General features: G+C 73.2%; 50 protein-coding genes and 1 pseudogene (2 of these 51 only partly in view). 19 read left to right on the top strand and 32 right to left on the bottom strand.

All coding sequences use genetic code 11. From position 1 onward, the window contains the following. Positions 1 to 451, bottom strand: the 5' portion of a protein-coding gene (locus tag ACIRRH_RS20700; protein WP_403069166.1) for a sigma-70 family RNA polymerase sigma factor. 113 nt of this gene lie to the left of the window's left edge; the window shows 451 of its 564 coding nt (coding positions 1-451); its start codon is at positions 449 to 451; the stop codon falls past the left edge of the window. 55 nt (positions 452 to 506) lie between these two features. On the opposite strand from ACIRRH_RS20700, the gene ACIRRH_RS20695 reads away from it, so the two are divergent. Next, positions 507 to 773, top strand: a complete 267-nt coding sequence (locus tag ACIRRH_RS20695) for a zf-HC2 domain-containing protein (RefSeq protein WP_403069164.1) — start codon at positions 507 to 509, stop codon at positions 771 to 773. Between the two features lie 313 nt (positions 774 to 1,086). Here ACIRRH_RS20695 and ACIRRH_RS20690 read toward each other — a convergent pair whose 3' ends face one another. Further along, positions 1,087 to 2,001 (bottom strand): hypothetical protein, encoded by a 915-nt coding sequence (locus ACIRRH_RS20690; protein ID WP_403069162.1) that lies wholly within the window; start codon positions 1,999 to 2,001, stop codon positions 1,087 to 1,089. 652 nt (positions 2,002 to 2,653) lie between these two features. On the opposite strand from ACIRRH_RS20690, the gene ACIRRH_RS20685 reads away from it, so the two are divergent. Beyond that, positions 2,654 to 3,841, top strand: coding sequence for a cytochrome P450 (locus ACIRRH_RS20685; protein ID WP_403069225.1), 1,188 nt, complete (start codon positions 2,654 to 2,656; stop codon positions 3,839 to 3,841). Between the two features lie 176 nt (positions 3,842 to 4,017). Here ACIRRH_RS20685 and ACIRRH_RS20680 read toward each other — a convergent pair whose 3' ends face one another. Together ACIRRH_RS20680 and ACIRRH_RS20675 are read right to left on the bottom strand one after the other, a co-directional pair. Next, positions 4,018 to 4,725: an N-acyl homoserine lactonase family protein gene (locus tag ACIRRH_RS20680; protein ID WP_403069159.1), complete on the bottom strand. Its 708-nt coding sequence runs from the start codon at positions 4,723 to 4,725 to the stop codon at positions 4,018 to 4,020. Positions 4,726 to 4,781: 56 nt separating this feature from the next. Continuing rightward, positions 4,782 to 5,240 carry an Lrp/AsnC family transcriptional regulator gene (locus tag ACIRRH_RS20675; protein ID WP_403069156.1) on the bottom strand — a complete coding sequence of 153 codons (459 nt, stop codon included), beginning with the start codon at positions 5,238 to 5,240 and terminating at the stop codon, positions 4,782 to 4,784. A gap of 226 nt (positions 5,241 to 5,466) precedes the next feature. On the opposite strand from ACIRRH_RS20675, the gene ACIRRH_RS20670 reads away from it, so the two are divergent. From ACIRRH_RS20670 to ACIRRH_RS20660, 3 genes are read left to right on the top strand one after another with little or no spacing between them, the layout of a single operon-like run. Beyond that, entirely contained in the window at positions 5,467 to 6,096 is a 630-nt protein-coding gene (locus ACIRRH_RS20670) for a LysE family translocator (RefSeq protein ID WP_224280559.1), read from the top strand. 22 nt (positions 6,097 to 6,118) lie between these two features. Continuing rightward, a complete protein-coding gene (locus ACIRRH_RS20665) occupies positions 6,119 to 7,618 on the top strand; it encodes a CoA transferase (protein ID WP_403069153.1) in 1,500 nt (499 codons plus the stop codon). Positions 7,619 to 7,664: 46 nt separating this feature from the next. Continuing rightward, a complete protein-coding gene (locus ACIRRH_RS20660) occupies positions 7,665 to 7,805 on the top strand; it encodes a hypothetical protein (RefSeq protein WP_403069150.1) in 141 nt (46 codons plus the stop codon). A gap of 53 nt (positions 7,806 to 7,858) precedes the next feature. Here the strand turns inward: ACIRRH_RS20660 and ACIRRH_RS20655 are convergent, their stop codons facing one another. Further along, complete coding sequence (locus ACIRRH_RS20655) at positions 7,859 to 8,458, bottom strand: HdeD family acid-resistance protein (protein ID WP_403069147.1); 600 nt, start codon at positions 8,456 to 8,458, stop codon at positions 7,859 to 7,861. 219 nt (positions 8,459 to 8,677) lie between these two features. Between ACIRRH_RS20655 and ACIRRH_RS20650 the strand changes: the two genes are divergently transcribed. Further along, positions 8,678 to 10,510, top strand: coding sequence for an NAD-binding protein (locus ACIRRH_RS20650; RefSeq protein ID WP_403069144.1), 1,833 nt, complete (start codon positions 8,678 to 8,680; stop codon positions 10,508 to 10,510). Positions 10,511 to 10,626: 116 nt separating this feature from the next. Here ACIRRH_RS20650 and ACIRRH_RS20645 read toward each other — a convergent pair whose 3' ends face one another. The 5 genes from ACIRRH_RS20645 to ACIRRH_RS20625 form a co-directional block, all read right to left on the bottom strand. Further along, a complete protein-coding gene (locus ACIRRH_RS20645; protein ID WP_403069142.1) occupies positions 10,627 to 11,412 on the bottom strand; it encodes an enoyl-CoA hydratase in 786 nt (261 codons plus the stop codon). Between the two features lie 143 nt (positions 11,413 to 11,555). After that, on the bottom strand, positions 11,556 to 14,267 hold the full coding sequence (aceE, locus tag ACIRRH_RS20640; protein WP_403069139.1) for a pyruvate dehydrogenase (acetyl-transferring), homodimeric type: 2,712 nt from the start codon (positions 14,265 to 14,267) through the stop codon (positions 11,556 to 11,558). A gap of 197 nt (positions 14,268 to 14,464) precedes the next feature. Next, positions 14,465 to 15,154, bottom strand: a complete 690-nt coding sequence (locus tag ACIRRH_RS20635; RefSeq protein WP_403069222.1) for a GntR family transcriptional regulator — start codon at positions 15,152 to 15,154, stop codon at positions 14,465 to 14,467. Between the two features lie 86 nt (positions 15,155 to 15,240). Continuing rightward, a complete protein-coding gene (locus ACIRRH_RS20630; RefSeq protein WP_403069136.1) occupies positions 15,241 to 16,314 on the bottom strand; it encodes an enoyl-CoA hydratase/isomerase family protein in 1,074 nt (357 codons plus the stop codon). A 213-nt stretch (positions 16,315 to 16,527) separates the two neighbouring features. Further along, entirely contained in the window at positions 16,528 to 17,181 is a 654-nt protein-coding gene (locus tag ACIRRH_RS20625) for a TetR/AcrR family transcriptional regulator (RefSeq protein WP_403069133.1), read from the bottom strand. 87 nt (positions 17,182 to 17,268) lie between these two features. Here ACIRRH_RS20625 and ACIRRH_RS20620 point away from each other — a divergent pair. Further along, positions 17,269 to 17,634: pseudogene (locus tag ACIRRH_RS20620) on the top strand (SDR family NAD(P)-dependent oxidoreductase); the annotation flags it as partial. A 145-nt stretch (positions 17,635 to 17,779) separates the two neighbouring features. Here ACIRRH_RS20620 and fahA read toward each other — a convergent pair. The 7 genes from fahA to ACIRRH_RS20585 form a co-directional block, all read right to left on the bottom strand. Continuing rightward, positions 17,780 to 19,000: a fumarylacetoacetase gene (gene fahA / locus ACIRRH_RS20615; protein WP_403069131.1), complete on the bottom strand. Its 1,221-nt coding sequence runs from the start codon at positions 18,998 to 19,000 to the stop codon at positions 17,780 to 17,782. After that, a complete protein-coding gene (locus tag ACIRRH_RS20610) occupies positions 18,997 to 19,965 on the bottom strand; it encodes a hypothetical protein (RefSeq protein ID WP_403069128.1) in 969 nt (322 codons plus the stop codon). The genes fahA and ACIRRH_RS20610 overlap by 4 nt, the downstream gene beginning before the upstream one ends. Continuing rightward, entirely contained in the window at positions 19,962 to 21,164 is a 1,203-nt protein-coding gene (locus ACIRRH_RS20605) for a homogentisate 1,2-dioxygenase (RefSeq protein WP_403069125.1), read from the bottom strand. Before ACIRRH_RS20605 ends, ACIRRH_RS20610 begins: the two co-directional genes overlap by 4 nt. Positions 21,165 to 21,245: 81 nt before the next feature. Further along, complete coding sequence (hppD, locus tag ACIRRH_RS20600) at positions 21,246 to 22,460, bottom strand: 4-hydroxyphenylpyruvate dioxygenase (RefSeq protein ID WP_403069122.1); 1,215 nt, start codon at positions 22,458 to 22,460, stop codon at positions 21,246 to 21,248. 231 nt (positions 22,461 to 22,691) lie between these two features. After that, positions 22,692 to 24,053: a phosphoribosyltransferase family protein gene (locus tag ACIRRH_RS20595; RefSeq protein WP_403069119.1), complete on the bottom strand. Its 1,362-nt coding sequence runs from the start codon at positions 24,051 to 24,053 to the stop codon at positions 22,692 to 22,694. Between the two features lie 155 nt (positions 24,054 to 24,208). Beyond that, positions 24,209 to 25,924 carry an acyl-CoA dehydrogenase family protein gene (locus ACIRRH_RS20590; RefSeq protein WP_403069116.1) on the bottom strand — a complete coding sequence of 572 codons (1,716 nt, stop codon included), beginning with the start codon at positions 25,922 to 25,924 and terminating at the stop codon, positions 24,209 to 24,211. A 211-nt stretch (positions 25,925 to 26,135) separates the two neighbouring features. After that, positions 26,136 to 26,690, bottom strand: a complete 555-nt coding sequence (locus ACIRRH_RS20585; RefSeq protein ID WP_403069113.1) for a PadR family transcriptional regulator — start codon at positions 26,688 to 26,690, stop codon at positions 26,136 to 26,138. A gap of 185 nt (positions 26,691 to 26,875) precedes the next feature. Between ACIRRH_RS20585 and ACIRRH_RS20580 the strand changes: the two genes are divergently transcribed. Continuing rightward, on the top strand, positions 26,876 to 27,349 hold the full coding sequence (locus tag ACIRRH_RS20580) for an SPW repeat protein (RefSeq protein WP_308020195.1): 474 nt from the start codon (positions 26,876 to 26,878) through the stop codon (positions 27,347 to 27,349). 153 nt (positions 27,350 to 27,502) lie between these two features. Here the strand turns inward: ACIRRH_RS20580 and ACIRRH_RS20575 are convergent, their stop codons facing one another. Further along, the gene (locus tag ACIRRH_RS20575) at positions 27,503 to 28,909 is read right to left on the bottom strand and encodes a class II fumarate hydratase (protein ID WP_403069110.1); all 1,407 of its coding nucleotides are present in this window, start codon (positions 28,907 to 28,909) and stop codon (positions 27,503 to 27,505) included. A gap of 115 nt (positions 28,910 to 29,024) precedes the next feature. Continuing rightward, on the bottom strand, positions 29,025 to 29,786 hold the full coding sequence (locus ACIRRH_RS20570; RefSeq protein WP_403069107.1) for a carbon-nitrogen hydrolase family protein: 762 nt from the start codon (positions 29,784 to 29,786) through the stop codon (positions 29,025 to 29,027). A 332-nt stretch (positions 29,787 to 30,118) separates the two neighbouring features. On the opposite strand from ACIRRH_RS20570, the gene ACIRRH_RS20565 reads away from it, so the two are divergent. Continuing rightward, positions 30,119 to 32,173 carry a cholesterol oxidase substrate-binding domain-containing protein gene (locus tag ACIRRH_RS20565; RefSeq protein WP_403069104.1) on the top strand — a complete coding sequence of 685 codons (2,055 nt, stop codon included), beginning with the start codon at positions 30,119 to 30,121 and terminating at the stop codon, positions 32,171 to 32,173. Positions 32,174 to 32,207: 34 nt separating this feature from the next. Here the strand turns inward: ACIRRH_RS20565 and ACIRRH_RS20560 are convergent, their stop codons facing one another. Then, positions 32,208 to 32,840 carry a helix-turn-helix domain-containing protein gene (locus ACIRRH_RS20560; RefSeq protein WP_403069220.1) on the bottom strand — a complete coding sequence of 211 codons (633 nt, stop codon included), beginning with the start codon at positions 32,838 to 32,840 and terminating at the stop codon, positions 32,208 to 32,210. A 155-nt stretch (positions 32,841 to 32,995) separates the two neighbouring features. Between ACIRRH_RS20560 and ACIRRH_RS20555 the strand changes: the two genes are divergently transcribed. Beyond that, on the top strand, positions 32,996 to 33,721 hold the full coding sequence (locus ACIRRH_RS20555; protein ID WP_403069099.1) for an AzlC family ABC transporter permease: 726 nt from the start codon (positions 32,996 to 32,998) through the stop codon (positions 33,719 to 33,721). After that, on the top strand, positions 33,721 to 34,029 hold the full coding sequence (locus ACIRRH_RS20550; RefSeq protein WP_403069217.1) for an AzlD domain-containing protein: 309 nt from the start codon (positions 33,721 to 33,723) through the stop codon (positions 34,027 to 34,029). Before ACIRRH_RS20555 ends, ACIRRH_RS20550 begins: the two co-directional genes overlap by 1 nt. Before the next feature lie 21 nt (positions 34,030 to 34,050). Here the strand turns inward: ACIRRH_RS20550 and ACIRRH_RS20545 are convergent, their stop codons facing one another. Further along, positions 34,051 to 34,362, bottom strand: coding sequence for a hypothetical protein (locus tag ACIRRH_RS20545; RefSeq protein ID WP_403069096.1), 312 nt, complete (start codon positions 34,360 to 34,362; stop codon positions 34,051 to 34,053). Between the two features lie 27 nt (positions 34,363 to 34,389). Beyond that, positions 34,390 to 34,929, bottom strand: coding sequence for a GNAT family N-acetyltransferase (locus tag ACIRRH_RS20540; protein ID WP_403069093.1), 540 nt, complete (start codon positions 34,927 to 34,929; stop codon positions 34,390 to 34,392). An 89-nt stretch (positions 34,930 to 35,018) separates the two neighbouring features. Here ACIRRH_RS20540 and ACIRRH_RS20535 point away from each other — a divergent pair, with 89 nt between their 5' ends. The 5 genes from ACIRRH_RS20535 (at position 35,019) to ACIRRH_RS20515 (ending at position 40,265) form a co-directional block, all read left to right on the top strand. Beyond that, entirely contained in the window at positions 35,019 to 36,206 is a 1,188-nt protein-coding gene (locus tag ACIRRH_RS20535) for an acyl-CoA dehydrogenase family protein (RefSeq protein WP_403069090.1), read from the top strand. A gap of 75 nt (positions 36,207 to 36,281) precedes the next feature. Beyond that, the gene (locus tag ACIRRH_RS20530) at positions 36,282 to 36,656 is read left to right on the top strand and encodes an ADP-ribosylation/crystallin J1 (RefSeq protein ID WP_403069088.1); all 375 of its coding nucleotides are present in this window, start codon (positions 36,282 to 36,284) and stop codon (positions 36,654 to 36,656) included. 285 nt (positions 36,657 to 36,941) lie between these two features. Beyond that, positions 36,942 to 37,820 carry an alkaline phosphatase family protein gene (locus ACIRRH_RS20525; RefSeq protein ID WP_403069085.1) on the top strand — a complete coding sequence of 293 codons (879 nt, stop codon included), beginning with the start codon at positions 36,942 to 36,944 and terminating at the stop codon, positions 37,818 to 37,820. 410 nt (positions 37,821 to 38,230) lie between these two features. Next, positions 38,231 to 38,713 carry a hypothetical protein gene (locus tag ACIRRH_RS20520; protein ID WP_403069082.1) on the top strand — a complete coding sequence of 161 codons (483 nt, stop codon included), beginning with the start codon at positions 38,231 to 38,233 and terminating at the stop codon, positions 38,711 to 38,713. 265 nt (positions 38,714 to 38,978) lie between these two features. After that, positions 38,979 to 40,265: a multidrug effflux MFS transporter gene (locus ACIRRH_RS20515; RefSeq protein WP_403069079.1), complete on the top strand. Its 1,287-nt coding sequence runs from the start codon at positions 38,979 to 38,981 to the stop codon at positions 40,263 to 40,265. A 186-nt stretch (positions 40,266 to 40,451) separates the two neighbouring features. Here ACIRRH_RS20515 and ACIRRH_RS20510 read toward each other — a convergent pair whose 3' ends face one another. From ACIRRH_RS20510 to ACIRRH_RS20465, 10 genes are all read right to left on the bottom strand, one after another. Next, positions 40,452 to 42,509: a glycosyl hydrolase family 18 protein gene (locus ACIRRH_RS20510; RefSeq protein ID WP_403069076.1), complete on the bottom strand. Its 2,058-nt coding sequence runs from the start codon at positions 42,507 to 42,509 to the stop codon at positions 40,452 to 40,454. Positions 42,510 to 43,131: 622 nt separating this feature from the next. Continuing rightward, positions 43,132 to 43,695 (bottom strand): hypothetical protein, encoded by a 564-nt coding sequence (locus ACIRRH_RS20505; protein WP_403069073.1) that lies wholly within the window; start codon positions 43,693 to 43,695, stop codon positions 43,132 to 43,134. Positions 43,696 to 43,894: 199 nt separating this feature from the next. After that, positions 43,895 to 44,848 (bottom strand): ABC transporter substrate-binding protein, encoded by a 954-nt coding sequence (locus ACIRRH_RS20500; protein ID WP_403069070.1) that lies wholly within the window; start codon positions 44,846 to 44,848, stop codon positions 43,895 to 43,897. 46 nt (positions 44,849 to 44,894) lie between these two features. Then, positions 44,895 to 45,572 carry an ABC transporter permease gene (locus ACIRRH_RS20495; RefSeq protein WP_403069067.1) on the bottom strand — a complete coding sequence of 226 codons (678 nt, stop codon included), beginning with the start codon at positions 45,570 to 45,572 and terminating at the stop codon, positions 44,895 to 44,897. Next, positions 45,569 to 46,237, bottom strand: coding sequence for an ABC transporter permease (locus tag ACIRRH_RS20490; protein WP_224284098.1), 669 nt, complete (start codon positions 46,235 to 46,237; stop codon positions 45,569 to 45,571). Before ACIRRH_RS20490 ends, ACIRRH_RS20495 begins: the two co-directional genes overlap by 4 nt. Beyond that, complete coding sequence (locus ACIRRH_RS20485; protein WP_403069064.1) at positions 46,227 to 47,468, bottom strand: ABC transporter ATP-binding protein; 1,242 nt, start codon at positions 47,466 to 47,468, stop codon at positions 46,227 to 46,229. Before ACIRRH_RS20485 ends, ACIRRH_RS20490 begins: the two co-directional genes overlap by 11 nt. A gap of 213 nt (positions 47,469 to 47,681) precedes the next feature. Further along, the gene (locus ACIRRH_RS20480) at positions 47,682 to 48,068 is read right to left on the bottom strand and encodes a rhodanese-like domain-containing protein (RefSeq protein WP_403069061.1); all 387 of its coding nucleotides are present in this window, start codon (positions 48,066 to 48,068) and stop codon (positions 47,682 to 47,684) included. Then, entirely contained in the window at positions 48,062 to 48,691 is a 630-nt protein-coding gene (locus ACIRRH_RS20475) for a cysteine dioxygenase (RefSeq protein ID WP_403069058.1), read from the bottom strand. The genes ACIRRH_RS20480 and ACIRRH_RS20475 overlap by 7 nt, the downstream gene beginning before the upstream one ends. A gap of 197 nt (positions 48,692 to 48,888) precedes the next feature. Then, the gene (locus ACIRRH_RS20470; protein WP_107086570.1) at positions 48,889 to 48,966 is read right to left on the bottom strand and encodes a putative leader peptide; all 78 of its coding nucleotides are present in this window, start codon (positions 48,964 to 48,966) and stop codon (positions 48,889 to 48,891) included. A gap of 128 nt (positions 48,967 to 49,094) precedes the next feature. Then, positions 49,095 to 52,223, bottom strand: coding sequence for a hypothetical protein (locus tag ACIRRH_RS20465; protein ID WP_403069055.1), 3,129 nt, complete (start codon positions 52,221 to 52,223; stop codon positions 49,095 to 49,097). A 433-nt stretch (positions 52,224 to 52,656) separates the two neighbouring features. On the opposite strand from ACIRRH_RS20465, the gene ACIRRH_RS20460 reads away from it, so the two are divergent. From ACIRRH_RS20460 to ACIRRH_RS20450, 3 genes are all read left to right on the top strand, one after another. Beyond that, positions 52,657 to 53,499, top strand: a complete 843-nt coding sequence (locus ACIRRH_RS20460; protein ID WP_403069052.1) for a nitrilase-related carbon-nitrogen hydrolase — start codon at positions 52,657 to 52,659, stop codon at positions 53,497 to 53,499. Positions 53,500 to 53,510: 11 nt separating this feature from the next. Continuing rightward, positions 53,511 to 54,941 (top strand): dihydropyrimidinase, encoded by a 1,431-nt coding sequence (gene hydA / locus ACIRRH_RS20455; RefSeq protein ID WP_403069050.1) that lies wholly within the window; start codon positions 53,511 to 53,513, stop codon positions 54,939 to 54,941. A 125-nt stretch (positions 54,942 to 55,066) separates the two neighbouring features. Continuing rightward, positions 55,067 to 55,463, top strand: the 5' end (the start) of a protein-coding gene (locus ACIRRH_RS20450) for a TIGR03842 family LLM class F420-dependent oxidoreductase (RefSeq protein ID WP_403069047.1). 617 nt of this gene lie beyond the right edge of the window; the window shows 397 of its 1,014 coding nt (coding positions 1-397); the start codon lies at positions 55,067 to 55,069; the stop codon falls past the right edge of the window.

Genomic DNA, 55,463 nt, shown 5'->3' with positions numbered 1-55,463 from the left:
CGGCGGCCTCCGCGTAGCTCAGGCCGACCACCTGTGTCAGTACGAAGGCCTCCCGCCGCTGGGCGGGCACCCGGTCGAGCAGGTCGCCGAGCGCGACGCCGTCCTCGAACCCGGCCGGAGCTGTGCCGCCCTGCCGCTCCGCCGCCTCCTGCCAGTCCGGCAGTGCCGCGCAGCGCGGCCGGGCGGCGGCCATCCGGTACCGGTCGATCACCGTACGCCGGGCGATCGACAGCAGCCAGGTGCGGGCGGAGGAGCGCCCTGCGAATGCGGGCAGGCCGCGCAGCGCGCGCAGGAAGGTTTCCTGCGCGAGGTCGTCGGCGGACTGTACGTCGGTCAGGTGGGCGACGAAGCGCCAGACGTCCCGCTGGGTCGCCCGGACGAAGGCCTCGACGTCGGCCGCCCGCCCTGAGCGGGCGGTCAGGGCCAGTGCGGTGAGCTGTTCCTCATCCACGGCGGCCCCCCACCCGGCAGCTCCCGACGGTACGGCCGTGCGGGACGATGGGCAGATGAGATGCGCGCAGTTCCGTATCGCTCTGTCCGCCCGGCTCGACGGCGAACCGAGCGGCCTGCCGGAGGTCCGGCTGGACAAGCACGTCGCGCGCTGTGCCGGCTGCCGGGAGTGGCTGGCCCGCGCCGAACGGCTGCGCGGTCGGGTGGGGGCGGGCGCCGCCGACGGGCCCTCGCCCGAGTGGTCGGCCCGGCTGCTGGCCCGGCTGGGCGAGGACCGGCCGGGAGGCCGTGCCCCGGAGGGCCCGCAGGCCGTCGAAGGGTAGGAGCGGCCGGCGCGTCCGGAGGAGTGGGAACGGCAGGACGGTGGCGCCGGCCGGAGCTGGTGCGCCGTCGAAGTCAGGCATGGGAAGGTCCCGAGGGGAAGGCGGGGAACGGCGCCGCGCAGCGCGGCACCGTCGGCGTCCATGGGTAGCCGCGCGGCACGCCGGACCCCTGGGGAGGCGCGGCGGCGGACGCGGGCCCGCACCCTGACGGCACGACGGCGCAAGGCGCGGCCGTACGGCAGGGCGACCTGCCCGTCGCGAGCGTCCCGGCGACCGGAGGCGGCCGGGGTGGGAGGAGAGCGCGGCGGGCGCGTCAGCAGGCGAGGGCGAACGCCGGCGGCCCGCGCCGGACCACGGCATGCGTCAGCAGTGCCGACCGGGGCGGCCGGGCCCGGTCGGCGGCCGGGCGGGGCGGCGCCGGGGCCCGATAGTCGAAGGGGCGCGCGAACAGCGCCAGCAGCGGGACCAGCAGAGCCCCCGCGACCACCGAGCCGAGCGCGCCGAGCAGCTCGAAGAGCCGGACCAGCGTCGCGTCACCGCGCCAGAGCAGGAGCGCACACGCCAGCGCGGCGAGCACGTGGGCGGCGGCCATCCCCGGCGAGATGCCGTGGGACAGCCCGTGCGCCATGTCGTGCGCCGGTCCGCTCACCAGGTCCTGCGCCGTGTCGTACGACCCGCTGCCGTGGAGCGATCCGCCAGGCATCGCGTGCGGCCCGGCGGGCATCCCCGTCATCCCGGCCATCCCGGGCGAGCCGGGGTCCATGGCCGTCGTGCCCGCGGCCCCGTGGTGCGTCCCCGCCGTCGGCCGCAGGCTGCCTGCGGCCGGTGGGACGTCCGGGTCGATACCCGCCATTCGCGCCAGTTCGACCGGGGAGAGCCCGCCGGGCACCCGGTCGGGGTTGCAGAGCAGGAGGGCGGCCCAGTCCGTGGTGGCGAGCCGGCCGAGGCCGCCGCCCCCTCGAGAGAGCGCCCCGGACTGTTCGAACAGCTGGTGCAGCGTGGTCTGCGCCACGACCATCCAGAGGCTGATCACGCCGAGCCCGCGCCGCTTCCCGGCGAGCAGCCAGGTCAGCCCGAGGACCGCCCCGAACGCGCCGGCCAGCACCGTCGGCGTGACCCCGGACCCGGCCATGGCGACGTGCGCGGTGGCGGCCAATGCCACGCACAGCGCGGCGAAGACCACGGCGCGCAGCAGGCGGATCCGGTCGGTCATCACGATGGCACTCATCGTCGCACCCGCTCTGCCCGGCCCGGACCGCACCCTCCGGTCATGGCTGGTTCTGTGTCATGAGACCATGCCCGACCGCCCGCCCCGCAGCCCACCGGATCACCTCCGGTCGACGCACCTGCCCGGCGCGCCGAACCGAACAGCCGCTCGTATGACCATCGGGGCGGTTTGACAGAGGACATCCACTGCTCACGTAATGTGCACAACCAAGTGCGGTGCGTGTCGGAGCGATGCCGTCCAGAAGCAGGGAGGTTCGGCCTTGAAGACCCCGACGGATGCCTCGGCGCCCATTGCCGACATTGCCGAGTCCACTGCCCCCGGCGAGCCGACCGTCCCACAGCAGGCGACGGCCCCGGTGGAGGCGACGGCCCCGGTCCGGGTCGAGGAACCCGTCGAGTCGACCGAACCCGCCGAGTCGGCCCAACCCGCGAAGGCGACCGAACCCGCGGGCCAGACCGAACCCGCGGAGGCGACCGAACCTGCGGAGCCCGAAGCCACCGAGCAGGTCGACTCGCCCGAGTCCACCGACCTCGCCGACGCTGCTGAGCCCGCCGACTCGACCGAGCCCTCCGGCCCGCCCGCGTCCGCAGACCCAGCCGAAGCCCCCGCCCCGCCCGAGTCCGTCGATCTCGCCGACCCCTGCTTCTGGCAGTTGCCCGCCCCCGCCCGCGCCGCCGCCTTTGCCGAGCTGCGCCGCCGTCCCGGCCCGGTGTTCTTCGGCGACCGCGCCACCGGCCGGGGCTTCCACGCCCTGGTCCGCCACGCCGACGTGGTCGAGGCCAGCCGCACCCCCGCCGTCTTCCTCAGCGGCCCCGGCGTGACGACCCCGGCCCCGGCCCGCTGGGTCCGGCTGCTGTTCGGTGACTCGATGGTCAACCTGGACGATCCCCGCCACGCCCAGCTGCGCCGGATCGTCTCGCGGGCGTTCACCCCACGGTTGCTCGACCGGGTCGAGGAGGACGTCCGGCGGATCAGCACCGACCTGGTCGACCGGATCGAGAAGGAGCGGCCGGAGGACTTCGTGACCGCAGTCGCCGCCGAGCTTCCGTTCCAGGTGATCTGCACCATGATGGGCATCCCGGAGAGGTCGCGGCGCGAAATCCTCGACCTGGTCAACCGCAGCTCCGAGGACATCGGGGTGGCCCGCCCGCTGCGCCGCCGGTTCCGGGCGCCCGGGCGCGGGCTGCGGGCGCTCGCCCGGATGCAGGGCATCGTCGCCGGGGTCGGCCGGCGGCGCCGTCGCCGGCCGGAGGAGGACCTGATCTCCGCGCTGGTCACCGCAGACGTGGACGGCCGTCGGCTCACCGGGCGAGAACTGGGCGCCTTCTTCAGCCTGCTGCTGGTCGCCGGGGTCGAGACCACCCGCAACGCGCTGGCCCACGGCCTGCACCTGCTGACCGTCCACCCCGAGCAGCGCGCCCTGCTGCTCGCCGATCTCGACGGGCGGCTCGGCGGTGCGGTGGACGAGATGGTCCGCCACGCCACGCCGATCATCCAGTTCAACCGGACCCTCGCCGTGGACCACGAGTTGGGCGGCCCCGGCGGTCCGCTGCTGCGCGCGGGCGAGAAGGTCGCGCTGTTCTACGGCTCGGCCAACCGCGACGAGGAGGTCTTCCCCGACCCGGACACCTTCGACATCACCCGCACGCCCAACCCCCACCTCGGCTTCGGCGGAGGCGGTCCGCACTACTGCCTCGGCGCGCACCTGGCCCGGCAGGAGATGACGGCGCTGTTCCGCGAGCTGTTCACCCGACTGCCCGAGGCGCGGTCGGTCGGCGAGCCGCAGCTCGTCCCGTCCAGCTTCGACCACCGGGTCCGCTCGCTGCGCTTCACCTTCTGAAGCCTTCCGAACCTTCCGAACCTACCGAACCTACCGAACCTTCCGAACCCTCCCGAGCCTCCCAACCGTGCCGGAGGTCGCAGTGCCCGGGCGCCGCGCTGCGACCTCCGGCACGGTTGCCCGACCGGCTCCCACAGCCTCCCTGCCGTGTGGCCATCCGGCCGGGACTCCCGCAGCTAATCGGTCTGCTCCCAGACCGCGTGGTCGTGCGCGAACAGAACTCGGTGAGGCCCGTGCTCCGCCACCCGGTCGAGCCAGGACCGGTAGCCGGGCAACGGCGCGGCCACGCCCTCGCGCGCCGCCCGCCGGGCGAGGACCGCCTGTCCGTACTCGGAGGCGAAGTCGTACGCCTGCCCGGCCAGCAGGACCGGCCCGCTGCCCGGGCGGTCGACCAGCAGCGACTGGTGGCCCGCAGTGTGGCCGGGGGTGGGCAGCACCCGCACGCCCGGCCAGATCTCGGTCTCGCCGTCGAGCTCGCGGTATTCGGCGCCGGGGTAGTCGACCAGCGCGTCGATGGTGTAACCGCCGCGCCGGGCGGTGGCCAGCTCGTCCGCCTGGCCCAGGACGGGCGTGCCGACGAACAGCGGGTTGCCCCCGCAGTGGTCGAAGTGCAGGTGGCAGTTGACCACCAGGTCGATGTCGGCGACGGCGACCCCGGCCGCGGCGAGCGCCTCCGGCAGCGGGCGGCGGACCGGGCGGTAGTGCGCCTCGGTCTCCGGCTCGCCGCCGCCGATCCCGGTGTCGAACAGCAGCAACCCCTCCGGACGCCGGACCAGGTACGCGAGCACCGGCTCCACGCGCGGCTCCGGGCCGCCCACCTCGGCGGCCGGCCGGACGAAGTACCCCAGGTCGAGACGGCGGATCACGCGCAATTCAGCCCCCATGTCGCAGCGTCGCTCTGTCCCCGTACGGGCGGGCGCGCAGGCCCCCGGTTCGCACCCTACCCGCCGACCGGCAGCCCCCGGTCGGCCTTCACCTGCTTCATCGTCAGGTGCGAGTTGACCTGCGCGATGCCCGGCAGGCCGGAGAGCACGTCGGTGATGAAGCGCTCGTACGCGGCGATGTCGGCCACCGCGATCCGCAGCAGATAGTCGGGCTCGCCGAACAGCCGGTGCGCCTCCACCACCTCCGGCAGCTCGGCCACCCGGCGCTCGAACTCGGCGACCGTCACCTGGTCCTCGTGACGCATGGTGATCGTCACGAAGGGCTGGAAGCCGCGGCCGACCGCCGCGCCGTCCAGCATCGCCCGGTAGCCGCGGATCACGCCGTCCTGCTCCAGTTGGCGTACCCGGCGCAGGCAGGGGGAGGGGGTGAGGTCCACCCGGGAGGCCAGCTCGGCGTTGGTCAGGCGCCCGTCCTGCTGGAGCTCGCGGAGGATCCTGCGGTCGATTCGGTCCATGGCGCAATATTCTGCCAAAACGCCGCTCCGACCAGCGCAAAGTGGCCATCGCGTGCCAGCCCTGTCCGGCTACCTTCAGTGACCGCACCGGCCACCGGGACATCCCGGCCGACCGCCGGGGCACGCCGGCCCACCACCGGGACAGCCCTCGGCCGAGCGCCGGGACAGCCCCGGCCGACCCGCCGGGCCCACACCACGACGAGCACGACAGGCCACGCCCACGCCCATGGACACCCACGCCCTCCTCCTCTTCCTCGGAGTCGACCTGCTGCTGGTCTGCACCCCGGGCCCCGACTGGCTCTACATCGCCGCCCGAGGCCTCGGCCAGGGACGCCGTGCCGCGCTGACCGCGGTCGGCGGGGTCTGCGCCGGGTACGCCGTCCACACCCTGCTCTCCAGCGCCGGACTGGCCGCCGCGCTGCGCGCCGTCCCGGCCGCCCTGCCCGTGCTGCGCCTCACCGGCGCCGCGTACCTGCTGGTACTGGCCGTCATGATGCTGCTGGCGCTGCGCAAGGGCGGGGGTGCCGCCGCCCTGACCGCGCCCAAGCCGCAGCCCACCGCGACCGTGCTGCGCCAGAGCATGCTGACCGCGTTGCTCAACCCCAAGGGGCTGCTGCTCTACCTCTCCCTGGTGCCGCAGTTCGTCGACCCGGACGCCGCGTTGCCGGTCGGCGGCCAGGTACTCGCGCTCGGCTCGCTCAACGTACTCGCCTGCGCGGTGGTGTACGGGCTGGTCGCGCACGCCAGTGGGCGGCTCGGCGGCCGGTTCGGCGGCACCCCGCAGGCGGCCCGCCGGATGACCGTGGTCTCGGCGGTGCTGCTGATGCTGGTGGCGGGCGTCACAGCGAGCGCCTGAGAACGGGAGCACAATGCCGGGCATGACTGATCGTCCGTTGCCAGAAGGAACCACCGGAGCCATCGGAACCACCGGAGCCATCGGAACCGCCGGAACCGCCGGAACCGCCGGAACCGCCGGAACCGCCGGACACGGCGGCCGATCGGGCGGCGAACCCGCCGACCGCCCCACCGCCGGCGCCTGGGCGGCCTTGGGCGGATCGGCCGAACTGCTGGACCGGGTGGCCTTCCACGGCCCGGACAACGTCCTGCCCTCCGGCCTCCCGGTGCGCCGGCTCGCCCGGGCCACCGTGGCCGTCTGCTCGCTGGCCGCGGCCGAGCTCGCCGCCCACCGCAGCGGCGCGCCCGTCCCCGCCGTCCGGGTGGACCAGGGCGCGGTCGGCACCGCCTTCGTCAGCGAGCGGCACCTGACGATCGACGGCCGCACGCCGGTCAGCTTCGCCCCGCACTCCGGCTTCTGGCGCACCGCCGACGGTTGGGTGCGCACCCACGCCAACTACCCGCACCACCGCACCCGGCTGCTCTCCGCCCTCGGCCTCGCCGCAGACGCTGGGCCCGAGCAGCTCGCCGACACGCTCGGCAAGCTGCCGGCCGAGCGGATCCAGGAGCGCGCGTACGAGGCGGGGGCGCTCGCGGTGGCCGTCGCGCCGGTGAGCCCCGCCATGCACCCCCTTGTGGAGCACCGGGACATCGGTGCCGCTGCCGGAGCCGCGCCGGTCCGGCCGCTCGGTGGGGCCCCGGTGGACCGGCCCGCCGCCGGGGTCCGGGTCCTCGACCTCACCCGGGTGATCGCCGGACCGGTCGCCACCCGCACCCTCGCCCTGCTCGGCGCCGACGTCCTGCGCGTCGACTCGCCCCGGCTGCCCGAGGCCGAGGACGCCCACGCCGACACCGGCTTCGGCAAGCGCTCCGCTCGCCTCGACCTCGCCGAGCCGGCCGACCGTGCCGTCTTCGAGGACCTGCTCGCCACCGCCGACGTCCTCGTCACCGGCTACCGGCCCGGCGCCCTCGACGCCCACGGCCTCGACCCCGACGCGCTGTTCGCCCGTCGCCCGGACCTGATCCTCGTCCAGCTCTGCGCCTGGGGCTGGACCGGCCCTTGGGCCGGCCGGCGCGGCTTCGACAGCCTGGTCCAGGCGGGCGTCGGCATCGCCGCCCACGAGGCCGCCCCCGACGGCCGCCCCGGCGTGCTGCCCGCCCAGGCCCTCGACCACGGCACCGGCTACCTCATCGCGGCCGCCGTCCTGCGCTCCCTCACCGACCAGCGCACCCGCCGCCCCGGTGGCCGCCACCTGCGGTTCTCCCTCGCCGGCACGGCCTCCTGGCTGTTGCACGGCATCGAGCAGGAGACGCCCCAGGGAGCCTCGCCCGAGCCGTACGACCCCTCCCGGTGGCTGGCCGAGACCGACTCCGCATACGGGCGGCTGCGTCACGCCCTGCCGCCGATCGGGTACGAGGGGGCGCCCGCCGACTGGTCGCTCCCGCCGGGGCGCTGGGGAACGGACGAACCGGTCTGGCTCTGACGGCCCCGGGCGAGCGCTGCCCGAGGTGCCCGGCAGCGTGGCCGTCATGACCGCAGACGCCACCGACCACGCCTGGTTCGAGGAGCGCTGGCCCGGCCTGGGCGAGGCCTGCTGCCTCGCCCAGGTCCGGGGGCGCGCGGCCGTCGAGCCGCTGCGCCGCTTCGACGCGCTGCCGAAACGCGGGTGACGGTCCCCGCGGAGCGGCCGCCTCCGGGACGTGACGGCCTGCGGGACGTGCGGTCAGACCCCCGACGGGATCTGCTTGGCCCGGCTACGGACCTGGAACGCCGTCACGATCTCGATCAGGCCCAGGATCACCAGCCAGCACCCGGCCAGCACGGCCAGCGCGGTGATCGACCCGGCCGGCCAGACCATCAGCAGCACGCCGGCCAGGGTGTTGGCCACGCCCGCGAAGGCCTGCCAGCCTCGGGCGGGCATCAGCGGGTCGGAGATCACGGCGGCGAGCTGGGTGATGCCGCGGAACAGCCAGCCGATCCCGATCCAGAGTGCGAGCAGCAGCAGCGACTGCGCCGCACTGCGGAAACAGAGCAGCCCCAGCAGCACGCAGATCGCGCCGCTGATGAAGGCCAGCACCCGTAGCGCGGTGGTGGAGTGGGTGCCGAACGCGGCGACCAGCTGCACGATGCCGATCACCAGCAGGTAGAGGCCGAACAGCACGCCCACCACCAGGAGCGTTTCCCGGGGCCAGACGAAGACCACGATCCCGAGGGCGAGCGAGACGAGACCGGCGACCAGCAGGACCTGCCAGGCGGCTTTGGCGAGCAGTCCGAGCGGGCCCTGGACCGGGGTGCCGTCGGGGGTGATGATCGGAGGGGCCACGGTGGCGTACTCCTTGAGCTGACGCCGGGCGACGGCTGACGTGCTGGTCGTGCGACGCACGACGGGTGAGGTCGGGTCGGCCGGCTGACGGGCAGGGAACGAAGCCCAGCCTCTCCGCGCCGCTGCCGGGCCGCGCGTCGGATTCGGCCGTTCGGGGGATCCGCCGCGGTCGCCGGAACGTCACCCTCCGGACACTTGCCGTCGATATCATCCGTCGGTATGACTTCTGAAGGGTGGGGGACCCCTCCGGTCGAGCCGATCAGCCAGCACTACATCGTCTGCGGGGGCAACGCGCTGGCGCACCGACTGGTCCTGGAACTCGTCGAGCACTACGAGGTCCCGGTCGTCGTCCTGGTCGCCGACCGGACCCGCGACCACGCGCCGCAGATCGAGCAACTCTCCGGAGTCGCAGCGGTCGTGGAGTACGCCAGCGTCACCGAGGAGGCGCTGCGCGCGGTGTCCATCGGCACCGCGCGCGGTCTCGCCCTGGTCGAGGGGAGCGACCAGGAGAACATCCACGCCGCACTCAGCGCCCAGAACCACAACCCGGACATCCGCATCGTGTTCCGGATGTTCAACCAGCGGCTCGGCGAGAACATCGAACGGCTGCTCAAGAACGGTGCCGCGCTCTCCGGCTCCGCCACCGCCGCTCCGGCCTTCGCCTCCGCGGCGCTCGGTCGGCCCAACTCCGTGGAGATCGAAGGGCGTTACCTGCACATCGCGTTCGACGACGAGATCACCTCCGACCGGATCTGCGTGGTCGCCGACCACATCGACCGGCAGGACCTCGGCAGGATCCGGCTGCTGCCCGAGCAGCAGGGCGACTCTGCCGAATTCGTCCGGCTCGCCAGCGAGTTCGGTGACCGCGGGCCGATCCGGCCCGGTGGCGTACGGCGTGAACCGGCACCGTCGGACCAACCCGCTCCGGAGGAGGAACCGGGCGGCCGGGCGGCGCTCCAGGTGCTGCGGATCGAGCCCCGGGAGCCGACCGACTGGATGCGGCGGCTGCGCTGGCGGCTGCTCGACACCATGCGCTTCTTCACCAGCGCCCGGATGCGGCTGGTGCTGCTCACCGCCCTCGCGGCGGTGCTGCTGGCCTTCGGGGTGCTCTGGTACCTCAACCGGAACTTCGGCTGGACCGTCTACATCGCGCTGCTCGACCTGGCCGGCGCCGCCCAGCCGGACCAGCTCTCCGACATCTCCGCCGGGACGGGCACCGGCGGGTTCTGGCAGCGGGTCGCGCAGGTGGTGATCACCATCTGCGGGATCACCTTCGCGCCGGTCGCCACCGCCATCGCGGTCGAGGTGCTGGGCTCCGGGCGGCGCGGGCAGCCGCGCAACCCGGGGGCGGGCACCCGGGACCACGTCATCGTCGTCGGTCTCGGCAACGTCGGCACCCGGGTCGCGACCCAACTGCACGACATGGGCGTGCCCGTGGTCTGCATGGAGCGGGACCCGCAGGCACGCGGCATCGCCGCCGTACGGGCGCTGGGGATCCCGGTGGTGATGGGCGACGGCCCGTTCGAGCAGCAGCTGCGCCGGGCCCGGCTGAAGCACAGCCGGGCGCTGGTCGCGGTCAGCGGGGACGACGCCACCAACCTGGAGGCGGCCCTGGAGGCGCGCCACGGCAATCCCGAGGTCCGGGTGGTGGTGCGGCTGTTCGAGGACGACTTCGCGAGCCACTTCTACAAGACCCTGGACAACGCGGCCTCCCGGTCGGTGTCCTACCTGGCCGCGCCCGCCTTCGCGGCGGCACTGATGGGGCGCGAGGTGCGCGGCATGCTGTCGGTGCTGCGGCACGTGCTGCTGATCGCCGAGCTGAAGGCGGAGGACGGCAGCGGCCTGATCGGGCTGAACCGGCACGACCTGGAGGACCCGGGCGGGGTCCGGGTGATCGCCGTGCGCTTCGCCCACGGCGGGCAGTTGCAGTGGAACTTCCCCGACCGCACCCGGCGGCTCGCCCCGGGCGACCAGATCGTGGTCGCCGCCACCCGAAGCGGGCTCGCCCGGCTGAACACGGTGGCGGTGGAGGAGGGGGAGGGACAGGGCTGAGCGCGGCAGCTGACGGTGCGCAGCGGACGGCGAACAGCCGACGGCCGACAGAGTTCAGCTGACAGATTTCAACATCTGAAATCTGTCAGCTGTCATCTGTCGGCCGTCCTCCGTCGTCAGCGGTTGCGGAACTCCGGCGGGCGCTTCTCGGCGAAGGCCGCCATGCCCTCCTTCTGGTCCGCCGTGGCGAAGGCCGCGTGGAAGAGCCGGCGCTCGAAGCGGACACCCTCGGCCAGGGTGGTCTCGAAGGCCCGGTTGACGCTCTCCTTCATCATGATCGCCGCCGGAGCGGACATCGCCGCGACCGTCTCGGCGGTGGCCAGCGCCTCGGACAGCAGCTGGTCGGCGGGGACGATCCGGGAGACCAGGCCGGCCCGCTCGGCCTCCTCGGCGCCCATCATCCGGCCGGTCAGGCACAGCTCCATGGCCTTCGCCTTGCCGACCGCGCGGGTCAGCCGCTGCGAGCCGCCGATGCCGGGGATGACGCCGAGCTTGATCTCCGGCTGCCCGAACTTCGCGGTGTCCGCCGCCAGCAGGATGTCGCACAGCATCGCCAGCTCGCAGCCGCCGCCCAGCGCGAACCCGGCCACCGCCGCGATCACCGGCTTGCGCAGGGCGCCGAGCCGGTCCCACGGGCCCAGCCAGTCGTCCAGGTAGACGTCCGGGAACCGGTTGCCCTGCATCTCCTTGATGTCGGCGCCGGCCGCGAAGGCCTTCTCCGAGCCGGTGATGACCAGACAGCCGATCTCCGGGTCCCGGTCGAAGGCGGTCGCCGCGGCGACCACCTCGTTCATCAGCTGGGTGTTCAGCGCGTTGAGCGCCTTGGGCCGGTTGAGCGTGATCAGCCCCACCCGGCCCTTGCGCTCGACCAGGATCGTCTCGTAGGTCTCGGTCTCGGTCATCGCCGTCGACTCCCATTTCCGCTGCTCGGCGCCCGTGGGCGCGCCCTGACCACCCAACGATCTACGACGCGCCCCGCCTCGCGCCAGTCTTGGTATGCGAGACGCCGGTCACCAGGCCGCGGAGGGGGCGGAAGCCGAGCCGGTCAGAAGTGGACGCCGTAGCGCTCCGCCGCCCGCCGTACGGTCTGCGCCGTGACCTCGCCCCGGCGGGCCAGCGCGGCCAGCGCCGCGACCGTCACCGACTCGGCGTCCACCCCGAAGTGCCGCCGCGCCGCCGCCCGGCTGTCCGAGAGGCCGAAGCCGTCGGTGCCCAGCGAGGTCCATTCCTGCTCCACCCAGGGCCGGATCTGGTCCGGCACCGCGCGCATCCAGTCGCTGACCGCCAGCACCGGCCCGGGCGCCCCGGCCAGCGCCCGGGTCACGTACGGGACGTGGGCCTCCGCGCAGGCACCGGCCGCCGCCTGCGCCAGGTTGGCCGCGTCGCAGTCCAGCGCCTCGCGGCGCAGTTCCGTCCAGGACGGCGCGGACCAGACGTCGGCCGCCACACCCCACTCATGGCCGAGCAGCCGCTGCGCCGCCAGGGCCCAGCGCACGGCGGTGCCGGAGGCGAGCAGCTGGAGCCGCGGCGGCTCGGCGGACGCGTCGGCGGGCAGGGCGGCGTCCGCCGTGCGGTAGCGGTAGAGGCCGCGCAGGATGCCGTCCACGGTCTCCTCGCCGGCCGGGAGTGCGGGCTGCGGCAGTGGCTCGTTGTAGACGGTGAGGTAGTAGAACACGTCCTCGCCGTGCGGGTGTTGCTCGCTGCTGCCGTACATCCGGCGCAGGCCCTCGCGGACGATCACGGCCACCTCGTAGCCGAACGCCGGGTCGTAGGAGAGCGCGGCCGGGTTGGTGGAGGCGATCAACTGCGAGTGACCATCGGCGTGTTGCAGGCCCTCGCCGGTCATGGTGGTGCGGCCGGCGGTGGCGCCGACCAGGAAGCCGCGGCCCAACTGGTCGGCCAGTGCCCACATCTGGTCGGCGGTGCGCTGCCAGCCGAACATCGAGTAGAAGATGTAGAACGGGATGACGGGCTCGCCGTGGGTCGCGTACGCGGTCGCGGCGGCGGTCAGCGAGGCCATCGAACCGGCCTCGGTGATGCCCTCGTTGAGGATCTGGCCGGTCGCCGACTCCTTGTAGTGGAGCAGCTGGTCGCGGTCGACCGGGTCGTAGGTCTGTCCGAGCGGGGAGTAGATTCCGGCGGTCGGGAAGAGCGACTCCATGCCGAAGGTGCGCGCCTCGTCCGGGACGATCGGCACCCAGCGGTGGCCGGTCGTCTTGTCCCGCATCAGGTCCTTGACCAGCCGGACGAAGGCCATGGTGGTGGCGATCTCCTGGCTGCCGGAGCCCTTGAACAGCGTCTCGAAGGGCTTCGCGGGCAGGGCGGGCAGCGGAGTGAAGCACGCCCGGCGGGCGGGTGCGGGGCCGCCCAGTGCGGCGCGGCGCTCGCGCAGGTAGCGGGCCTCCGGCGAGTCCGGGCCGGGGTGGGCGTACGGGGGCAGCTCGTCGTTCAACGCGCTGTCCGGGATCGGGAGTTCGAGCAGGTCGCGCATGGCCCGGAACTCGGCGCCGGAGAGCTTCTTCATCTGGTGGTTGGCGTTGCGGGACTCGAAGCCGGGGCCGAGCGTCCAGCCCTTGACGGTCTGCACCAGCACCACCGTGGGTGCGCCCCGGTGTTCCAGGGCCGCGCGGTAGGCCGCGTACACCTTGCGCGGCTCGTGGCCGCCCCGAGAGGTGGCGACGGTCTCGACCAGCCGCCGGTCGTCCACGGTGTCGGCGAGCGCCCGCAGTTCGGGCGAGCTGTGGAAGAGGTGCTCGCGGACGTATCCGGCGTCCGAGGCGGCGTAGGTCTGGAACTGCCCGTCCGGCACCTCGCCCAGCCGGCGGACCAGCGCGCCCGTGGTGTCGCGGGCCAGCAGCTCGTCCCAGGCCTCGCCCCACAGTGACTTGACCACGTTCCAGCCGGCCGCGCGGAACCGGCGCTCCAGCTCCTGCACGATCTTGCCGTTGCCCCGCACCGGCCCGTCCAGGCGCTGCAGGTTGCAGTTGACGACGAAGGTGAGGTTGTCCAGCTGTTCCCGGGCGGCCAGGGGGAGCGCGGCGGTGGCCTCGGGCTCGTCCATCTCGCCGTCGCCGAGGAACGCCCACACGTGCGAGCCGGAGGTGTCCTTGATCCCGCGTGCGGTCAGGTACCGGTTGAACCGGGCCTGGTGGATCGCCGAGATCGGTCCGAGGCCCATCGAGACGGTCGGGAACTCCCAGAACCACGGCAGCCGGCGCGGGTGCGGGTAGGAGGGCAGGCCGTCGCCGCCGGCCTCCTGGCGGAAGCGGTCCAGCTGGGCCTCGGAGATCCGGCCCTCCAGGAACGCGCGGGCGTAGACGCCGGGGGCGGCGTGGCCCTGCACGTACAGCTGGTCGCCGGAGCCGTCGGCCTCCTTGCCGCGGAAGAAGTGCTGGAAGCCGACCTCGTACAGCCAGGCGGCGGAGGCGTAGGTGGCCATGTGCCCGCCCAGGCCGCCGCGGTGGTTGCCCCTGGTCACCATGGCGGCGGCGTTCCAGCGGTTCCAGGCGGTGATCCGGCGCTCCGTCTCCTCGTCGCCGGGGAACTCCGGTTCGGCGGCGGTGGGGATGGTGTTGACGTACGGGGTGTCCAGCAGCGGAGGGACGTCGAGCCGCTGCAGTTCGGCGTGCTCGACGAGGCGGCGCAGCAGGTGGGCGGCACGGTTCGGACCGCCGAAGTCGCGGGCGGCGTCGAGGGACGCGCGCCACTCCGCGATCTCCTCGGGGTCCTGGTCAGGAAGCTGGTCGAGCTGGGACACGGGTGGTTCCCCTCTGGCGGTGCGCTTCAGGGCGCTGATTCCGGGATGCGGAATAGCATTTCTCTTCATGGAACTACATGGACCGTAGGCAGTGGTCCGGCGGTGCGTCAACCGGTACTGGCGGGTAGTTTGAGTGATGATCGATCATCTCTATGCGAACTTAAGGGGAAGGGGGGAGGGGCGGCAGCGCGGGTGGTTCAGCCGGAGCGCTGACCGTCCTCGCGCCGGTCTCCCACGCGCCGGTCTCCCACGCGCCGGTCTCCCTCGCGCTGGTCTTCGTGCCGGGCGTACTCCAGGACGTGCTCGGCCAGCAACCGCCCGACCTCCGGGTCCTGTCGCCGGAAGGCTTCGATCAGCGGCCGGTGGTCGGCGGCGTTCTCGTGCAGCCCCGGCCGGGCCCGGTGCAGCGACAGCACCGTCCACACCTCGACCCCGAGGCCCTCCCAGGTCCGCAGCAGTGTCCCGTTGCCGGAGGCGGCCACGACCTCGCGGTGGAAGGCCACCCCGTGCCGGGCCTGGCCGAGCGCGTCGCCCGCCGCCGCGGCCGCCGCCATCCGCTCGGCGTGCCGCTCCAGCGCGGTGGTGTCCCCGGCCAGTCGGACCACCGCGGAGTCGGCGGCCAGCCGCTCCAGCGCGGCCCGCACCTGGTAGACCTCGCGCAGCTCGGCCGGGCCGATCTCGCGCACCCGCACACCCCGGTTGGGCTCGGCATCGAGCACGCCGAGCGTCTGGAGCGTGCGCAGCGCCTCGCGGACCGGCGCCTGGCTGACGTTCAACTCGGCGGCCAGGCGCCGCTCGACGATCCGGTCCCCGGGCTGCCAGCGGCCGTTCAGCAGGCCCTCCAGGACCAGCCCGCGTACCTGCTCGCCCAGCGGCACCCGGGACAGCGGGTCGGTGTCACCGGCCGGGGTCGGCGGCGGGACCGGGTGGTTCACGGAGGGCTCCAGGGGTGCCGGCGGGAGAGGGGCGGGGGTCACGCCAGGCCCAGCTCGTCGCCCTCGCGCGGGGCGAGGAACCGGGCGACATCCGCCGCCGTCACCTCGGCGAGCGTGCCGGGCTTCCAGCGGGGGTTGCGGTCCTTGTCGATCACCTGCGCGCGGATGCCCTCGACCATGTCGTGGCCCTCCAGCGCGGCGCAGGAGATCCGGTACTCCTGGTCGAGCACGGCCTCCAGCGAGGGGAGCGTACGGGCGCGGCGCAGCGCGGCCAGGGTGGTCTTGACGGCGGTCGGTGAGTTCGCGAGGACGGCTTCGGCAGCCTCCTTCGCCTCCGGGACACCGGAGTTCAGCAACCGCTCGACAATCTCCTCGACCGTGTCGGCCGCGTAGCAGGCATCGATCCAGCTGCGCTGGGCGGCCAGTGCGGCGGGTGGCGCCGGCTCGGCGTGCGCGGCGACGAGGGCGGCGACCTCGGTGGTGGTGCTCCCGGTCGCCGCAGCGGTCCTCCGGCCCAGGGCGTCGAGCAGGTCCGGGATGCGCGGGGAGGGTACGAAGTGGTCGGCGAAACCGCACAGCAGGGCGTCGCCCGGGCCCATCGAGGCCGCGGTGAGCGCGAGGTGGGTGCCCAGCTCGCCGGGGGCGTGGGCGAGCAGCCGGCTGCCGCCGACGTCCGGGGCGATGCCGATCCGGGTCTCGGGCATCGCGACGGTGGAGCGCTCGGTGACGATCCGCACCGCGCCGTGGGCGGACACGCCGACGCCGCCGCCCATGGTGATGCCGTCCAGCACCGCGACGTAGGGCTTCGGGTAGCGGGCGATCAGCGCGTTCAGCCGGTACTCGTCGCGGAAGAACGCCCGGGTGCCGGCCCCGCCCGCCTTGGCGTCGTCGTGCATCGCGCGGATGTCGCCGCCCGCGCACAGGCCGCGCTCGCCCGCGCCGGTCAGCACGACGGCGCGTATCCGGTCGTCGGCGGCCCAGTCGTCCAGGGTGGTGCGCAGGGCGGTGACCATGCCGTGGGTCAGCGAGTTGAGTGCCCGCGGACGGTTCAGCACGAGCCGTCCGACGCCGCCGTCCAGGAACGCCTGGACCTCCGCCACCTCTGCGCTCATCGGGCCCGCTCCCGTTCCTCGGTGATGTCGACGTCGTGCGGAGTCCGCCGGGGCCCGGTGGCGCCCCACGTCGTCCGCTGTTCGTTGCTACCGGTTGCCGGCGGTTGCTGTCGGTTCTCGCCGGTTCCTGCCGGAACCCCCGGCGTCCACCGTACCGGGGGCGGCGGGCAGTTCCGATCACCGGGCCGGAGGGCGGGAGCGTGCGGCCGTGGTTCAGGGCCAGGCGCGCAGGGCGAGTTCGGCGGTGCGGGCCAGATCGGCGGCGGTGGCGCCGTCCCGGGCCTGCTGCGACATGCCCTGGAGGACCGTGCCGAAGTAGCCGGCCAGCGCCTCCGGATCGGCCTCGGGCGGCAGTTCGCCGTCCTGCCGGGCCTGGCGCAGCCGGGCCTCGAAGGTCCGCAGGTTCCCGTTGCGCAGCTCGCGCAGATGCTCCTGGATTCCGGCGTCCTGCGGAGTGACGTTGGTGGCCGCGGAGATGACCAGGCAGCCCGCCGGGTGAGACGGGTCCGGGTAGACGGCCGCGGCCTCGCGCAGGATGCGGGCGAAGGCGCCGTACGCGGTGGGCTCCTGTCCCAGGGCGGCGGCCACGAACGCACCGGCCGGGGAGTGGCGGTACTGGCGGACCACCTCTTCGAACAGCGACTGCTTGTCGCCGAAGGCCGCGTACAGGCTGCCGGGGCGGATGCCCATGGCGGTGGTGAGGTCGGTGACGGAGGTGGCCTCGTAGCCGAGCCGCCAGAACAGCCGGGTGGCCGCGGCCAGCGCCTCGGCGCGGTCGAAGGCCGGCGGGCGGCCGCGCCGGGGGCGGCGCGGGGCGTCGGCCGCCTCGCCTTCGGGTGCCTCTGGTGCTGCGTACGCCTCTGCCATGCGCCGAATTTTAGAGCACTCGCTCAAAAAGTGTGTGCTAGCGTCTTTCTTGAGCGACCGCTCAACAATTGTTCCGAACGTTGCAGGAGGGGCTCGGACGGCGGCCGGATCATCAACATCTCCAGCGGCGTCGCCCGGCTGGCGATGCCTGAGATCATCGCCTACGGCGCGACCAAGGGGGCGCTGGACACCTTCACCCTCAACCTCGCCAAGCAGCTCGGCCCGCGCGGGATCACCGTGAACTCCGTCGCGCCCGGCTTCGTGGACACCGACGTCAACGCGGGCTGGCTGCGCGGCAACGCGGAGGCGGAGGCGTACGCGGCCTCGGCTGCCGCGCTCGGTCGGGTCGGGCAGCCGGACGACATCGCGGACGTCGTCGCGTTCCTCGCCTCCGACGACGCCCGCTGGGTGACCGGGCGGGTGGTCGACGCCGCGGGCGGGTTGGGGCTGTAGGCGCGGGTGTAGGCGGGGGCTGGGCTGCGGACAGCGATGGGCCAACGGATGACAGCTGACAGATGATGAAATCTGTCAGCTGTCATCCGTTTGCTGTTATCTGTTCGTCGTTCGCTGTCCGCGGCTGTCCGCTACAAGCGACCCCTCAGCCCCGCACGCGCCCCGAGACCTCGCCGAACCCGACCACGGTGCCGTCCGGCCCGGGTGCGGTGGCGGTGATGGTCACCTCGTCGCCGTCCTCCAGGAAGGTCCGGGTCGTCCCGTCCGGGAGCTTCAACGGCTCCTCGCCGTTCCAGGTCAGCTCGATCAGCGCACCCCGGGTGTCCCGCTCCGGCCCGCTGACCGTCCCCGAAGCGAACAGGTCGCCGGTGCGCAGCGAAGCGCCGTTGACGGTCATGTGGGTCAGCTGCTGCTGCGCCGTCCAGTACATGGTGGCGAACGGCGGCCGGGAGACCGGGTGCCCGTTCAGCCGGACCTCCATCGCCAGGTCCAGGCCCCACGGCTCGCCGTCCCGGTCGTCCAGGTACGCCAGCGGCTCGACGTCGCGCGCCGGCGGCGTGACCCGGGCGTGCTCCAGCGCCTCCAGCGGGACGATCCACGGCGAGACCGAGGTCGCGAAGGACTTGCCGAGGAACGGGCCGAGCGGCACGTACTCCCAGGCCTGGATGTCTCGCGCCGACCAGTCGTTGAGCAGGCAGACGCCGAAGACGTGCTCGCGGAAGTCGTCCAGCGGGACCGGCCGGCCCAGCTCCGACGGCGTGCCGACGACGAAGCCGACCTCGGCCTCGATGTCCAGCCGGCGCGACGGGCCGAAGGTCGGCGCGGCGTCGGTGGGCGCCTTGCGCTGCCCGTGCGGCCGCACCACCGGGGTGCCGGAGACCACGACCGTGCCCGCCCGCCCGTGGTAACCGATCGGCAGATGCTTCCAGTTGGGGGTGAGCGGCTCCGAGCCCGGGCGGAAGATCCGGCCCAGGTTGGTGGCGTGGTGCTCCGAGGCGTAGAAGTCGACGTAGTCGGCGACCTCGAACGGCAGGTGCAGCTCGACCTCGCCGGCCGGCAGCAGCGCCGGTGACAGCGCCTCACGGAAGGACTCGTCGGTGAGCCAGGTGGTGAGGTCGGTCCGCACCCGGGTCCAGGCCGGGCGCCCCGCAGCCATCAGCGGGTTGAGCGAGTCCGCGTCCAGCAGCACCGAGGGCGCGCCGGCCGCGCGGGCGGCCGCCCCGGCGTCCAGCACGAAGTCCCCGACGCGCACGCCGATCCGGCGCCGCCCGGGCTGGTCGGCGGCGGTGAACACGCCGTACGGCAGGTTGTGCACGCCGAACGGCGAGTCCTGGGCGCTGGTGAGCCAGCTGCGGGGGGTGGTCAACGGTCCTCCTGGTGCAGTGGACTGGGCGACGACAGCAGGCCGAGTGCGGCCAGGTCGCCCAGGGGCTCGGCGATGCTACAGGTGCCGAACGCGGTGAACGAGTTGCGGATCACCGTAACCTGACGGTCCGTCAGTGAACGTACCGCCTTGGCCAGCGCCTCGCCGTCGCGCTCCGCCAGCACCGCCGCGGCCGCGGCCCGGTCGGTCTCCTGTGCGGCCAGCAGCACGTTCAGGAAGCCGTGGTGCTCGAAGCCGGTCTCCGGGTCGGTGTGCCGGACGGCGTTGTGCAACCCGGCCGTGCACTTGTACGGCAGTCCGCGCCGCGCGCAGCCGGTCAGGAAGGCGGCCAGCTCGTCCTCGTCCGGGAACGCCTCGGCGACCAGCCCGCCGGTGCGGAACTTCGCCCGGTACGGGCTGTCCACCAGCGCGTCCAGGACGGCGTCCAGACCGTCCCCGCGCAGGAGTTCGCGCGGCAGTTCGACGGCGGCCGGGACGTCCGGCGGCAGCAGCCGGTCCAGCGCGGCCACCGCCTCGACGACGTCCCGGGTGGCCAGTTCGACGCCGGCCAGGTCGAACGGCGCGGCGGCGGCGAGCGCCGGGGCGAGCTCGGTGCTGCCCCCCGGCAGCACCAGCCCGACCTTGAGCGGCGGGTCGCCCGCCGCCGCCGAGTCGTCCGCCCCCGCTGTGCCCCTCTCGGCCGCGGCAGCCGTCACGGCCGCGGAACCCGCGGCCGTGGAAGGGCCGCCGGTCGTGAGGGAGTTCGTGACCACGGCGGCCAGTTCGCCCAGCCGGCCCGCCCCGCAGAGGAAGGGGCCGACCGCCTCGGCGTACCAGGCCGCGCGGTGCACCCGGTGTGCGGGCACCGCGTCGACGACCGGCAGGTTCCCCGGCGGGAACACCGCCGCGTCGTCGAACAGTCCGTGGAACAGCTCGGGGATCACTCCCCCCGAAGGCAGCGCGTTCATCGCCCGGGCCCCCGACCGGCCCAGGTCCAGGCATAGTCGGGGTCCTCGCCGGCCCGGCCGCCCTCGCCGAGCTCCAGTGGGCGGAAGGTGTCCACCATGACGGCCAGCTCGTCGAAGAACTCCGCGCCGATGCTGCGCTCGTACGCCCCCGGCTGCGGCCCGTGGGTGTGCCCGCCGGGGTGCAGCGAGATCGAGCCCTGGCCGATGCCGGAGCCCTTGCGGGCCGCGTAGTCGCCGCCGCAGTAGAACATGACCTCGTCGCTGTCCACGTTGGCGTGGTAGTACGGCACCGGGATCGACAGCGGGTGGTAGTCCACCTTGCGCGGAACGAAGTTGCAGATCACGAAGCCGTTGCCCTCGAACACCTGGTGGGCCGGCGGCGGCTGGTGGATCCGGCCGGTGATCGGCTCGAAGTCCTTGACGTTGAAGGCGTACGGGTACAGGCAGCCGTCCCAGCCGACCACGTCGAAGGGGTGGTGCGGCACGGTGTAGCGGGTGCCCGCGATCCCGTTCGGGCCGCGGTGCTTGACCAGCACGTCGACGTCCCCGGGGGCTTCGACGACCAGCGGGCCGACCGGTCCGCGGAAGTCCCGTTCGCAGTACGGCGCGTGCTCCAGCAGCTGCCCGTACTTGGAGAGGTAGCGCTTGACCGGGGTGATGTGGCTGTTCGCCTCGATGCAGTACGCGCGCAGCGGCTCGTCGCCGGCCGGCACCCAGCGGTGGGTGGTGGCGCGCGGGATGATCACGTAGTCGCCCTGCCCGACCTCGATCGAGCCGAACACCGTCTCGACCGTGCCGGAGCCGGACTCCACGTACACGCACTCGTCGCCCAGCCCGTTGCGGTAGAGCTCGCTCGGGGCCCCGGCGGCGACGTACGAGATCCGCACGTCGCCGTTGCCGAGGACCAGCCGACGGCTGCCGACGACGTCCGCGGACTTCCAGTCCTGGTCCGTGAACAGCTCGTGCAGCTTGAGGTGACGGGGGAGGAGCGGGTGGTTGGGCACCGTGGACTGGTCCGGCAGCTCCCAGGGCACCGCGTTGACCACCGCCGAGGGGATGCCCCGGTGGTAGAGCAGTGAGGAGTCCGAGGAGAACCCCTCCTCGCCCATCAACTCCTCGTAGTACAGCCCGCCTTCGGGGGTGCGGTGCTGGGTGTGCCGCTTGGGCGGGATGTTGCCCAGCTGCCGGTAGTACGCCATCTCCGTGGTCCTCCTCGACCGTATGGCAGAGATCCGTTCGGTGAACCGGTCAGAGACCGGTTCGTCGGAGCCCCTCGACGCTCACAGGTTGCCGCGCCGGTCCTGCTCGCGCTCGATGGACTCGAAGAGCGCCTTGAAGTTGCCCTTGCCGAACCCGAGCGAACCGTGCCGCTCGATGAACTCGTAGAAGACGGTGGGGCGGTCGCCGATCGGCTTGGTGAAGATCTGCAGCAGGTAGCCGTCCTCGTCGCGGTCGACCAGGATGCCACGCTTCTTCAGTTCCTCGATCGGCACCCGGACCTTGCCGATCCGCTCGCGCAGCTCCGGGTCGTCGTAGTAGGCGTCCGGGGTGGAGAGGAACTCCACGCCGCGCGCCCGCAGCACGTCCACGGTGGTGAGGATGTCGTTGGTGGCGAGCGCCATGTGCTGGCAGCCGGGGCCGGTGTAGAACTCCAGGTACTCGTCGATCTGGGACTTCTTCTTGGCGACGGCCGGCTCGTTGAGCGGGAACTTCACCCGGTGGTTGCCGCTGGCGACGACCTTGGACATCAGCGCGGAGTACTCGGTGGCGATGTCGTCGCCGACGAACTCGGCCATGTTCACGAAGCCCATGACGCGGTTGTAGAACGACACCCACTCGTCCATCCGGCCCAGCTCGACGTTGCCGACGGCGTGGTCGAGGGCCTGGAAGAGGCGCTTGGGCGAGCCCTCCGGGTGGGTGACCTTGCTTTCCGCGGCGACGTAGCCCGGCAGGTACGGGCCGTGGTAGCGGGAGCGGTCGATCAGGGTGTGGCGGGTCTCGCCGTAGGTGGCGATGGCCGCGCGGCGCACGGTGCCGTTCTCGTCCGAGACGTCGTTCGGCTCCTCCAGCACGGTGGCGCCGCACGCGCGGGCGTGCTCGATGCACTTGTCGACGTCCGGGACCTCCAGGGCGAGGTCGACGACGCCGTCGCCGTGGCGGCGGTGGTGGTCCAGCAGCGGGCTGCCCGGCTGGACACCGCCCTTGATCACGAAGCGGCAGGAGCCGGAGCGGAGCACGTACGCCTTGCGGTCCCGACGGCCGGTCTCCGGTCCGGAGTAGGCGACCAGCTCCATGCCGAAGACGACCTGGTAGAACTGGGCCGTCTGGGTGGCGTTGCCGACCACGAAGACGACCGCGTCCTGGGCCGTCACCGGGAAGGGATCGGCGGCTGCGTCGTGCTCGACGAGGCCGACGAGGCGGCGCAGCTGGTCGGCGTCAAGACCGGCCTCGCGCTCCTCGGGGGTCAACTCAAGGGCGTGGGACTGCGGGGTCATCGCTCGTTCCTCCACTTCGGGCCTCGCCGTCGAGGCTTCCGCCGGATCACGACCGCACCGCGAACGGGTGGGCGGTGTGGTTGCGGAGAGCTTGCTACTGTCGGGATGGTTGGGCAACAGGTCGGATTTCGACTGCTCAATGTGTACAAGCTGGTCAGGAAATCCCGCTGTCGGCTGCACAAAATGCGCTGCTGACCGGGAGTGATACACGAAGTCTGCGCAATGGGGCGGTCACGCACTTCCGCGGCCGGTGGGGTGCGGGAGGTGGCGGAGGAACCAGTCCGAGGCCAGCTCGGCGACCCGGTCCAGGGTCCCCGGCTCCTCGAACAGGTGGCTCGCGTGCGGCACCACCGCCAATGCGGTCTCGCAGCGCAGCCGGCTCCGGGCCTGCCGGTTGAGGTCGAGCACGGTGGAGTCCAGGGAGCCGACGACGAGCAGCGTCGGGGCGCGCACCCGGGCCAGCGCGTCGGGCGAGGCGAGGTCCGGGCGACCGCCCCGGGAGACCACGGCGCGCACGGCCGGGCCCAGCTCGGCGGCGGTGTGCAGCGCGGCCGCGGCGCCCGTACTGGCGCCGAACAGGCCGAGCGGCAGGCCCCGGGTCTCGGGCACGACGGTGTCCGGGCCGCCCTCCGCGGGGCCCAGCCGCCGGGCGACGGCGGTCAGCCGCCCGCCCAGCAGCGTCACGTCGAACACGTTCCGCCGGTCGGGTTCCTCGTCCTCGGTGAGCAGGTCGAACAGCAGCGTGGCCAGACCGGTGCGGTTCAGGTACTCGGCGACGTACCGGTTGCGCGGGCTGTGCCGGCCGCTGCCGCTGCCGTGCGCGAAGACGACGACTCCGCGCGCTCCGGCCGGGGCGGTCAGCCGGCCCGCCAGGCGGACCCCGGCGACGGGCAGCAGCAGCTCGCGGTCCACCCCGGTGGAGGCCGCGGGCGGGTCGCCGCCGGCCTCGGCCAGCAGCCGCAGCACCTCCTCGTCCTCGGTCTGCGAGAAGTCGGCGTAGAACTCGCCGATCGCGTAGAACGGGGACGGCGTGTCGACGCAGACCAGTTCGTCGGCGACCTCGCCGAGGCGCTCGGTCCAGTCCGCGGGCGCGACCGGCACCGCGAGCACCACCCGGGCCGCGCCGTGCTTCCGGACGATCCGGCAGGCCGCCCGGGCGGTCGACCCGGTGGCGATGCCGTCGTCCACCACGACCACCGTGCGTCCGCGCAGGTCGGCGGGTGGCCGGTCGCCCCGGTAGCGGCGGGCCCGGCGCTGGAGCTCGGCGCGCTCGCGCCGCTCCACCTCGGCCAGTTGCTCGTCGGTGACCGCGGAGAACCGGATCACCTCGTCGTTCAGCACCCGGACGCCGCCCTCGCCGATCGCCCCCATGCCGAGCTCGGGCTGGTAGGGCACGCCGAGCTTGCGGATCACGCAGATGTCCAGCGGCGCGCCGAGCGCCGCGGCGACCTCGGCGGCCACCGGCACGCCGCCCCTCGGCAGCGCCACGATCACGGTGTCGGGGCCGGTCAGGTGGCCCAGGCGGGCGGCCAGCCGACGGCCCGCCTCGGCGCGGTCGGCGAAGTGGGTGAAGTGGGTTCCGGTGACGTGCATGACACGGCCTCCGGTTCCACCGTACGTCGTTCCGGCCGGCTCGGGGCGGTCCGGGCCCGCGGCATGGGCCTCGGCGACGACCGGAGCTCCCCGCAGAGGTGAACCGGGGGTGCCGGCCCGCCGGCCGGCACCCCCGGGGTCCTTTCTCCGGTGCGCTACGGCTGCATCTCGTACGCGCCGGAGAGCGCCTCGACCTGCGCCCACACCCGGGTGTCCCGCGCCGGGTCGGCGACCGGGCGGCGCACGTTCGCCAGCGCCCAGGCGGCCTGCTCCTCGGTGGCGGAGGCCTTGCCGTGCAGCTCGGTGGCGTGCGCGGAGAAGTCGCGGACCAGCGCGTCGAAGATCCGGTCCAGCACGTCGCCGCCGTGGTCGGCGGCGGTCAGGCCGGTCAGCTCGGCCTGCTCCAGCACCAGCTGGCCGTAGACGATCAGCGCGAACAGCTGGCCGATCTCCAGCAGGAAGTCCAGGTCCGCCTGCTGCTCCTTGCTCGGCGCATTTTCGAGCAGCAGCGCGCAGAAGCCGTCGGCCTGTTCGCGGAAGCGGGCGACGTTGGGCAGTTCGGCGTGGCGGTCGTAGGCGGTGCGCCAGTCGTGGAAGCGGATCGCGCCGAGGCCGCGGGCCGGGCCCTGCCGGAACAGGAAGGCGTCGTCGGCGGCGTCCAGGCGGGTCGGCACCGGGGCGTAGTCGGCCGGGGCGAACAGGTAGTTGCCCATGAACTTGAGGATCAGCGCCAGGTTGACGTGGACGGTGCCCTCCAGCTTCGGCAGGCCGCGGATGTCCTTCGCGGCCTTGTCGAAGTAGGTGTCCGCCTCGAAGCCCTTGGCCGCGATGACGTCCCACATCAGGTCGATGACCTTCTCGCCCTCGGTGGTGACCTTCATCTTGGTCATCGGGTTGAACAGCAGGTAGCGGCGGTCCTCGGGGGAGGCGGTGCGGAAGTAGTCCACGGCCCGCGCGCTGAACAGCTTCATCGCCACCAGACGGACGTACGCGTCCGTCAACTCCCGCTTGACGTGCGGGAAGTCGGTGACCCGCTTGCCGTACAGCACCCGGTTGTGGGCATGCGTGACGGCCTCGTACATCGCGTGCTCGCAGATGCCGACCGAGGCGGTGCAGAGGTTGAACTTGCCGACGTTGACGGTGTTGAGGGCGGCGTCGAAGGCGGCCTGGCCGGTGTGCAGCACGTCCTCGGCGCGCACCGGGTAGTCCTCCAGGCGGAACTCGCTGACGTACATCTGCGCGTTCACCACGTTCTTGACCAGGTGGTACGCGTCGTGGCGGCTGTCGGCGGCGAAGAAGACGTAACCCTCCGGGCCCTCGACGTCCGAGCGGCGGCCGAACACCGAGACCAGGCCGGCCACGTTGCCGTTGCCGATGTAGTACTTGGAGCCGGTCGCGGTGAAGCCGCCCTCGCCGTCCGGGGTGAGGATCATGTCGGTGGAGTAGATGTCGGCGCCGTGGGTGCGCTCGGAGAGGCCGAAGGCCATCACGTGGCCGTCCGCGAGGAGCTTGGCGGCGCGGGCGCGGACGGCCTCGTTCTCGCTCTGCCAGACCGGGCCGAGGCCCAGGATGGTGACCTGCCAGGTGTACCAGTAGCCGAGGCCGTAGAAGCCGAGGATCTCGTTCAGCTCGGCGATCCGCGCGGTGTCCCAGCGCTTGTCGGTGTCGGCCGCGGCGGGGGTCAGGAACTCCGCGAACAGGCCCTCCTTCGCGGCGAACTCCAGGAAGTCTGCATACCAGCTGCGGTCGATGTAGGTGTCGATCAGCGCCTTCTTGCCGCGGGACTCGAACCAGTCCACCGTCGCGCGCAGCAGCCGGCGGGTCGGCTCGTCGAACTGTGCGGGGTCATAGCTACGCGGGTTGAAGAGCATCGAGGGGCTCCCGAGGGGTCGAGGGTGTGGGGAGGGCGGGTGGCGGGCCGACAGGGTTCGGATGACAGATAACAGATGACAGATTTCAGAGTCTGTCATCTGTTATCTGTCATCCGTTGCCTGTCGGCTGTCCGCCGTCGTCCGGCGCCTGTCGGCCGGCCGGGACGGCAGGCCGGGGCGGCAGGCCGGGGCGGCAGGACGGGGTGGCGGGTCAGGACGGCCGGTCGGCAGCGAGGCGGCGCAGGGTGGCGAGCACGTCGTCGAGCCAGGCGAGGGTCATCCGCTCGTACTCGATGCCGCCGCGCAGCACCACGTGCTGCAACTGCTGCCCGGCGTCGAGCGCGGTGGCGTCGGGGAAGTCCCGCTGCTCGCCGTGCAGGTAGCGGGCGAGCAGGGCGGCGTGGCTCTCGCGGTGGCGTTCGACCTCGGAGACCAGCGCGGCCGGGTCGTCGAAGGCGGCGGCCCGGATCTTGACCGCGAGTTCGTGCCTGACGGTCTCCGGCTCGACCGGTTCGCGCAGCCAGTCGGCCAGCACGGCCCGTCCGGCCTCGGCCGCCGAATAGACCTTCTTGTCCGGACGTCCGTCCTGGGGGATCTCCTGCGCGGCCACCCAGCCGTCCGCCTCCATCCGCCGCAGCACCCGGTAGATCTGTTGGTGGGTGGCGGTCCAGAAGCGCCCGATCGAGCGGTCGAAGCGCCGGGCCAGCTCGTAGCCGGAGCCGGGCTGCTCCAGCAGCGAGACGAGGATCGCGTGCTCCAGTGCCATGGCCCGCATCCTGCTATGCAACGAGTTGCATAGGCAATGGCGACCCGGATGGTTGAGACGCAGGTCACCGGCGTGATCGGATGGTTATCTGCCATTCCGGACCATCAGGTGCAAAACGCTAGATAAGCGCCAGAATGGGTACGGGGCAAGCGCCTTACCGGTTCCGACCACAGGAGGTGGTATCGGTGGCAACCCATATCCCGACGACGGGCATGGAGCACCATCCGGACATCGTCGAACTGCGCGAACGCTACGAGCGGGTCACGACGACCCCCCGCGCCCAGGGCGTGGAAGCCCTGGCCGTCCTGGCCGGTCTCTTCCTGGCGGCATCGCCATGGATCGTCGGCTTCACCGCATACAGCACCCTGACCGTGACCTGCCTGATCGTGGGTCTGGCCTACACGGTCCTGATGGCCGGCTACGGATCGGCCTACGAACGCACCCACGCGCGGGCCTGGGCCGCCGCCGCGCTCGGTGTCTGGACGATCATCTCCCCCTGGGTCGTCTCCGGGTCCGTCGCGCACGGCAAGAACATCGTGACCTGCATCATCGTGGGTGCCGTGATGTTCCTGCTCGGCCTCGCGGCGATCTCGATGGCGACCATGACCTCGAACGGAGCGTCGATGCGGCGCGGCCGGGCCGGCCGTGCCAAGGGCTGATCTTCCCCGCAGCCCGTGACCGGGGCGCGGAGGGCGCAGCCGCCCACCGCGCCCCGGTGCGCGTCCGCGGGCGTTCCGCAACGTGCGTGCAAGGGCGTTCTCCCAACGTGCGTGAAGGCGCGCCCTGACGCGGGCCGGCCATCGCAGGGCGCACTAAGGGCGCGTCATCCGCAGCACATCCAGGGCCTCGTCCAGCTGCTCCGTGGTGAGCCGTCCCTGCTCGACGTAGCCGCGCTCCACCACCACCTGACGGATCGTCTTGCGCTCGGCCAGCGCCTGCTTGGCGACCTTCGCGGCCTCCTCGTACCCGATGTAGCGGTTCAGCGGGGTCACCACCGAGGGTGAGGACTCCGCGTACTCCCGGGCCCGTTCGACGTTGGCGGTGATGCCGTCCACCGTCCGGTCGGCCAGCAGTCGGGCGCTGTTGGCGAGCAGCCGCACCGACTCCAGCACGTTGCGGGCGATCACCGGGAGCATCACGTTCAGCTCGAAGTTGCCGCTCGCGCCCGCCAGCGTGACCGTCGCGTCGTTGCCCACCACCTGGGCGGCGACCATCAGTACCACCTCGGGCAGCACCGGGTTCACCTTGCCCGGCATGATCGACGAACCGGGCTGGAGATCCGGCAGGTTGATCTCGCCGAGCCCGGTGCGCGGACCGGAGCCCATCCACCGCAGGTCGTTCGCGATCTTCGTGAACCCGACTGCCACCGTGCGCAGTTGACCGCTCAGCTCGACCAGGGCGTCCCGTGCGCCCTGCGCCTCGAAGTGGTTCCGGGCCTCGGTCAGCGGCAGGTCGGTCATGCGGGCGACCTCCGCGATGACGGCCGCCGGGAAACCGGGCGGGGTGTTGATGCCGGTGCCCACAGCCGTCCCGCCGAGCGGGAGTTCGGCGACCCGGGGGAGGGTGGCCAGCAGTCGCTCCCGCCCGTGCCGCACCTGCGCCGCGTAGCCGCCGAACTCCTGGCCGAGCGTGACGGGCGTGGCGTCCATCAGGTGCGTACGGCCCGACTTGACCACCCGGGCGAACTCGGCGGCCTTGCGCTCCAGCGCCTCCGCGAGGTGCTCCAGCGCCGGCACCAGGTCGTGCGTGACGGCGGCGGTGGCGGCGATGTGGATCGAGGACGGGAAGACGTCGTTGGACGACTGGCTGGCGTTGACGTGGTCGTTCGGGTGGACCGGCCGGCCCAGCCGCTCACTGGCCAGGGTGGCGATCACCTCGTTGGTGTTCATGTTGGACGAGGTGCCCGAGCCGGTCTGGAACACGTCCACCGGGAACTGGTCGTCCCAGCGCCCCTCCGCGACCTCCCCGGCCGCCGCCGCGATCGCCTCCGCCGTTTCGTCGTCCAGCACCCCGAGCCGGGCGTTCACCCGGGCCGCGGCGGCCTTGATCCGGGCCAGCGCGGCGATGTGCGCCGGCTCCAGCCGCTGGCCGGACACCGGGAAGTTCTCCACCGCCCGCTGCGTCTGCGCCTGCCACTTCGCGTCGGCCGGCACCCTGACCTCGCCCATCGAGTCGTGCTCGATCCGGTACTCCTGCGGCTTCTCCTGCTGGCCACCCATCGCGCGCTGCACCTCCTGTACGGGCCCGACCGGCCCGGAACGGATCTCCGATCACCACAGCCGCGCGTGGGGCGCAGGTATTTCCGGTCGGGTGATCCGGTTCCGGGCCCGGCGCCTACCGCCGAGGCAGCGCGGCGCGGACCAGCTCGCCCGGGGCGGTGGAGGCCTGGAGGACGAGGTCGCCGCCCGGGGCCCAGACGCCGGAGCCGCCCGAGCTCTCCGGGTACTCGCCGGTGGCCCCGGCGCAGGTCGCCAGCACGCACCACACCCCGTGGGCGGCCGCCCGGTCGCGGAAATGGCCGTCCCGGCGCTCGGCCTGGGCGGCGCCAGGCCCGTAGAGGGTGGAGGCGACGTAGGCGTCGATGCCGAGCGCGGCGGTCTCCTCGGCGTGCGCCGGGTCGGCGGCGTCCGCGCAGACGGCCAGGCCGAGCCGCAGGCCGTCCAGCTCCAGGACGACGGGCTTCTCGCCGGGGACGAAGCGCTCGACCTCGGCGCCGTGCAGGCGCATCTTCCGGTAGACGACCTCGGCGCCCTCCCCGGTGACCGCCAGCGTGGCGATGGACTCGCGCCCGTCGGTCTCGGCGACCGGTGCCCCGACCAGGGCGACGGCACCGGTGGCGGCACAGGCCGCCACCAGCGGCGCGAGGCGGGCGTCCGCCGGGTCGACGGCCGGTGCGGCCAGGTCGTAGCCGGTCAGCGACAGCTCGGGGAACACCACCAGCCGGGTGCCGGCCTCCCGCACCGCCGCGGCGTGCAGGGCGACGTTCTCGGACACGGTGTCCGGACGGCCGGCGGCGGCGCAGACGGGCTGGGCGACGGCGACGGTCAGTGCTGCGGGAACGGGAGAGTTCGCGAGCGAGGACGCGGACGAGGGCATGGCGGAGCCTCCGGCGGGCGGGGTGGGGTGATCGTGCTCAACCTATGCGCCCGCCGAGGACACGGGCAACAGAGCTCGGGCGAGGTACTGGGCAGGTGGGCCGGGCTCCCGGGCCGATCGAACTGATCTCACTCGAAGGAGTGAGATCCGGGGCGGATGCTTCAAACTGCCGTGCGCCCCTCCATACGCTCCGGACCGGGCCGGGCGGACTCCGGCCGGACCCGGATCGCCGTAGCCCGGCCCCGGGGGACCAGTGCGAGGGGGCGGACGGACGGATGACCACGGAACACGGCCCGGTGGGCGGAACGGGTGGCGGGGCGACACCGGAGGGGATGACCCCAATGAATGCCCTGGTGGCCGCCCCTGCGAAGGCCCCTGCGAAGGCCCTTGCGAAGGCCGACACGAAGGCTGACGCGAAGGCCCCTTCGACCGCCCCGGCGGACACGCGGAAGAGCACCCCCGGCGGCCTCACCCGCCGGCGGCTGCTGGGCGCGTCCGCGGCGCTCGGCGGCGCGGCCTGGCTGCTGCGCGGCACCATCGGCCCGGACAGTGCCGAGGCCGCCGCGCCCGTACCGCCCGGACTGCCCGCCGGCACCGAGCTCTACCAGCGGGTCTTCCAGAACTGGTCCGGCGAGATCCGCACCGACCAGCTGTGGACCTGCGCGCCCCGCACCCCCGAGGAGGTCCCGGCCCTCGCCGACTGGGCGCACGCCAACGGCTGGCGGCTGCGCGCCTCCGGCTACCGGCACACCTGGGCGCCGCTCACCGTCGCCACCGGGACTCCGGAGAGCGCCCGGATCCTGCTCGTGGACACCAGCCGCTACCTCACCGCCATCAGCGCCGACGCGCCCGGCACCGTCCGGGTGCAGACCGGCGCCACCATGGAGGCCCTGCTCACGCACCTGGCCGCCCGCGGCCTCGGCCTGACCGCCTGCCCGGCCCCCGGCGAGATCACCGTCGGTGGTGTGCTCGCCATCGGCGGCCACGGCACCGCCGCGCCGGCGGCGGGGGAGGTACGGCCGGAGGGGCACGGGTACGGCTCGGTCAGCAACCAGGTCGTCCGACTCACGGCCGTCGTCCTCGACCCGGCCACCGGCCGCTACACGCTGCGCACCTTCGACCGCTCCGAGGCCGACAGTGCCGCCTTCCTGGTGCACCTGGGCCGCGCCTTCCTCACCGAGGTGGTGCTGCGGGCGGGTGCCGACCGGCCGCTGCGCTGCGTCAGCCGGCTCGACATCCCGGCAGGCGAGCTCTTCGCCCGCCCGGGCACCGGCGCGGGCACCGGCGCGGGCACCGGCGCGGGCGCCGGTACGGGTGCCGGTGCGGACACCGGTGGGGGCGGCGTTCTCGGCGGAGTGCTCGGGGGAGTGCTCGGGGGAGTGCTGGGCGGCGTCCTCGGCGGCGGGGGAGGCCCGCGCACCCTCGCCGACTTCGTGGAGCGCGACGGTCGGGCCGAGGTGATCTGGTTCGCCTACACCGAGTACCCCTGGCTCAAGACCTGGAGCGTCACCCCGAACAGGCCGCTCGCCTCCCTGGCCGTCGACCACCCCTACAACTACCCCTTCTCGGACAGCATTCCGGAACCGGTCGCCCGGCTCGCCGACGAGATCGTCACCGGCGCCTGGGCATCGGCTCCGGTGTTCGGCCAACTCCAGTACCTGGTCGCGAAGGTGGCGCTCACCGGAGACATCACGGACGTCCTGCTCTCCGGCGGGCTGCTGCGCCGACTGCTCAGCGGCGAGGTGCTCACCCACCTGCTCGCGGGCGGGCTGCGCTCCGACCTCTGGGGCCCCTCCCGCACCCTGCTCCACTACATCCGCCCGACCACCCTGCGGGTCACCGCGAACGGCTACGCGGTCCTCGCCAAGCGCGCCGACCTCCAGTGGGTGGTGAGCGAATTCGCCGCCCATTACCGGGAGTTGCTCGCCACCTACCAGGCTCGGGGCGAGTTCCCGGTGAACGGCGCGGTGGAGATCCGGGTCACCGGCCTGGACGACCCGGCCTCCTCCGGCGTCCCCGGCGCCCGGCCCCCGCTGCTGTCCGCGCTGCGCCCGCGCGCCGACCGCCCCGAGTGGGACACAGCGGTCTGGCTGGACGTCCTCGCCTTCCCCGGCACTCCCGGACTGGAGCGCTTCGCCCGGGAGTTGGAGCAGTGGCTGTTGCGCACCTTCGACGGCACCCGGGCGGGCCTTCGGGTCGAGTGGTCCAAGGGCTGGGCCTACACCGACGCCGCCGCCTGGTCCGATCCCGACGTGATCGACCGGGCCGTCCCCGAAAGTCTGCGGGCCGGCGGCGGGCCCGGCTGGGACGAGGCGGTCGCCGTCCTGGACCGCCACGACCCGCACCGGGTGTTCGGAAACCCCTTCCTGGACGGGCTGTTGAAGTAGCCGAAGCGCGCGCCGCGCGATGGCCGGCGATCCGTCAGATGTGCTCCATGACGATCACCGCGAGGGTGTCCGGAGCCAGGGCGCGGAACACGTGCGGAGCGTCGCCCGGGTAGCTCACGTAGTCGCCCGGGCCCAGCTCGACCGGCGCCTCCGTCGGCCCGACCAGTGCCCGTCCGGCACCGATCAGCACGTGCTCGACGGTGCCGGGCATGTGGGGATCGGATGCCCTGGTCTCGCCCGGCTGCGCCTCGATCCGGTAGATGTCGCGCCGGGCGTTGGGCGGGCAGGAGGAGAGCACGGTGGCGGCGTAGTCGGCGCGCTCGGAGTGGGTCACCGGGCCCTCGCCGGCCCGGATCACCTTGACCGCCGGGCGCGGCGGGTCCACCAGTCGGCTGAACGGCACGTTCAGTGCGACCCCGAGCGCCCAGAGCGTCTCCACACTGGGGTTGCCCGCGCCCGACTCCAGCTGGGACAGCGTGGACTTGGCGATGCCGGCGCGCCGGGCCAGCTCGGCCATCGACAGCCCGCTGCGCTCGCGCTCGCGCCGGATCGAGGCGGCGATCTGTCCGATCAGCTCGGTGCCGCTGCCGCTGCCGTCGCCATTGCCGCTGCCGGTGGCGCCGCTTGAGCCGCGGGGGCCCGTGGCCGGGGTGGTCTGGTCACTCATGCTCGCCACTCACGCTTCCTCCTGGCCCCTTCCGCGGCTCCCGGTCGGCTGATGCCGCCGTTCATGCTGCCACGGTCGGACCCCGGCCGTCGTTCGCCCGATCGGCCTGCCTGTTCGCCTTGACGAACGAGGTTGAGTTGTTCACTCTAATGAACATGCGTTCGCTCATTCGAACACTGGAACGTGCCACGCTCCGGGACATCGCTCTGGTCTGCCTGGCCGACGCCCTCGTCGGCGCCTCCTTCGGCGCGATCAGCGTCTCCGGCGGTCTGCCCCTCTGGGTGCCGATCGCCCTCTCCGTCCTCGTGTTCGCCGGCGGCTCCCAGTTCGCGGCGGTCGGCGTGGTGCTCTCCGGCGGCGGCGCCCTCGCCGCGGTCGCCACCGGACTGGTGCTCAACGCCCGGCTGCTGCCCTTCGGCTTCACCGTGGCCGACGTGCTCGACGGCCCACGGTGGCGACGGCTGGCGGGGGCGCAGCTGCTCACCGACGAGACCGCCGCCTTCGCCCTGCAGCAGAGCGAGCCGCGCCGGCGCCGGGCCGTGTACTGGCTCTGCGGGATCGCCCTGTTCGTGGTCTGGAACATCTCGGTGCTGCTCGGCGCGCTCGCGGGCGGGCTGATCGGCGACACGGACGCGCTCGGCCTGGACGCGGCCTTCCCCGCCGTGCTGCTCGCGCTCGTCCTGCCCTCGCTCGCGGACCGCCGCACACGTACGGCGGCGGTGGTCGGCGCCGCGGTCGCGGTCGCGGCCACGCCGTTCGTCCCGGCCGGGCTGCCGGTGCTGCTCGCCCTCGTCGGGCTGCTGTTCGCCGGACGGCCGACGGCAGAGGCGGCGGCGGACGAACAGAACGCGGCGAACGGGAAGAAGGAGGCGGTCCGATGATGCCGCTGTACGCGGTCCTGCTGCTGGCCGTCGGGACGTACGCCTTCCGGCTCGCCGGGCCGTTGCTCGGCGGCCGGCTCACCCTCTCGGAGCGGCTGCGGCACCTGCTGGCCGTCGCGGCGGCGGTGCTGCTGGTGGCGCTGATCGCGACCGGCGCGCTGACCCAGGGGCACGGCTTCGCGGGGTGGGCCCGTCCGGCGGGCGTGCTGGTCGCGGGGGTGCTCGCGCTGCGCCGGGCGCCGTTCCCGGCGGTGGTCGTCGCGGGTGCGGCGACCACGGCGCTGCTGCGGTTCTGCGGGGTCGGGTGAGCGGGGGAACCCCCGCCTGCGTCAGCCCTCGGCCAGCCGCTCGGCCTGGACCTCCGGCCGACTGCTGTCCCACAGCAGCTCCCACACCTTGAAAACGCAGTGGTAGTCCCGCATGCTGCCCCGCGAGATCAGCAGGTAGGTGTCCCCGTCGCGGAGCAGCGTCCGGCGCCGGCTGTTGAAGGGATGCTGCGGGGTGTAGGAGGGAACGAGCCGCTTCAGCTCCTCGACGGCCTCCTCGTGGGTGCCCTCGACCTCGGCCAGCACCGTGCTGCCCCAGGTCCGGTCCTGGCCGATGCCCACCGTCTCCTCGGCGACCAGCGCCCAACGTGCCATGTCCTGCTCCCGTTCCTTCCCGTTCCGCTAGCGCGTCGGGGACTTGAAGAAGATGGTGGTCGGCCGGAGCGTGCCCGCAGGGTCGGCCGCGTAGTCCGGCACCGAGCCGACCCGGCTCCAGCCCGCCGCCTCGTACAGCCGCTCGGCCGGGCTGCCCGACTCGGTGTCCAGCACCAGCAGCCGGATGCCGAGCTCCACCGCCCGCTCCTCCAGTGCCGCCAGCAGCCGCCCGGCCAACCGGTGCCCACGGTCCGCGGGGTGCACCATCAGCTTGGCCACCTCGCCCCGGTGGCGGCCGTTCGCGGTGGTGGCCGGTCGCAGCTGCACCGTCCCGGCGAGCCGTCCGTCGTCCCCGGCCCGGGCGGTCCACAGCACCAGCCGGCCGGCCGCGACGTCCGGGCCGAGCCCCCGCCACCACGCTGCGGCCTCGTCCGGGTGCAGCGGAGCGAGGAACCCGATCGAGGCGCCGCCGTGCACGGTCTCCACCAGCAGGCCGGCGAGCTCCTTTGCCGAGCCGGCCAGCTCCTGAGCCGTCACCTCGCCGACCACGTAGGCACCGTCGGACATGTCGCCATCCTCACTCGTTCGCGCCCGCCCGCCGCCCGGCCGGGTGCGGAATACTCGCCGGTATTCCGCCGAGAGTACAAGGAGCTTCAATGACGAAGCCGACCCGGATCGACCCTTCCGACCTGCTCGCCGTCGGCGACCTGCTCTCCGACGAGGAGCGGCTGATCCGCGACACCGTCCGCCGGTTCACCGAGGAGCGGATCCGCCCGCACATCGGCGACTGGTTCGAGCGCGGGGTCTTCCCGGCCCGTGAACTCGCCCCCGAGCTCGGCGCCCTGGGCGTGCTCGGCATGCACCTCGACGGCTACGGCTGCGCGGGCGCCGACGCGGTGGCGTACGGGGTGGCCTGCATGGAGCTGGAGGCGGCCGACTCCGGACTGCGCAGCTTCGTCTCCGTCCAGGGCTCGCTCGCCATGCGCTCGATCCACGCCTTCGGCTCCGAGGAGCAGAAGCAGCGCTGGCTGCCCGGCATGGCCGCCGGCGAACTGATCGGCTGCTTCGGCCTCACCGAGCCGGACTTCGGCTCGGACCCGGCCAACATGCGCACCCGGGCGGTGCGCAAGGGCGGCGAGGGCGGCGACTGGGTGCTGTCCGGCAGCAAGATGTGGATCACCAACGGCAGCATCGCCGACGTGGCCGTGGTCTGGGCGCAGACCGAGGAGGGCGTGCGCGGCTTCCTGGTCGAACGCGGCACCCGCGGCCTGACCGCCACCGACGTGCACGGCAAGCTCTCGCTGCGCGCCTCGGTCACCAGCGAGCTGGCCTTCGACGACGTGGTGCTGCCCGCCGACGCCGTGCTGCCCGGGGTGGTCGGGCTGCGTGGACCGCTCTCCTCCCTCAACGAGGCCCGCTACGGCATCCTCTGGGGCACCGTCGGCGCCGCCCGTGACTGCTACACCGCCGCCCTGGACTACGCCAAGAGCCGGATCCAGTTCGACCGCCCGATCGCGGGCTTCCAGCTGACCCAGCAGAAGCTGGTCGAGATGATGCTGGAGGTGGAGAAGGCCTACCTGGTCGCCCTGCGGATCGGTCGGCTCAAGGAGCAGGGCGCGGCCCGCCCGCCGCACGTCAGCTTCGGCAAGCTCAACAACGTGCGCACCGCGCTGGAGATCGCCCGCAGCGCCCGGACCGTCCTCGGCGCCAACGGCATCACCACCGAGTACCCGGTGCTGCGGCACGCCAACAACCTGGAGTCGGTGCTCACCTACGAGGGCACCAGCGAGATTCACACCCTGGTCCTCGGCGAGGCCATCACCGGCGAGTCCGCCTACCGCTGACGGGCCGACGTCCGCCCTTCTCCGGCCGGGGAAACCGGTGGCCGGGCCCGTCACGGCCCGGCTACCGTCCCTCCCATGAACGGTCCGACCACGCAGACGCCCCCGACCACCACCCTCTGGCGCCCCACCGGCCCCGAGGAGCTGGCGCTGGTCGAGGCCGCCGACTGGCGTGCCTGGCCGCCCCGGCTGCCAGAGCAGCCGATCTTCTACCCCGTCCTCAACGAGGACTACGCGATCCGGATCGCCCGGGACTGGAACGTCCCCGCCTCCGGCGTCGGCTACGTCACCCGCTTCGAGGTCGACACCGCCTTCCTCGCCCGCTACCCCGTGCAGCAGGCGGGCGGCCGGACGATCCTCGAACTCTGGGTGCCCGCCGAGGAGTTGGCCGAGCTCAACCGGCACATCGTCGGCCGCATCGAGCTCGTCCACGAGTTCCGCCCGCGGTCCTGACCGAACCCGGGGCCGTGACCGGCCCTGACCGAACGCGCGGTCGTGACCGGACCTGCCACAGGCCGCGTCCCCACGGTCGGCGGCGGGGTCCGTGGGCGGCGCGCCCCGTACGGTCGGCGGCGGACGACCCCCGGCGGATTCCAGGCGCGCGCTTCCGACACCGTGCGGACACCTGCCGTTCGGTGGAGGGACGCCGGCCGGTACGGCGGCCGGTGAAACATGGCGCGGTCGGCGGCGCCCTCGGCGGGTGCGGCCGGGTGCGCACGACCGAAAGGAACCCCCACCATGTCCGCTGCCCAGTGGCCCCGCCCCCGCGTGCTCGTCGTCGGGATCGACGGTGTCCGTCACGACTACCTGGCGCAGGTGCCGATGCCGCGCCTGCAGGAGGTCGCCGAGGCCGGGTTCCTGGTGCCGGTCACCGTCGCGGACTCCACGCCCACCATGTCCGGGCCGTGCTGGGCCACCATCGTGACCGGGGTCGAGCCCGCCAAGCACGGAGTCTGGGGCAACCACCTGGGCGGCAACCGGCTCGACGTGTTCCCCGACTTCGCCACCCGACTCAACCGGGGTGACCGCCGCCGTACCTTCGTGGCCGCCGGCTGGGACCCGCTGATGATCAACGAGTCCGGCGGCCCGCTGTTCCGCGCGCCCGGCCGGCTCTCCTACGTCGCCCCCGCCGAGGACACCCCCGAGGCCTGGGAGGCGGTGGACGAGGAGGTCACCCGGGAAGCCGTCCACGTCCTCGGCACCGCAGACCCCGAGGCCTCCTTCGTCTACCTCGGCGCCGTCGACGAGACCGCCCACTTCCTGGGCTGCGGCGACGAGTACCGCGCGTCCATGCGCACCGCCGACGAGCGCCTCGGCCGCCTCCTGGACGCCGTCCGCGGCCGGGCGACCCACGCCGAGGAACAGTGGACGGTCATCGTCGTCACCGACCACGGGCACGTGGACACCGGCGGCCACGGCGGCCGTACGGTCGAGGAGCGGACGGCCTGGGTCGCCTGTGCCGGGCACGACATCCCGGCCGGCCCGCCCACCAGCGAGATCCGCCACCCGGACGTCGCCGCCCAGGTGTACGCCTCGCTGCTGCGCCCGATCGACCCGCACTGGACCCTCGACGGCCGCCCGTTCCCGGTCGCCAGGCCGGTACCGGCGGCCGTCTGAGGCGCGGCGGTCGAGGCGCTGGGGGCCGCCGCTGCTCCAGGCGCAGCAGGCCGAGCTGCGGCGGCGCCGGGCTCGGGCAAGGCTCGACCGGGGTTCGGGCCGTGCTCGACCCGGGTGTGCCGCCCTGAGCGTCGGAGCGGCACGTAGCCGGGTCCTGCGGGGCCCGTAACCCTCTGGCCTCAGGGTCCCTGTCGAATGGCATACGCCTGAAGGTGGAGAAGGTACCCCGCGGGTTGGAGACAAGGTCGCGACCTGGTGGTGACGATCCGACGGGCCCGGGCGGGCCACGATGGTTGCACCGGCCGGCGGAGCACGCCGACCGGGCCGCTGACGCGGACCTGGGCAGCCACCGGCAGCGCAGACGAGCGGCAGCGGTCGCACCGGTCACGACACGGAGAGGGCAGTCGGGCATGAAGGGCATCGTGAGCAAGGTCGCGCTGGGAGTCGCGGGCACCGGCATGGCCGTCGCCGTGGCGGCCGTGGCAATCGGCCCGCGGGTGTCCGACTGGTACGACGAGCACCATCAGCAACAGGGCTCGTACGAGACCGGCACCCAGGCCAAGGCCGACCGCCGGTCGATGCCGACCTGGCTGCCCGACAACGCCTCCGCCGTGAAGTACCTGATGTCCACCACGGGCGACGACCGCCTGCTGAGCGCCACCCTCCCGGAGGGCCGGCTGCCCGCCGGCTGCACCGCCGGGCTGCCGGGCAAGAGCGCGCACCCCGTGCCGGAGTCGCTCAAGGCCGGCTGGTTCCCCGAGAACGTCGCGACCAAGGCCAGCGGCACCTGCGGGCACTACAACGTGGCGCTGACCGGCAACCAGCTCTACGCGTGGCAGGACGGCGCCGCGGTGCAGGCGGCGCTGCGCGCCGAGAACGTCACCAAGCACTGAGTACGGCGGGCGCCTCGGCGCGCCGACCGGGCAGCAGTCCTCCCCACCCCTCCTCGTCACTCCTGACCAGGGAACGGAACGGCCCGCCGGGCACCGGAAGGTGCGGGCGGGCCGTCGTCGTGTGCGGGCCGGGAACGGGCGGCGGACGATCGGCCGGACGCACCCCCGCGGCCGAACAGCGCGCACCCCCGCTGTCGGAACGGCGCCGGGCTGCGATAGGACGGAGCGCGAACGAACCCCACGTCACCCGTCCGTAAGGAGCGCCATGCCCGGCCCGACCGTCGGCCCCACCGACGACACGTCGACCGCTGCCGCCAGCACACCTGCCCCCGCACCCGCCACCGGCCAGGCCCGTCCCGGCTGGACCGTGATCGCCGTCCTCGGCGGTCTCACCGCGCTCGGCCCGCTCACCACCGACCTCTACCTCCCGGGCCTGCCCGCGATCGCCGGCGACCTGGACGCCCAGCCGGCCGCCGTCCAGCTCACCCTGACCTTCTCGATGTTCGGGGTCGCGGCCGGGCAGCTGCTCTTCGGACCGCTCAGCGACCGCTACGGGCGCCGCCCGCCGCTGCTCGTCGGGCTCGTCCTCTACACCCTGTCCAGCGTGGTGTGCGTGTTCGCGCCGAACCTGTCGGTGCTGATCGCCGCCCGGTTCGTCCAGGGCGCGGCCGGCTCCGCCGGGCTGGTGATCGGGCGCGCCGTCTCCCGGGACCGCTTCAAGGGCGTCGCGCTGCTGCGCTTCCTCGCCTCGATCGCCCTGATATCCGGGCTGGCGCCGATCCTCGCCCCGATCATCGGTGCCGAGCTGATGCGGTTCACCTCGTGGCGCGGCACCTTCGGCGTGCTCACGGCGCTGGGGCTGCTGCTCACCCTGGTGTCCTTCGGCGTGCTGCGCGAGACGCTGCCGCCGGAGACCCGGGACGGCGGCGGGGTGGGCGCGGCCCTGCGGACGATGGGACGGCTGTTGCGCAACCTGCCGTTCCTCGGGCTGGCGCTGACCAGCTCGCTCGCCTTCGGGGCGCTGTTCGGGTACATCAGCGGATCGTCGACGGTGCTCCAGCACGTGTACCGGGTCTCCCCGCAGACCTACAGCCTGCTGTTCGCCCTGAACTCGCTCGCGATCGTGGTGATGACCCAGGTGAACGGGCGGGTGCTGGCACCGCGCTTCACGCAGCGGGCGCTGATGCTGGGCAGCCTCGCGGCGACGGTCGCCGCCGGGGTGGCGCTGGTGCTGCTGACGACGGTGTGGGACTTCGGGCTGGCCGGGTTCTGCCCGCCGCTGTTCGTGATGATGGGCAGCCTGGGGGTGCTCCTGCCGAACACCGCTGCCCAGGCGCTCGGCCTGGTCGAGCCGCAGGTGGCCGGTACGGCGTCGGCGCTGCTGGGGACGGGCAACTTCCTGTGCGGAGCGGTGGTCGCACCGCTGAGCAGCCTCGGTGGTCAGCCGTCGGCGGTGCTGATGGCGCTGGTGGTCCTGGTCTGCGGGGTGCTGGCGACGGTGGTGTACCTGGCGCTGTGCCGACCGGAGCGGATGCGGACGGCGGGCGGCTGACGGGTGGGCGGTCGGCAGGTGGCGGGCCGCAGGTGGCGGCCGGTCAACTGACAGCGACAGGTGGCGGCGGACAGGTGACGACGGGCAGATAACAGCGAACAGAAGACAGCGAACAGAAAACGGATGACAGCTGACAGATGTTGAAATCTGTCAGCTGTCATCCGTCATGCGTCACCCGAAGCGGACTCAGGCGATGGAGAAGTCATCCCCGTACACGTTGCCCTGGCCGTACCAGCCGTGCAGGTACACGGTGACGGTGCCGTTGGCGCCGGTGGTGAAGGGGACGGACAGCTTGGTCCAGCCGGAGGAGTTCGCCCAGGCGCTGGCGGTGGCACCGCCGCTGACGCCGACGTAGGCGTAGTTGCCCTGCACCCAACCGCTCAGGGTGTAGCTGGTGTTGGGCTTCAGCGTGACGGTCTGCGAGCACTCGCCGGTCTGGCTCGCGGTGGCCGCGGCCTGCAGCGCCTTGGTGCCGGAGTGGACCGGGGTGGAAACCACGGCGCCGCCGCTCTGGCAGGTCCACGGGGCCAGGCTGCCGCTCTCCAGGTCGCCGTTGACCAGTCCGGTCGTCGGGCCGCTCCCGGTGACGGTCAGCGTGTAGGCCGCAGTGTGGCTGCCGGAGGCCCCGGTGGCGGTGACGCCCAGCTGGTAGGTGCCCGGAGTCGCGGCCGCGGTGGTGGAGATGTTGAGCGTGGCGCTGTTGCCGGTGGTGACGCTGCCGGGGGTGACGGTGGCGTTGATGCCGACGACCGGGACGCTGATGATCGCGAAGTTGACGTTCTGCGCAGAGCCCGAGGTGACCGCCGTCGTGATGTTGGCGGAGGTGGACGAACCGACCGCGACCGTGCCGGAGTTCGGGTTCACGGCGACCGAGAAGTCGTTGCCGGGCTGGGTGCCGGTGACGTTCAGGGTGAAGGTGCTGGTGTGGCTGCCGGAGGCCGCCGCACCGGTGACCGTGATCGGGTAGCTCCCGGGCGTGACCGAGGAGGTGGTGGAGATGTTCAGCGTGGCGCTGTTGCCGGCGGTGACGCTGCCGGGCGTGACGGTGGCGGTGACGCCGGCCGGGGCGCCGCTGACCGTGAGGTTGACGCTCTGCGCCGAGCCCGCCGTCACGGCCGTCGCGACGGTCGCCGACGTGGACGAACCGGCGGTGACCGTCGCGGAGTTCGGGCTGACCGACACCGAGAAGTCGTTGTTCACCGTCGAGCCGCTGGTGAACGGCGTGAAGATGTGGGTGAAGTCCCAGGTGTTCTGGGCGATCCCGGAGCAGTTGTCGTTGCCCTTGGTGCCCGGGCAGCCGCCGTTGTCACGCTGGAGCGCCCAGAAGGACAGCGTGTTGATGCCCTTGGAGACCGCCCAGTTGTACACGGTGTTGGCGTTGGCCAGGGTGAAGGTCTCGGCCGGGCCGAAGTCGTCGACACCGATCATCTCGGTGATCCCGATCGAACCCCACAGCTGGGCGGGGGTCTTGGACGGGTACAGCTTGGCGAGCTGGTTGTAGAGGCCCTGCGCGGAGGTCTGGGTGTCGGCCGCCATGTCGTGGGTGGCGTTGTCGTAGTAGTCGAAGGTCATCATGTTGACGACGTCGATCCGCGCGTTGTTGCTGACCGCGTTCCGCAGCACCGCGAGGCCGCTGTCGGCCAGTCCGGAGGTGGTGGTCGGCAGCGTGTAGGAGAACTGGACGTTCCGTCCCTTGGTGGCGGCCCAGTCCTGCACGAGCTTGATCGCCTTGTTGCGGCGGTCGATCCCGCCGCTGTTGGTCAGCGAGTTGTCCTCGATGTCGAGGTCGATCCGGCTGATGTCGTAGGTGGTGATCACGTTCTCGAACGCGGCCGCGATCTGGTTCACGTCGGTGCAGCTGTCGGCCAGCTCGGTGCCGGTGTTGTCGGCGGTGTAGCCGCCGAACGACGGGATCACGTCCCCGCCGTTGGCGCGGATGGTCGCGATGTCGGCGCCGAAGGTCGAGGAGGACACCGGCATGGAGGAGTCGCCGTTCCAGTACGGCGTGCAGGAGCCCTTGGTGGCGGTCTGGAGGAACGCCATGGTCAGGTGCTTGGCACCGGACTGCGCGGCCAGTTGGGCCGGGCTCTGGCCGGTCCAGGCCTCGAAGTAGGGGGCGAAGACCCGGCCGGGAAGCGGGGTGGCGGCCTGGGCGGAGCTCGTCCCGGCGGCGACCAGGCCGACCGAGGCGGCCAGCGTGGCGCAGGCCGTCAACACGGCCTGGACTGTTCGGCGGAGGCGCATGGATTCTCCAACAGACTTGGTGGGGCAGGACGTTGGGGAGGTTTTGCCGGTTCGGGCCGGGCGGCCGTGTGGGGTCGGCCGCGGTCCCGGGACCGGGTCGGATATCGGGAGTGCGGGCGTGAGAAGGCCCACCGACTCGCGTGGACGCGGGCGGCGTGCGAATGCGCGCGCCGTACGGAGCGGGGGTGGAGCGGAGCATGGCAGGGCAGTGCCTCAGCCGCCGGTGGTCACACCCCCACAGTGCATCCCGGTCGGATCGACATGCTTATGTTTGGACTAGACCACTGGCCTGTCAAGAGACCTAACAGTTCGTCAGCATACGGCCCGCGCGGGCGAAGGGCGCGGAAGGGCGTCTCGGGCGGGTGGGAATGTCGGCGGGATTCGCCGGAGGGGGCGTCAGGACCTTCGGCGGCCGGTGTCGGTGCCGGTGTCGGCGACGGCGACGGCGACGGGGACGGGGAAAGGTGCCGGAAACGAGAAGGCCGTGGGCGCGCACCCGGGAAGGGGCGCGGCCACGGCGGCCCGGCGCTCAGGACGCCGGGCGGTTCATGGTGGCGCGGGTCTGCGGGTCCACGAACCCGTGGGTCCGTGGGTCCGTGGACCCGCGGGTCTGCGGACCGGATCAGCGGGACGGCGGGCAGAGCGTGGCGAGCAGCGCCTCGTTGATCTTCGCTGCGGTCTCCGGCCCGAAGCCCTGCGGGTGGTCGGCGGAGGTGAAGCGCTGGTTGGCCAGTTCGGTCAGCTTCTGCGCGTCCTTGGGGAACTGGTACATCGACTGGCACTGGTTGCGCGCCCGGTCCACGGCCTGGTCGGGCTTGCCGCCGACGATCGCCGGGTCGATCGCGTTCAGCGCGGAGACCAGCTTGGCCGTCAGGTCGGCGCCCGGCTTGGTGGGCAGTCCGGCGTCGGCGGGCGGGGCGGGCTTGGCCGGTGCGGGGGCTCCCGAGGCGCCGGCGTCGGGGGCGGGAGCGTCGGTGGCGCCGTCGGCCGTGGGGGCGGCCGAGTCGGGCGCGGGGGCCGTGGGCGTGGTGGCGGCGCCGGAGGGTGTGGCGGCCGAGGCGGCGGGAGCGGTGGGGGAGCCGGCCGCGGAGGTGGCTTTGCCCGACCCTGATCCGGAGCTGGAGCAGGCAGCGAGGCTCACCGCGGCGAGTGCCGTGAGGGTGGCGGCGAGGAGACGAGTGCGCATGGCGCCCAGACTGTCATGTTCGCGGCGCAGAAGGGAAGGTCCCTCCGGCAGCCGGAAGGCGATCTCCGAAACGGCGGGCGGCGGCCCGGAGGAAGCTCCTCCGGGCCGCCGCGTTCGCGATCCTCGGCCGGCCGGGCCGGGGCGCCGTCGGGTCGGTCGGTCGGCGGTAGCCCGCGCCTGCCTGCCCTCCCACCGGCCGTCAGCCGAGACCGTTGGACGCCAGCCAGTCCTTGGCGACCGTCGACGGGTCCTCCTTGTCCACCGACACGCGCTTCATCAGTGCCACCAGCCCGGCCGTGTCGAGCTTGGCCGACACCGCGTTGAGTGCCGCCGTCGCGGTCGCGTCCACGCCCGCCTTGTTGACCAGCGGGGTGATGTTCTGCGCGCCGAAGACGTCCTTCGGGTCGGTCAGCGGGACGAGCTTGTACTGGACGATCTTCGGGTCGGTGGTGAACACGTTGCCGACCTGGATGCTGCCGTCCTTGAGCGCGTTCGCGGTGGTGTCGGCGGTGGGCTTCCACTCCTTGAAGGCCAGTCCGTAGACGTCCTTGAGCTGCTGCTCGCGACGGTTCTTGAACTCCGGCGGCCCGCCGATGGTGAACTCGCCGGCCTTGGCCGCGAGGTCGGAGATGCTCTTGAGGCCGTACTTGTCGGCCGTCTCCTGGGTGACGCTGAGCGAGTCCTTGTCCTCGGCCGGGGAGGAGTCGAGGATGCCCAGCGAGGCGGGCAGCGTCTTGGTGAGCGCCGCGTTCACGTCCTGCGTGGTGACGGCGGTGGACTTGGCGTCCAGGTAGGCGAGAAGCGAGCCGTTGTACTCGGGCAGGACGGTCAGGTTGCCGCTCTGCAGCTGCCCGTAGAGCACCTCGCGGCTGCCGATGTTGAACTTCTCCTGGACCTTGACGCCCTTGGCCTTGAGCGCCTGCGAGTAGATCGATCCGAGCAGGACGTTCTCCGGGAAGTTGGCCGAGCCGACCACCACGGTCGAGCCGGAAGCGCCCGATCCGCCGGTACCCCCCGAGCCACCGGCGGGCGAGGCGCTCGAACCCCCGCCGAGCGGGTCGCCGCCGGAGGAGCCGCAGGCGGTCGCGCCGAGGGCGAGCGCGACGAGGGTGCCGAGGACGGCGGCACGGCGGCCACGGTTGATTGTCGACATGGTGACAGATGTCCTTCCGGAGTGGGAGAGGAGGGGAAAAGGGGGGTCAGCGGCGCCGCTGCTGGGCGCGCACCCCGGGCGGGAGCGCGAACCGGGCGAGCAGGGCGAAGAACAGCTGGGCGGCGACCGCGAGCAGTACCACCAGCAGCGCGCCGCCCACGGTCACGGCGTACTTGCGGGTCGCCAGCCCGTCGATGACGTAGCGGCCGAGGCCGCCCAGACCGACGTAGGCGGCCACCGTGGCGGTCGCGATCACCTGCACGGTCGCGGTGCGGAAGCCCGCCAGCATGGTCGGTGCGGCCGAGGGCAGGCAGACCTGCCGCAGCACCTGGGGGTGGGTCAGTCCGATGCCGCGCGCGGCGTCCCGGACGTCCGGGTCGGTGCCGCGCACCCCCTCGACGGCGGCCACCAGCAGGGGTGGTGCGGCGAGTGCGACCAGCGGGATCAGGACGGCGGTGTCGCCGACCCCGGCGAGCAGCACCGCCAGCGTCACCAGGCCGAGGGTGGGCAGGGCGCGGGCGGCGCCCGCGAGTGCGGTCACCGCGGTGACGCCGCGCCCGGTGTAGCCGATCAGCAGTCCGAGCGGGACGGCGATCAGCGTCGCGTACAGCAGGGCCTCGCCGGAGAGCAGCAGGTGCTCGACGACCCGGTGCACGATCGAATCCGGCCCGCTGCGGTGGTCCGGGGCGGTGAAGAAGTCGTTCAGCCAGTTCAGCCAGTTCACGAGCCCGCTCCCTTCTCCCGCACGGCCCACGGCGCGAGCAGCCGCCGGGCGGCCACCAGCAGCAGGTCGACGGCCAGAGCCAGGGCGGCGATCAGCACGATGCCGGCCACGATCGGGGTCGGGAAGGTGCGCTGGAAGCCGTCGACGAACAGGTAGCCGAGCCCGCCGCGACCGACCAGCGCGCCGACGCTGGCCAGCGAGATGCTGGACACCGCCGCGACCCGCAGTCCGGCGATCAGGTACGGCACGGCGGCGGGCAGCTCGACCGACGTCAGCCGGTGCCACGGGCCGTACCCCATCGCGGTGGCGGCCTGCCGGACGGCGTCCGGGACGGCGCGCACCCCGTCCACGGTGGTCGGCAGCAGCACGGCGAGGGCGTAGAAGGTGAGCGGGATCATCACGGTCGCCTGGGTGGCGAGGCCGGTGTACGGGATCAGCACCACGAACACGGCCAGCGAGGGCAGCGCGTAGACGATGTTGAACACGGCGGACAGCGGCTGGTACAGCCGGGGGTAGCGGGCGCAGGTCAGGCCGAGGGGGACGGCCAGCAGCAGGCCGATGAGCACGGGGACGAGGGCGATCACGGCGTGGTCGGCGAGCAGGTGGCCGAGATAGCCGAGGTGGTCGCCGATCCAGTACCAGCGGACGATCGGTTCATCGTCCACCGTCGGCTCCGTCCGTGCCGCCGGTGACCTTGAAGCTGACCGTGCCGCCTGTGCCGTCCGTGTCGTCCGTGCCGCCCGTGCCGCCCGTGCCGCCCGTGCCGCCCGTGCCGCCCGTGCTGTTCGTGCCGTCCAGGCGGCTTCCGGAGGTCGGGGACTTGTCGGTGCGGACGGGCGTACCGGCGGCCGGCGCACCGGAGGCGTCGGGCCGCAGCGCGGCGAGGACGGTCTCGCGGCTCGCGGTGCCGGTGGCCCGGCCGTCGGCGTCCAGCGCGACCGCGACACCGGCGGGGGAGAGGACGGCGGCGTCCAGCGCGGTGCGCAGGGTGTCGGCGTCCGGGTGGAAGCCCGCCGCCGGGTGCAGCTCGGCGGTGACGGCGTCGCGGTCGATCCAGCCGATCGGGCGGTGTTCGTCGTCCAGTGCCAACTCCCAGCTACCGTAACGGAGTCCGTTGCCCACCGGACTGAGCTTGACGGTGCTTGCAGGGCGCAGGCCGAGGCCGCGCAGGCCCCGGTCGCGACCGAGGAAGGCGGCCACGGCCTCGTCGGCCGGGGTGGTGAGCAGGGTGTGGGGGTCGGCCAACTGGGCGATCCGGCCGTGCTCGCGGAGCACCACCACCTGGTCGCCGAGCCGGACGGCCTCCTCGATGTCGTGGGTGACGAACAGCACCGTCTTGTGCAGCTCCGACTGGAGCCGCAGCAGTTCCTCCTGGAGACCGGCCCGCACCACGGGGTCGACCGCGCTGAACGGCTCGTCCATCAGCAGCACCGGCGGGTCGGCGGCCAGTGCGCGCGCCACGCCGACCCGCTGCTGCTGGCCGCCGGACAGCTGGAACGGGTACCGCTTGGCGGTCTCCGGTGCGAGCCCCACCAGTTCGAGCAGCTCGGCGGCACGGGCGCGGGCCTTCTTGCGGTCCCAGCCGAGCAGGTACGGGACGGTGGCGATGTTGTCGATCACCTTGCGGTGCGGGAAGAGCCCCGCCTGCTGGATCACGTACCCGATGCCACGGCGCAGCTTGGCGGGTTCCAGCTTCGCGACGTCCGTGTCGTCCAGCAGCACCCGGCCCGAGGTGGGCTCGACCATCCGGTTGACCATGCGCAGCAGGGTGGTCTTTCCGCATCCGGACGGTCCGACCAGGACGGTTATCCGACCGGTCGGGACCTCCAGGTCCAGGCCCTCGACCGCGACGGTGCCGTCGGGGTGGCGCTTTCCGGCGCCCTCGAATCTGATCACGTGGAGTTTCCTCGTCAGGGCGCCCCGGAGAGGCGGCGCCTGGGTCGGTCGGTCGTTCGGTCGGGTCGTGCGGTGACGGCGGTTTCAAGCGCCCGGGCGTACTTCCGCCCGCGTGGCTGCCCAGCTTTGGACCGGCGGAAACTCAGATCAGACTATGACCTGCATCATCTCCTGTCTCTGATTTACCGTCCGGCACGCGGTGCGGCTGCGAGCTCAGCCGCCCTGGCGGGTCGGCAGGCCCGAGGCCGCCCAGCCGACGAATCCGCCGTCCAGGTCGGTCGCCCGGTGCAGCCCCAGCTCGCGCAGGGAGGCGGCGGCCAGGCTGGAGGCGTAGCCCTCGGAGCAGACCACGATCACCTCGACGTCGTAGCCCGAGGCCTCGGGAATCCGGTGACTGCCCGTCGGGTCGAGCCGCCACTCCAGCACGTTGCGCTCGATGATCAGCGAGCCGGGGATCTCCCCCTCGGCCGCCCGCTGCGCCGCCGGACGGATGTCCACCAGCAGCGCGCCCTCCAGCTGGGCCTGGTACGCCTCGCGGGCCCGCGGCCGGTGGACGCCCTCCCGGGCCCGCTCCACCAGGTCGTCGATCGTGGTCACCACTGTTCCGGTCCTTCCTCGGAGGTGCGGACGAGCCCGCCGGCCCGAAGGTCGTAGTGCGCCATCGAGCTCAGCGGCGGCGAGTAGGCGTGCAGGGTGACGGCGGGGCCGACGGCGGTGTTGCGTACGTCGTGCACGTAGTCGGGGCCGAAGGCGCGGGCGGTGCCGGCCGGGACCCGGCGGATCAGCAGGCCCTGGTCAGGCCCGCCGAGGGACAGCTCCTCCAACTCACCGAGGGCGACGGTGAAGGCGCCGCGCGAGCCGCCGTGGTCGTGGAAGCCGGTGGACTGGCCGGGCAGCCAGCTGATCAGCCACACCTCGTGGTCCCCGTCGGCGACCAGGCGCCGGTACCAGCGCTCCTCGGTGGAGAGGCGGACGTGCTGGATCCACTCCTCGGGCCGCTCGGCCAGCTCGCGGACGATGGTCCGCAGGGTGCTGGGGGTGAGCGGCGCGCGGGTGTCCCCGGCGGAGGGCGTCGGTGGTGGCTCGGGGGTGCCGGCCAGCCTCGTGGAACCGGCACCGGCACGGGCGTCGGAGCAGGCGCCGGTGCCGGAGCAGGCGTTGAGGCCGGTGTCGGGGCCGAGGGCCGGGCGGGTGTCGGGGCTGATGCTCGGGCTCAGGCTCATGAGGGCGTCCTCGGGTGCGGCGGGAACGTCGGCGGGAAGCGCCCGGTGTCCGGCGGCGGTGGACGGGCTCGGGCCGACGGAGCGGCCCGGCACGCACGGGTGCGCCGGGGCGGGGCGGGAGTCAGGACTGCGGGTGCGGGTGCGCGGATCGTGCCCTGGCAGACGTCACAGGGCGGGACCGGCGGGGGAGAGCAAGGTCAACAGGCACAGATGGAACTCGCCTGGCGTCGCAGATCGACGTGCAGGCGGCAGACCAGAGTGGCGCCGGAGTCCATGCGCCGGATCTTTCCCGAGCGAACCGGACGAAGTCAAGCCGAGCCGATGGCCCGCCGCTGCCCGTCACCGGTGCCGGGCGGACTCGTCGGTTACCCGTCGAGCACCCTCCTCCTCGTCTTCCTCCCGGCTACTCCTCGGCCCGGCGGCGAGGCGCCGGTGGAGCCGTGGCGGACGGGGCTGCGCCGGTCGGGGCCGACGCGGTGCCGCCCGCCGGCTGCGCGGGCAGCGACCCGGTGGTGCCCGGCGCCGGGCCGGCCGGTGCCTGTTCGAGCAGCGCCCGCTCGACCAGCGGTGCGGCCTGTTCGCCCAGGTGGCGGCCGAGCGTCTGGTAGGCGTCGAACTGCTGGTGGTCGAACCACTGGTCGCTGGTGCGGTCGTTGGGGAACGCCCGGTTCGCCATCGCGTAGGCGTGCAGCTCGTACGGCATGTCCGGGGTCAGCACCGACTGGAGGACGATCAGCCGGCCGTGCCGGACGGCCCCGGGCCCCTCGCCCAGGTCCGGGTAGCGGATGTCCCCGGTGACCACCGACCGGGCCGAGAGCCGGTCGGACAGTTGTGCCGCGAGCCCGCGCAGCAGCGGTGGCCGACGGCTTGCGTGGCCGTCCACACCGTCGTCCGGGGCGCCGCCCTCGACGGGCTGGTCGGCGGCGCTGCCCGGGATCAGCAGCTCCGGCTCGTGCAGGGTGATGACGATGCCCAGCTCCTCACGGGCCAGCGTGATCGCGGCGGCCAGCTTGGCGGCGTAACCCGCGTCGCCGCTGGCGTCGATGCAGACCGCCGTGCGCACCCGGTGCCGTAGCAGCTCGACCAGCCCGAGGTTCTCGTAGTGCCCGCCGTCGGTGGTGAGCAGGAAGCGGTCGTCGGCCGGGAACCGCCCGATCAGTTCCCGCAGTTGGTACGGGAGACGGCGGACGGCGGGCTGCGCGGGGCGGCGCCAGTCCGGTGGGCCGGACCAGTCCGGGCCGAGCACCGCCGGGTTGGGCAGCCACGTCCCGAGGCGGGCGTTGGTCACCGCGAACAGCCGCTGGTAGACGCGGGATTCCCGCCCCATTGCGGAGGAGAAGGCCGCGCCGGAGACAGCCATCGCCGACTGCACGGTGAGGTCCCTGGCGATGTGCGGACGGGTGCGCCGCTCCAGCAGGTCGGTGCGCGCGTAGCCGATGTCCGGACCGCCCACGTAGTCGTACGAGAGCGAGTAGGAGACCGCCGGACGGCCCGGTGGCGTACGGGAGTTGCCCGACAGGTTGGCCGCCGCCGAGAAGATCACCTGGGGGAAGTCGGGGTGCCGGGCGCCGTAGTGGCTCAGCCAGGTCTGCTCCCGGAAGAAGTGGTACGGGCGGGCCAGTGACCGGCCGCCCTCGGTGGCCCGCCGGACCGCGAACGCCGAGGCCAGCCGCAGCCGGTAGAACGGGTGCAGGCTCATCCAGGTCTGGTCGAGGTTCAGCCCGACCGCGCCGAGCACCAGCGGCAGCAGCACCTGGACGGCGGTCGGCCAGGCGTACCCGGTGGCGACCGCCCAGCCGAGGGCCAGCAGCGCACCGGCCGTCAGCACGAGGAGGGCGGCCCACACCACGAGGGCCTGGGGGAGGCCGGCGGCGCGGCCACCGCGGCTGCCCGCGCCACGGCCTGCCGCGCCCGCTGCGGCGCCCCGGCCGGGTGTCCGGCGGTCGCGCCGGAGTATGCCGAGCAGCAGCGCCAGGTAGCTGAGCGCCACGGCCAGGCCGAGCCCCGCGCCGGTCAGCTGCGGCCCTGCCGCCAGCGCCTGTTGGAGCCGCACGGATCCCCAGGCCAGCCCTGGCACCGCCAGGACTCCGACCGTCAGCAGGGCGGCCAGCCCGAGCAGGCCGAGGTTGGCCCGGCGCAGTACGCGCGGCAGCAGCGACTGCCAGCCGAGCGACGGGAAGGCCAGCAGCCAGAGCAGCCAGCACCCGGCGGCCGCGGCCAGCAGTACACCGAGGGCGGCGAGCGTCGGTGCCCGGAACTCCAACGGCGCCGGTACGGCATCGGTGTGGCGCAGCCCGGCCGCCGCCAGGCGGCTCAGGTCGGTGAGTGGCACGGCCTGGTAGAAGCGGCTGAGCCCGAGGCCGAGCGCCAGGACGGCGGCCAGCAGCAGGGTCAGGGCGGACAGCACGCCGCGCAGCAGCGTCCCGAGTGCGACCAGCCACTCGCCCGCGCCGTCGGCGACGTACTTGCCGTGCCGGCGGAGGTGGTCCTCCTCCGGGGAGCCGGGCTCCATCACGGTGTCGGCGGTCAGGCCCGAGACGGCGTGCACCGGGCTGTCGGGCGCCGAGTCGCCGAGTGCGAGCTGGAGCGCGCCGACGGTGTAGCCGCCACCCGAGACGGAGACCAGGTAGCGGGCCCGTTTCAGCCAGGGGCGCAGCGACTGGAGTGCACCGAGGGTGACGCAGGCCGAGCGGATGCCGCCGCCGGAGGCGCAGAAGCCGAGTTCGGCGGGCTCGCGGCCGGGCGGCACCCGGGCGGCGTCGCGCCAGTGGGCGTGCCGGACCGGGGCGTCGTGGCCGCCCGGCGGTTCAGGGGCGAGCGGGGACGCGGCGGCGGGCGGTGAGGTGCCGTGCCGGGTGGCGATCGGCCAGGGCGGGATCAGCGCCGGGCGGTCGGGGGAGTCGGTGCCGCCGGCCTGCGCGCCCGCCCGCGACGGCCGGAGCCCGCGCACGGCCCGGGTGACGGTCACCAGCAGGAGCCCCGCCGCGACCGCCCCGGCGGGCAGGAGCAGCAGCCACTTGACGGTGGCGAGCGCGGTGGCGGCGGCGAAGGGGGTGTCGGACCCGCCCGCGCCCGGCTGGAGGCCGTCGAGCCCCGCGCGCAGCAGCGCGTCCTCGCCGAGGTCGCAGCAGGCCGCCAGCAGCCCGGCGCCGCCGGCCGCGAGCGCCGGCAGCCGTCGGCGCACCGGCCCGAGCACGTACCCGCCGAGCAGCGCGGCTGCGACCAGCGTCAGCCCGTAGCCGCCGATCAGCCAGCCGTCGGCGCGCAGTGCGGCCAGGTGGTCCGCGGCTCGCCCGCCGGCCACCGCCTCGGCGACCCCACGGGAACCGGCCAGTTGGAGCGCGACGTCCGGTACGCGCGGTGCCTGGCGGAGGAACAGCAGCCCGCCGAGGGCGACCGGCAGCAGTGCGCCGAGGGCGAGCAGCAGGCCGGCCCAGGCGGGCAGGGCGGGAGGCCGTGCCGCCGGGCCTCCGCCCGCGGCCCTACCCGCCGTACCCGGCGCTTCCGCCGCTTCCGCTGCGGACTTCGACACCACCACCGTCGTCACCCCCCGCTTGGTCGCCCCGATCCCCCGTGACCGAGCCGCCGAACTCGTATGGAACCACATGGGACTGACGATCCGTCGTGATCCACAGCGATGTCCACGCGGGTCTTACCCCGCCGCCGCCGATTGCGCACCCCAAGCGTTCGGTTTCGCTCGAACGAGTAAGAAGGCAACTCCCTGGGTAGATCAGCTTTTCATCCCACCCGGGACCACCCGCGTGTCCGCGCAACGGGATCGCCCCAGACGCGTTTCCGCCGACGTATTGTCAGGCCACCGAGGCCAGGCCTACCGTCTACAGATCGCTTTCTACGCACGTAGACCCTGCGGTTCCCCGAGCGGACCCGCAGGCGAGACCCGCCCCGTCAACCCTCAGACCGCGGGTCCGACCGCACGGTCGGACCGCGGAGTTGCGGAGGTACCCATGTCGCAGATCGTCCGTGCCGCGCTCGTCCAGACCCGCTGGACCGGTGACCAGGAGAGCATGATCGCGCTCCATGAGCGGTACGCCCGGGAGGCCGCCGCCCAGGGCGCGAAGATCATCGGATTCCAGGAGGTCTTCAACTCCCCGTACTTCTGTCAGGTCCAGGAGGCCGAGCACTACCGCTGGGCCGAAGCCGTCCCCGACGGCCCGACCGTGCGCCGGATGCAGGACCTCGCCCGCGAACTCGGGCTGGTGATGGTCGTCCCGGTCTACGAGGAGGAGCAGACCGGCGTCTACTACAACACCGCCGCCGTCATCGACGCCGACGGCAGCTACCTCGGCAAGTACCGCAAGCACCACATCCCGCAGGTCAAGGGCTTCTGGGAGAAGTACTACTTCAAGCCCGGCAACCTCGGCTGGCCCGTGTTCGACACCGCCGTCGGCAAGGTCGGCGTGTACATCTGCTACGACCGCCACTTCCCCGAGGGCTGGCGTGCCCTGGGCCTGGCCGGCGCGCAGATCGTCTACAACCCCTCCGCCACCAGCCGCGGCCTGTCCGCCTACCTCTGGCAGCTCGAACAGCCCGCCGCCGCCGTCGCCAACGAGTACTTCGTCGCCGCGATCAACCGCGTCGGCACCGAGGAGTACGGCGACAACGACTTCTACGGCACCTCCTACTTCGTGGACCCGCGCGGCCAGTTCGTCGGCGACGTCGCCTCCGACAAGGAGGAGGAACTCGTCGTCCGCGACCTCGACCTCGGCCTCATCGAACAGGTCCGCCAGCAGTGGGCGTTCTACCGCGACCGCCGGCCCGACGCCTACGGAACGCTCGCCGAGGCGTGAGGAGCAGCACGATGACCACCCGCGACCCGCACCGGCGCACCGTCGTCCGCGGCGGCCTCGTCATCACCGCCACCGAGGAACTCCACGCCGACGTCCTGGTCGAGGGCGAGCGCATCGCCGCCCTCGCCGCCACCGGCAGCTCCGCCGCCGAGGCCTGGACCGCCGACACCGTCATCGACGCCACCGGCCACTACGTCATCCCGGGCGGCGTCGACGCCCACACCCACATGGAGCTGCCGTTCGGCGGCACCGCCGCCTCCGACACCTTCGAGACCGGCACCCGGGCCGCAGCCTGGGGCGGCACCACCACCATCGTGGACTTCGCCGTCCAGCCGGTCGGCGGCTCGCTGCGCGAGGGCCTGGACACCTGGCACGCCAAGGCCGAGGGCAACTGCGCGATCGACTACGCCTTCCATACCATCGTCTCCGACGTCAACGACGCCGTCCTCAAGGAGATGGACACGCTCGTCGACTCCGGCGAGTCCACCTCCTTCAAGCTCTTCATGGCCTACCCCGGCGTCTTCTACAGCGACGACGGCCGCATCCTGCGCGCCATGCAGCGCGGCGCCGTCAACGGCGGGCTGATCATGATGCACGCGGAGAACGGCATCGCCATCGACGTCCTGGTCGAACAGGCCCTGGCGGCCGGGAAGACCGCCCCCCGCCACCACGGCGAGGTCCGCCGCGAACTGCTGGAGGCCGAGGCCACCCACCGGGCGATCAAGCTCGCCCAGGTGGCCGGCAGCCCGCTCTACGTGGTGCACGTCTCCGCCGCCGCCGCGCTCGCCGAACTCGCCCGGGCCCGGGACACCGGCCTCAACGTCTTCGGCGAGACCTGCCCCCAGTACCTCTTCCTCTCCACCGACAACCTCGCCGAGGAGGGCGCCGACGGCTTCGAGGGCGCCAAGTACGTGTGCAGCACGCCGCTTCGGCCCCGCGAGCACCAGGAGGCACTCTGGCGCGGGCTGCGCACCAACGACCTCCAGGTGGTCTCCACCGACCACTGCCCGTTCTGCTTCGTCGGCCAGAAGGAGCTGGGCCGGGGCGACTTCTCGAAGATCCCCAACGGCCTTCCCGGCGTGGAGAACCGGATGGACCTGCTCCACCAGGCCGTGGTGGACGGGCACATCAGCCGGCGCCGCTGGGTCGAGATCGCCTGCACCACCCCGGCCCGGATGTTCGGCCTGCACCCGCGCAAGGGCACCATCGCCCCGGGCGCCGACGCCGACCTGGTGGTCTACGACCCTGCCGCGGTGCAGACCGTCTCCGCCGCGAGCCACCACATGAACGTGGACTACTCGGCCTACGAGGGCCGCCGACTCACCGGCCGGGCACGGACGGTGCTGTCCCGCGGCACCGTCGTGCTGGACGACGGGAACTGGCTCGGCCGGGTCGGCCACGGCACCTTCCTGCGCCGGGACACCTGCCAGTACCTGGTCTGAGCCCCTCCGCTACCGGCCATCCCGCGCTTTTCGACATCCGCCCTTCGCTGCCCGCCTGCCCGCCGGCCGGACCGATCCGGCCGGCGGACCGGGCGGCGGGCCGACCCCTCTGCCTGGAGACCCTCATGGACATCGGCCTCGTCCTTCAGACCGACCCGCCCGCCCGCCTGGTCATCGACCGGATGATCCGCGCCGAGCAGGCCGGGTTCACCCACGGCTGGACCTTCGACTCCTGCGTGCTGTGGCAGGAGCCCTTCGTCATCCACAGCCGGATCCTCGCCGAGACCGAGCGGATGACCGTCGGCCCGATGGTCACCAACCCCTCCACCCGCACCTGGGAGGTGACCGCCTCCCTGTTCGCCACGCTCAACGACATGTACGGCAACCGGACCGTCTGCGGGATCGGCCGCGGTGACTCCGCCATGCGGGTCGCCGGGCGGCGCCCCGCCACCCTCGCCCGCCTCTCCGAAGCCATGCACGCCATCAAGGAGTTGGCCGAGGGGCGCACCGCCGAGGTGGACG

This window comes from Kitasatospora sp. NPDC101235 (genome assembly GCF_044767505.1).
Taxonomy (GTDB): domain Bacteria; phylum Actinomycetota; class Actinomycetes; order Streptomycetales; family Streptomycetaceae; genus Kitasatospora.
Note: the sequence above shows the minus strand (reverse complement) of the source record. Positions and strands in the feature narration are given on the sequence as shown.

What these genes read in the sequence shown, in the direction of transcription:
- ACIRRH_RS20680 (WP_403069159.1), bottom strand. Translation starts at nt 4,725, where the DNA reads ATGGGGGCTGAATTGCGCGTGATCCGCCGTCTCGACCTGGGGTACTTC.
- ACIRRH_RS20560 (WP_403069220.1), bottom strand. Translation starts at nt 32,840, where the DNA reads ATGAGTGACCAGACCACCCCGGCCACGGGCCCCCGCGGCTCAAGCGGC.
- ACIRRH_RS20515 (WP_403069079.1), top strand. Translation starts at nt 38,979, where the DNA reads ATGCCCGGCCCGACCGTCGGCCCCACCGACGACACGTCGACCGCTGCC.
- ACIRRH_RS20505 (WP_403069073.1), bottom strand. Translation starts at nt 43,695, where the DNA reads ATGCGCACTCGTCTCCTCGCCGCCACCCTCACGGCACTCGCCGCGGTG.
- ACIRRH_RS20540 (WP_403069093.1), bottom strand. Translation starts at nt 34,929, where the DNA reads ATGTCCGACGGTGCCTACGTGGTCGGCGAGGTGACGGCTCAGGAGCTG.
- ACIRRH_RS20610 (WP_403069128.1), bottom strand. Translation starts at nt 19,965, where the DNA reads ATGAACGCGCTGCCTTCGGGGGGAGTGATCCCCGAGCTGTTCCACGGA.
- ACIRRH_RS20675 (WP_403069156.1), bottom strand. Translation starts at nt 5,240, where the DNA reads ATGGACCGAATCGACCGCAGGATCCTCCGCGAGCTCCAGCAGGACGGG.
- ACIRRH_RS20520 (WP_403069082.1), top strand. Translation starts at nt 38,231, where the DNA reads ATGAAGGGCATCGTGAGCAAGGTCGCGCTGGGAGTCGCGGGCACCGGC.
- ACIRRH_RS20530 (WP_403069088.1), top strand. Translation starts at nt 36,282, where the DNA reads ATGAACGGTCCGACCACGCAGACGCCCCCGACCACCACCCTCTGGCGC.
- ACIRRH_RS20690 (WP_403069162.1), bottom strand. Translation starts at nt 2,001, where the DNA reads ATGAGTGCCATCGTGATGACCGACCGGATCCGCCTGCTGCGCGCCGTG.
- ACIRRH_RS20475 (WP_403069058.1), bottom strand. Translation starts at nt 48,691, where the DNA reads ATGAGCCTGAGCCCGAGCATCAGCCCCGACACCCGCCCGGCCCTCGGC.
- ACIRRH_RS20585 (WP_403069113.1), bottom strand. Translation starts at nt 26,690, where the DNA reads ATGGCACTGGAGCACGCGATCCTCGTCTCGCTGCTGGAGCAGCCCGGC.
- ACIRRH_RS20695 (WP_403069164.1), top strand. Translation starts at nt 507, where the DNA reads ATGAGATGCGCGCAGTTCCGTATCGCTCTGTCCGCCCGGCTCGACGGC.
- ACIRRH_RS20625 (WP_403069133.1), bottom strand. Translation starts at nt 17,181, where the DNA reads ATGGCAGAGGCGTACGCAGCACCAGAGGCACCCGAAGGCGAGGCGGCC.
- ACIRRH_RS20460 (WP_403069052.1), top strand. Translation starts at nt 52,657, where the DNA reads ATGTCGCAGATCGTCCGTGCCGCGCTCGTCCAGACCCGCTGGACCGGT.
- ACIRRH_RS20510 (WP_403069076.1), bottom strand. Translation starts at nt 42,509, where the DNA reads ATGCGCCTCCGCCGAACAGTCCAGGCCGTGTTGACGGCCTGCGCCACG.
- ACIRRH_RS20565 (WP_403069104.1), top strand. Translation starts at nt 30,119, where the DNA reads ATGACCCCAATGAATGCCCTGGTGGCCGCCCCTGCGAAGGCCCCTGCG.
- ACIRRH_RS20650 (WP_403069144.1), top strand. Translation starts at nt 8,678, where the DNA reads ATGACTTCTGAAGGGTGGGGGACCCCTCCGGTCGAGCCGATCAGCCAG.
- ACIRRH_RS20630 (WP_403069136.1), bottom strand. Translation starts at nt 16,314, where the DNA reads ATGAGCGCAGAGGTGGCGGAGGTCCAGGCGTTCCTGGACGGCGGCGTC.
- hydA (WP_403069050.1), top strand. Translation starts at nt 53,511, where the DNA reads ATGACCACCCGCGACCCGCACCGGCGCACCGTCGTCCGCGGCGGCCTC.
- ACIRRH_RS20525 (WP_403069085.1), top strand. Translation starts at nt 36,942, where the DNA reads ATGTCCGCTGCCCAGTGGCCCCGCCCCCGCGTGCTCGTCGTCGGGATC.
- hppD (WP_403069122.1), bottom strand. Translation starts at nt 22,460, where the DNA reads ATGACCCCGCAGTCCCACGCCCTTGAGTTGACCCCCGAGGAGCGCGAG.
- ACIRRH_RS20590 (WP_403069116.1), bottom strand. Translation starts at nt 25,924, where the DNA reads ATGCTCTTCAACCCGCGTAGCTATGACCCCGCACAGTTCGACGAGCCG.
- ACIRRH_RS20535 (WP_403069090.1), top strand. Translation starts at nt 35,019, where the DNA reads ATGACGAAGCCGACCCGGATCGACCCTTCCGACCTGCTCGCCGTCGGC.
- ACIRRH_RS20670 (WP_224280559.1), top strand. Translation starts at nt 5,467, where the DNA reads ATGGACACCCACGCCCTCCTCCTCTTCCTCGGAGTCGACCTGCTGCTG.
- ACIRRH_RS20645 (WP_403069142.1), bottom strand. Translation starts at nt 11,412, where the DNA reads ATGACCGAGACCGAGACCTACGAGACGATCCTGGTCGAGCGCAAGGGC.
- ACIRRH_RS20500 (WP_403069070.1), bottom strand. Translation starts at nt 44,848, where the DNA reads ATGTCGACAATCAACCGTGGCCGCCGTGCCGCCGTCCTCGGCACCCTC.
- ACIRRH_RS20595 (WP_403069119.1), bottom strand. Translation starts at nt 24,053, where the DNA reads ATGCACGTCACCGGAACCCACTTCACCCACTTCGCCGACCGCGCCGAG.
- ACIRRH_RS20555 (WP_403069099.1), top strand. Translation starts at nt 32,996, where the DNA reads ATGCGTTCGCTCATTCGAACACTGGAACGTGCCACGCTCCGGGACATC.
- ACIRRH_RS20470 (WP_107086570.1), bottom strand. Translation starts at nt 48,966, where the DNA reads ATGGACTCCGGCGCCACTCTGGTCTGCCGCCTGCACGTCGATCTGCGA.
- ACIRRH_RS20605 (WP_403069125.1), bottom strand. Translation starts at nt 21,164, where the DNA reads ATGGCGTACTACCGGCAGCTGGGCAACATCCCGCCCAAGCGGCACACC.
- ACIRRH_RS20665 (WP_403069153.1), top strand. Translation starts at nt 6,119, where the DNA reads ATGACTGATCGTCCGTTGCCAGAAGGAACCACCGGAGCCATCGGAACC.
- ACIRRH_RS20575 (WP_403069110.1), bottom strand. Translation starts at nt 28,909, where the DNA reads ATGGGTGGCCAGCAGGAGAAGCCGCAGGAGTACCGGATCGAGCACGAC.
- ACIRRH_RS20550 (WP_403069217.1), top strand. Translation starts at nt 33,721, where the DNA reads ATGCCGCTGTACGCGGTCCTGCTGCTGGCCGTCGGGACGTACGCCTTC.
- ACIRRH_RS20570 (WP_403069107.1), bottom strand. Translation starts at nt 29,786, where the DNA reads ATGCCCTCGTCCGCGTCCTCGCTCGCGAACTCTCCCGTTCCCGCAGCA.
- ACIRRH_RS20660 (WP_403069150.1), top strand. Translation starts at nt 7,665, where the DNA reads ATGACCGCAGACGCCACCGACCACGCCTGGTTCGAGGAGCGCTGGCCC.
- ACIRRH_RS20545 (WP_403069096.1), bottom strand. Translation starts at nt 34,362, where the DNA reads ATGGCACGTTGGGCGCTGGTCGCCGAGGAGACGGTGGGCATCGGCCAG.